This is a genomic window from Burkholderia sp. Tr-862, assembly GCF_011753085.1.
Classification (GTDB): Bacteria; Pseudomonadota; Gammaproteobacteria; order Burkholderiales; family Burkholderiaceae; genus Burkholderia; species Burkholderia ambifaria.
The window spans coordinates 55,908-113,578 of record NZ_VWWG01000006.1; the positions used below are offsets into that span (position 1 = coordinate 55,908).

General features: G+C 66.6%; 50 protein-coding genes (2 of these 50 cut by a window edge). 13 read left to right on the forward strand and 37 right to left on the reverse strand.

Going from position 1 to position 57,671, the window contains the following annotated elements:
* The 5 genes in view from F3J14_RS03610 to F3J14_RS03630 are tightly spaced (at most 53 nt apart) and all read right to left on the reverse strand, a layout consistent with a single transcriptional unit that may run on beyond the window.
* A protein-coding gene (locus F3J14_RS03610; protein WP_166721810.1) for a sugar ABC transporter ATP-binding protein crosses the window boundary here: on the reverse strand, positions 1–710 show its 5' end (the start). The gene continues 832 nt to the left of window position 1, outside the view; 710 of the gene's 1,542 nt are visible here — the first part of the coding sequence; the start codon lies at positions 708–710; its stop codon lies off the left edge, out of view.
* 12 nt (positions 711–722) lie between these two features.
* On the reverse strand, positions 723–1,499 hold the full coding sequence (locus tag F3J14_RS03615) for an SDR family oxidoreductase (RefSeq protein WP_166721811.1): 777 nt from the start codon (positions 1,497–1,499) through the stop codon (positions 723–725).
* A 53-nt stretch (positions 1,500–1,552) separates the two neighbouring features.
* The gene (locus F3J14_RS03620) at positions 1,553–2,830 is read right to left on the reverse strand and encodes an L-fuconate dehydratase (RefSeq protein WP_166721812.1); all 1,278 of its coding nucleotides are present in this window, start codon (positions 2,828–2,830) and stop codon (positions 1,553–1,555) included.
* A gap of 23 nt (positions 2,831–2,853) precedes the next feature.
* The gene (locus F3J14_RS03625; protein WP_166721813.1) at positions 2,854–3,696 is read right to left on the reverse strand and encodes an ureidoglycolate lyase; all 843 of its coding nucleotides are present in this window, start codon (positions 3,694–3,696) and stop codon (positions 2,854–2,856) included.
* A gap of 53 nt (positions 3,697–3,749) precedes the next feature.
* Positions 3,750–4,514, reverse strand: coding sequence for an SDR family oxidoreductase (locus tag F3J14_RS03630; protein WP_166721814.1), 765 nt, complete (start codon positions 4,512–4,514; stop codon positions 3,750–3,752).
* Positions 4,515–5,188: 674 nt separating this feature from the next.
* Between F3J14_RS03630 and F3J14_RS03635 the strand changes: the two genes are divergently transcribed.
* From F3J14_RS03635 to F3J14_RS03645, 3 genes are all read left to right on the forward strand, one after another.
* On the forward strand, positions 5,189–5,479 hold the full coding sequence (locus tag F3J14_RS03635) for a DUF3331 domain-containing protein (protein WP_006749506.1): 291 nt from the start codon (positions 5,189–5,191) through the stop codon (positions 5,477–5,479).
* Positions 5,480–5,645: 166 nt separating this feature from the next.
* Entirely contained in the window at positions 5,646–6,632 is a 987-nt protein-coding gene (locus tag F3J14_RS03640; protein ID WP_166721815.1) for an oxidoreductase, read from the forward strand.
* 212 nt (positions 6,633–6,844) lie between these two features.
* Complete coding sequence (locus F3J14_RS03645; protein WP_166721816.1) at positions 6,845–7,147, forward strand: DUF4148 domain-containing protein; 303 nt, start codon at positions 6,845–6,847, stop codon at positions 7,145–7,147.
* A 193-nt stretch (positions 7,148–7,340) separates the two neighbouring features.
* Here F3J14_RS03645 and F3J14_RS03650 read toward each other — a convergent pair whose 3' ends face one another.
* The 7 genes from F3J14_RS03650 to F3J14_RS03680 all read right to left on the reverse strand — a co-directional run bounded on the left by F3J14_RS03650 (position 7,341) and on the right by F3J14_RS03680 (position 14,369).
* A complete protein-coding gene (locus F3J14_RS03650; protein WP_166721817.1) occupies positions 7,341–8,537 on the reverse strand; it encodes a TauD/TfdA family dioxygenase in 1,197 nt (398 codons plus the stop codon).
* A 22-nt stretch (positions 8,538–8,559) separates the two neighbouring features.
* Positions 8,560–9,516 carry an alpha/beta hydrolase gene (locus F3J14_RS03655; RefSeq protein WP_166721818.1) on the reverse strand — a complete coding sequence of 319 codons (957 nt, stop codon included), beginning with the start codon at positions 9,514–9,516 and terminating at the stop codon, positions 8,560–8,562.
* A 25-nt stretch (positions 9,517–9,541) separates the two neighbouring features.
* Positions 9,542–10,030, reverse strand: coding sequence for a thioesterase family protein (locus F3J14_RS03660; RefSeq protein ID WP_126225925.1), 489 nt, complete (start codon positions 10,028–10,030; stop codon positions 9,542–9,544).
* Positions 10,031–10,036: 6 nt separating this feature from the next.
* On the reverse strand, positions 10,037–11,002 hold the full coding sequence (locus F3J14_RS03665) for an L-carnitine dehydrogenase (protein ID WP_006749512.1): 966 nt from the start codon (positions 11,000–11,002) through the stop codon (positions 10,037–10,039).
* 89 nt (positions 11,003–11,091) lie between these two features.
* Positions 11,092–12,021 carry a 3-keto-5-aminohexanoate cleavage protein gene (locus tag F3J14_RS03670; protein ID WP_166721819.1) on the reverse strand — a complete coding sequence of 310 codons (930 nt, stop codon included), beginning with the start codon at positions 12,019–12,021 and terminating at the stop codon, positions 11,092–11,094.
* Between the two features lie 98 nt (positions 12,022–12,119).
* Positions 12,120–13,073, reverse strand: coding sequence for a choline ABC transporter substrate-binding protein (locus tag F3J14_RS03675; RefSeq protein WP_166721820.1), 954 nt, complete (start codon positions 13,071–13,073; stop codon positions 12,120–12,122).
* Positions 13,074–13,397: 324 nt separating this feature from the next.
* Positions 13,398–14,369, reverse strand: coding sequence for a LysR substrate-binding domain-containing protein (locus tag F3J14_RS03680; RefSeq protein WP_166721821.1), 972 nt, complete (start codon positions 14,367–14,369; stop codon positions 13,398–13,400).
* A 135-nt stretch (positions 14,370–14,504) separates the two neighbouring features.
* Between F3J14_RS03680 and F3J14_RS03685 the strand changes: the two genes are divergently transcribed.
* Entirely contained in the window at positions 14,505–16,805 is a 2,301-nt protein-coding gene (locus tag F3J14_RS03685; protein WP_166721822.1) for an NADP-dependent malic enzyme, read from the forward strand.
* 113 nt (positions 16,806–16,918) lie between these two features.
* On the opposite strand, the gene F3J14_RS03690 is transcribed toward F3J14_RS03685, so the two are convergent.
* Positions 16,919–18,046 (reverse strand): aminotransferase class V-fold PLP-dependent enzyme, encoded by a 1,128-nt coding sequence (locus F3J14_RS03690; protein WP_166721823.1) that lies wholly within the window; start codon positions 18,044–18,046, stop codon positions 16,919–16,921.
* Between the two features lie 335 nt (positions 18,047–18,381).
* Here F3J14_RS03690 and F3J14_RS03695 point away from each other — a divergent pair, with 335 nt between their 5' ends.
* Together F3J14_RS03695 and F3J14_RS03700 are read left to right on the forward strand one after the other, a co-directional pair.
* A complete protein-coding gene (locus F3J14_RS03695) occupies positions 18,382–20,160 on the forward strand; it encodes a SulP family inorganic anion transporter (RefSeq protein ID WP_166721824.1) in 1,779 nt (592 codons plus the stop codon).
* 214 nt (positions 20,161–20,374) lie between these two features.
* Positions 20,375–21,901, forward strand: a complete 1,527-nt coding sequence (locus F3J14_RS03700) for a CYTH and CHAD domain-containing protein (RefSeq protein ID WP_166721825.1) — start codon at positions 20,375–20,377, stop codon at positions 21,899–21,901.
* Positions 21,902–21,928: 27 nt separating this feature from the next.
* On the opposite strand, the gene F3J14_RS03705 is transcribed toward F3J14_RS03700, so the two are convergent.
* From F3J14_RS03705 to F3J14_RS03730, 6 genes are read right to left on the reverse strand one after another with little or no spacing between them, the layout of a single operon-like run.
* Positions 21,929–22,462 carry a cytochrome c gene (locus F3J14_RS03705; protein WP_166721826.1) on the reverse strand — a complete coding sequence of 178 codons (534 nt, stop codon included), beginning with the start codon at positions 22,460–22,462 and terminating at the stop codon, positions 21,929–21,931.
* Positions 22,459–22,959, reverse strand: a complete 501-nt coding sequence (locus F3J14_RS03710) for a cytochrome c (protein ID WP_166721827.1) — start codon at positions 22,957–22,959, stop codon at positions 22,459–22,461. Before F3J14_RS03710 ends, F3J14_RS03705 begins: the two co-directional genes overlap by 4 nt.
* Positions 22,956–23,501: a methylamine dehydrogenase light chain gene (locus tag F3J14_RS03715; protein WP_006749522.1), complete on the reverse strand. Its 546-nt coding sequence runs from the start codon at positions 23,499–23,501 to the stop codon at positions 22,956–22,958. The genes F3J14_RS03710 and F3J14_RS03715 overlap by 4 nt, the downstream gene beginning before the upstream one ends.
* A 39-nt stretch (positions 23,502–23,540) precedes the next feature.
* Positions 23,541–24,176 (reverse strand): methylamine dehydrogenase accessory protein MauD, encoded by a 636-nt coding sequence (mauD, locus tag F3J14_RS03720; protein WP_166721828.1) that lies wholly within the window; start codon positions 24,174–24,176, stop codon positions 23,541–23,543.
* Positions 24,173–24,727, reverse strand: a complete 555-nt coding sequence (locus F3J14_RS03725; protein ID WP_166721829.1) for a MauE/DoxX family redox-associated membrane protein — start codon at positions 24,725–24,727, stop codon at positions 24,173–24,175. Before F3J14_RS03725 ends, mauD begins: the two co-directional genes overlap by 4 nt.
* A 7-nt stretch (positions 24,728–24,734) precedes the next feature.
* A complete protein-coding gene (locus F3J14_RS03730) occupies positions 24,735–25,892 on the reverse strand; it encodes an amine dehydrogenase large subunit (RefSeq protein ID WP_166721830.1) in 1,158 nt (385 codons plus the stop codon).
* A gap of 241 nt (positions 25,893–26,133) precedes the next feature.
* Here F3J14_RS03730 and F3J14_RS03735 point away from each other — a divergent pair, with 241 nt between their 5' ends.
* From F3J14_RS03735 to F3J14_RS03755, 5 genes are all read left to right on the forward strand, one after another.
* Positions 26,134–27,096: a helix-turn-helix domain-containing protein gene (locus F3J14_RS03735; protein ID WP_166721831.1), complete on the forward strand. Its 963-nt coding sequence runs from the start codon at positions 26,134–26,136 to the stop codon at positions 27,094–27,096.
* 136 nt (positions 27,097–27,232) lie between these two features.
* Positions 27,233–28,177: a GlxA family transcriptional regulator gene (locus F3J14_RS03740; protein ID WP_166721832.1), complete on the forward strand. Its 945-nt coding sequence runs from the start codon at positions 27,233–27,235 to the stop codon at positions 28,175–28,177.
* 478 nt (positions 28,178–28,655) lie between these two features.
* Positions 28,656–30,374: a M36 family metallopeptidase gene (locus F3J14_RS03745; RefSeq protein WP_166721833.1), complete on the forward strand. Its 1,719-nt coding sequence runs from the start codon at positions 28,656–28,658 to the stop codon at positions 30,372–30,374.
* A gap of 77 nt (positions 30,375–30,451) precedes the next feature.
* Positions 30,452–31,705, forward strand: a complete 1,254-nt coding sequence (locus tag F3J14_RS03750) for a M20/M25/M40 family metallo-hydrolase (protein WP_166721834.1) — start codon at positions 30,452–30,454, stop codon at positions 31,703–31,705.
* Between the two features lie 118 nt (positions 31,706–31,823).
* Positions 31,824–32,192 carry a YbjQ family protein gene (locus F3J14_RS03755; RefSeq protein ID WP_166721835.1) on the forward strand — a complete coding sequence of 123 codons (369 nt, stop codon included), beginning with the start codon at positions 31,824–31,826 and terminating at the stop codon, positions 32,190–32,192.
* A gap of 44 nt (positions 32,193–32,236) precedes the next feature.
* On the opposite strand, the gene F3J14_RS03760 is transcribed toward F3J14_RS03755, so the two are convergent.
* The 7 genes from F3J14_RS03760 to betC all read right to left on the reverse strand — a co-directional run bounded on the left by F3J14_RS03760 (position 32,237) and on the right by betC (position 41,821).
* Positions 32,237–32,956, reverse strand: a complete 720-nt coding sequence (locus F3J14_RS03760; protein WP_166721836.1) for a PepSY-associated TM helix domain-containing protein — start codon at positions 32,954–32,956, stop codon at positions 32,237–32,239.
* Entirely contained in the window at positions 32,953–33,636 is a 684-nt protein-coding gene (locus tag F3J14_RS03765) for a Fe2+-dependent dioxygenase (protein WP_166721837.1), read from the reverse strand. Before F3J14_RS03765 ends, F3J14_RS03760 begins: the two co-directional genes overlap by 4 nt.
* Before the next feature lie 44 nt (positions 33,637–33,680).
* Positions 33,681–35,885 (reverse strand): TonB-dependent siderophore receptor, encoded by a 2,205-nt coding sequence (locus F3J14_RS03770; RefSeq protein ID WP_166721838.1) that lies wholly within the window; start codon positions 35,883–35,885, stop codon positions 33,681–33,683.
* Between the two features lie 517 nt (positions 35,886–36,402).
* Positions 36,403–37,653 carry an MFS transporter gene (locus F3J14_RS03775; RefSeq protein WP_166721839.1) on the reverse strand — a complete coding sequence of 417 codons (1,251 nt, stop codon included), beginning with the start codon at positions 37,651–37,653 and terminating at the stop codon, positions 36,403–36,405.
* A 223-nt stretch (positions 37,654–37,876) separates the two neighbouring features.
* Positions 37,877–39,016, reverse strand: a complete 1,140-nt coding sequence (locus tag F3J14_RS03780) for a porin (protein WP_166721840.1) — start codon at positions 39,014–39,016, stop codon at positions 37,877–37,879.
* A 256-nt stretch (positions 39,017–39,272) separates the two neighbouring features.
* Positions 39,273–40,241 (reverse strand): choline ABC transporter substrate-binding protein, encoded by a 969-nt coding sequence (choX, locus tag F3J14_RS03785; RefSeq protein WP_011659458.1) that lies wholly within the window; start codon positions 40,239–40,241, stop codon positions 39,273–39,275.
* Between the two features lie 44 nt (positions 40,242–40,285).
* The gene (betC, locus tag F3J14_RS03790) at positions 40,286–41,821 is read right to left on the reverse strand and encodes a choline-sulfatase (RefSeq protein ID WP_166721841.1); all 1,536 of its coding nucleotides are present in this window, start codon (positions 41,819–41,821) and stop codon (positions 40,286–40,288) included.
* A 201-nt stretch (positions 41,822–42,022) separates the two neighbouring features.
* Between betC and F3J14_RS03795 the strand changes: the two genes are divergently transcribed.
* On the forward strand, positions 42,023–42,949 hold the full coding sequence (locus F3J14_RS03795; protein WP_166721842.1) for a LysR family transcriptional regulator: 927 nt from the start codon (positions 42,023–42,025) through the stop codon (positions 42,947–42,949).
* A gap of 225 nt (positions 42,950–43,174) precedes the next feature.
* Positions 43,175–44,059: a formyltetrahydrofolate deformylase gene (gene purU, locus F3J14_RS03800; RefSeq protein WP_012366727.1), complete on the forward strand. Its 885-nt coding sequence runs from the start codon at positions 43,175–43,177 to the stop codon at positions 44,057–44,059.
* A 161-nt stretch (positions 44,060–44,220) separates the two neighbouring features.
* Here purU and F3J14_RS03805 read toward each other — a convergent pair whose 3' ends face one another.
* From F3J14_RS03805 to F3J14_RS03855, 11 genes are all read right to left on the reverse strand, one after another.
* Positions 44,221–45,876, reverse strand: coding sequence for an APC family permease (locus F3J14_RS03805; protein ID WP_166721843.1), 1,656 nt, complete (start codon positions 45,874–45,876; stop codon positions 44,221–44,223).
* Positions 45,877–46,054: 178 nt separating this feature from the next.
* Entirely contained in the window at positions 46,055–46,918 is an 864-nt protein-coding gene (locus F3J14_RS03810) for a glycine betaine ABC transporter substrate-binding protein (RefSeq protein WP_166721844.1), read from the reverse strand.
* 133 nt (positions 46,919–47,051) lie between these two features.
* Complete coding sequence (locus F3J14_RS03815) at positions 47,052–48,200, reverse strand: hybrid-cluster NAD(P)-dependent oxidoreductase (protein ID WP_166721845.1); 1,149 nt, start codon at positions 48,198–48,200, stop codon at positions 47,052–47,054.
* A 112-nt stretch (positions 48,201–48,312) separates the two neighbouring features.
* Positions 48,313–49,554 carry an aromatic ring-hydroxylating dioxygenase subunit alpha gene (locus F3J14_RS03820; RefSeq protein ID WP_166721846.1) on the reverse strand — a complete coding sequence of 414 codons (1,242 nt, stop codon included), beginning with the start codon at positions 49,552–49,554 and terminating at the stop codon, positions 48,313–48,315.
* Between the two features lie 53 nt (positions 49,555–49,607).
* Positions 49,608–50,393, reverse strand: a complete 786-nt coding sequence (locus tag F3J14_RS03825) for an electron transfer flavoprotein subunit beta/FixA family protein (RefSeq protein WP_166721847.1) — start codon at positions 50,391–50,393, stop codon at positions 49,608–49,610.
* Complete coding sequence (locus tag F3J14_RS03830; RefSeq protein ID WP_166721848.1) at positions 50,390–51,559, reverse strand: electron transfer flavoprotein subunit alpha/FixB family protein; 1,170 nt, start codon at positions 51,557–51,559, stop codon at positions 50,390–50,392. The genes F3J14_RS03825 and F3J14_RS03830 overlap by 4 nt, the downstream gene beginning before the upstream one ends.
* Before the next feature lie 4 nt (positions 51,560–51,563).
* Complete coding sequence (locus F3J14_RS03835) at positions 51,564–53,489, reverse strand: (Fe-S)-binding protein (RefSeq protein WP_006749546.1); 1,926 nt, start codon at positions 53,487–53,489, stop codon at positions 51,564–51,566.
* A 2-nt stretch (positions 53,490–53,491) separates the two neighbouring features.
* Positions 53,492–55,555: an NADH:flavin oxidoreductase gene (locus F3J14_RS03840; RefSeq protein WP_166721849.1), complete on the reverse strand. Its 2,064-nt coding sequence runs from the start codon at positions 55,553–55,555 to the stop codon at positions 53,492–53,494.
* Positions 55,556–55,629: 74 nt separating this feature from the next.
* On the reverse strand, positions 55,630–56,163 hold the full coding sequence (locus F3J14_RS03845; RefSeq protein WP_011659468.1) for a DUF5943 domain-containing protein: 534 nt from the start codon (positions 56,161–56,163) through the stop codon (positions 55,630–55,632).
* A 129-nt stretch (positions 56,164–56,292) separates the two neighbouring features.
* Positions 56,293–57,264: a dipeptidase gene (locus F3J14_RS03850; RefSeq protein ID WP_006756079.1), complete on the reverse strand. Its 972-nt coding sequence runs from the start codon at positions 57,262–57,264 to the stop codon at positions 56,293–56,295.
* 42 nt (positions 57,265–57,306) lie between these two features.
* Positions 57,307–57,671, reverse strand: partial view of a serine hydroxymethyltransferase gene (locus F3J14_RS03855; RefSeq protein ID WP_166721850.1) — the final stretch only. The gene runs 910 nt beyond the window's last position; 365 of the gene's 1,275 nt are visible here — the last part of the coding sequence; its start codon lies beyond the right edge, outside the window — the gene reads right to left on this strand; it ends in the stop codon at positions 57,307–57,309.

The following is a 57,671-nucleotide window of genomic DNA, read 5'->3' on the forward strand; positions in this document are numbered from 1 at the left end:
GCCATCGGCACGGTCGCGACATACTTGCCGTCGCGCATCACCGTCACGCGGTCGGCGATCTGGCGCAGTTCGTCCATCTTGTGCGAGATATAGACGATGCCGACACCGTGTGCGCGCAGCTCGCCGATGATGCGGAACAGCTCGGCGATCTCCGCGTTGTTCAGCGCGGCGGTCGGCTCGTCCATGATGAGCACGCGCGAGTCGAACGACAGCGCCTTCGCGATCTCGACCATCTGCTGCTTCGCGACCGTCAGCCGGCCGACCGGCGTGCGCGGGTCGAGATCGAGCCGCATCCGCGCGAAGATCGCGGCCGCGTCGCGGTTCAGTTTGTCTTCGTCGACGAACACGCCGAAGCGGCCGCGCGGCTCGCGGCCGATGAAGATATTCTGCGCGACGCTCAGGTGGTTCATCAGGTTCAGTTCCTGATGGATGATGCCGATCCCCAGCGCCTGCGCGGCGCGCGGATCGTCGATCTCCACCGCGCGGCCGTCCATCCGGATTTCCCCGCCGTCCTTCTGATACACGCCGGCGAGGATTTTCATCAGCGTCGATTTGCCGGCGCCGTTCTCGCCCATCAGGGCATGCACTTCGCCGGCGCGCAGGTCGAACCGGCAATCGTCGAGCGCCTGCACGCCCGGAAAGCGCTTGCTGACGCCGGTCAGCTCGATCAGCGCGGCGGGTGCGGCGGCCGGGTTCGGATCAGGTTGCATGGCTCGCCGTCCTCAGCCGATCGCGCGATCGAGATGGGTATAGCCGCCGTCGACGAACAGCCACTGCCCCGTCGTGTGCGATGCGCGTTCCGACAGCAGGAACACGGCCGTGTCGGCAATCTCGTCGGCGGTCGTGAAGCGCTTGCCGAGCGGCACCTTGCCGGCGATCTCCGCCAGCTTCGCATCCGGGTCGTCGAAGCCGGCGATCCAGTTCTGGTAGAGCGGCGTCATCACCTCCGCCGGGATCACCGCGTTCACCCGCACGCCGTCGTTGCGCAATGCGACCGCCCATTCGCGCGTCAGCGCGAGCTGCGCGCCCTTCGATGCGCAATAGCCGCTCGTGTTGCCCTGCCCGGTGACGGCCGTCTTCGACGAAATGTTGACGATCGCGCCGCGCGTGGCCTTCAGGTGCGGCACGCAGTGATGCGCCATCACGTAGTAGTGGATCAGGTTGCGTTCGAGCGATGCGACGAACGCGTCGCGCCCGGCATCGAGGCCGATGCTGTCGTTGATGCCCGCGTTGTTGACGAGGCCGTCGATGCGGCCGAAACGCGCGACGGTCTGCGCGACGCCGTCGCGGCACTGCGCGTCGTCCTGCAGTTCGACGGACACACGCGCTGCGCGCGGCTGCGTCTGCGCGAGTTCACGCCAGAAGCCGTCGTCCGGCGCATGGCGTGCGAACACGACCGGAATCGCGCCTTCGCCGGCGAGCCGCATCGAGATCGCGGCGCCGATGCCCGACGCGCCGCCGGTCACGATCACGACCTTGTCTTGCAGATTCAAATCCACTTCGCGTCTCCGTCGTTCATGTTGTGGCCGCGTGCGACGCGCGGCGCCGTGCTTCAGCCGCGGAACCGATACTGCTCCAACGATGCCGGTTTCATCTCGATCGAGAAGCCGGGCGCCGTCGGCGGCATGTACGCCGCGCCGCGCACGACGCATGGCTCGACGAAATGCTCGTGCAGGTGATCGACGTATTCGGTCACGCGCCCTTCCTTCGTGCCGGAAATGCACACGTAGTCGATCATCGACAAATGCTGCACGTATTCGCACAGCCCGACGCCGCCCGCATGCGGACACACCGGCAGCCCGTACTTCGTGGCCAGCAGCATCACCGCGAGAATCTCGTTTACACCGCCGAGCCGGCATGCGTCGATCTGCACGACGTCGATCGCGCCGCGCTCGATGAACTGCTTGAACAGCACGCGGTTCTGGCACATCTCGCCGGTCGCGACCTGCACGGGCGCGATCGCCTCGCGGATCTTGCGATGCCCTTCGACGTCGTCGGGGCTCGTCGGCTCCTCGATGAACCACGGTTTCGCGAACGCCAGCGCGCGCACCCAGTCGATCGCCTCGTCGACTTCCCACACCTGGTTCGCGTCGATCATCAGCTTGCGCTCGGGGCCGATCACCTCGCGCGCGATCGTCACGCGGCGGATGTCGTCCTCCAGGTTCGCGCCGACCTTCAGCTTCACATAGTCGAAACCGGCGTCCACCGCCTCGCGGCACAGCCGGCGCAGCTTGTCGTCGCTGTAGCCGAGCCAGCCCGCCGACGTCGTGTAGCACGGGTAGCCGTCGCGCTCGAGCGCCGCGATCCGTGCGGCCTTGCCCGGCGCCTGGCGACGCAACAGCGCGAGCGCCTCGTCCTGCGTCAGGCAGTCGGTCAGGTAGCGGAAGTCGATCGCGCGCACGATTTCCTCGGGGCTCATGTCGGCGACGAGCCGCCACAGCGGCTTGCCCGCGGCCTTCGCCCACAGATCCCACACCGCATTGACGACGGCGCCCGTCGCCAGGTGGATCGCGCCCTTGTCGGGGCCGATCCAGCGCAACTGGCTGTCCGACGTCACGTGCCGCCAGAAGCGGCCCATGTCCTCGCGGATCCAGTCGAGGTCGAGGCCGACGACCAGGTGACGCATTGCGTCGATCGCCGCGCAGCAGATTTCGTTGCCGCGCCCGATGGTGAACGTGAGCCCGTGGCCTTCGAGCCCGTCTTGGTCGGTTTCGAGCACGACGTACGCAGCCGAATAATCGGGGTCCGGATTCATCGCATCGGAGCCGTCGAGCTGGCGCGAGGTCGGGAAGCGCACGTCGAGGACGCGCATCGATCGAATGATAGGCATGGCGAACGGTCCGTTAAAGGAAATCAGGCCTGCACGGTGCGCTGGCGCTGCTCGCCGAGCCCGTCGATGCCGAGCGTGATCACCTGCCCGGCGCGCAGATAGACGGGCGGCTTCTGGCCGAGCCCGACGCCCGGCGGCGTGCCGGTCGAGATCACGTCGCCCGGCTGCAGGCTCATGAAGCGGCTCAGATAGCTGATCAGGTGCGGCACGCGGAACACCATCGTCGCGGTCGTGCCGTTCTGGTAGCGGTGGCCGTCCACCTCCAGCCACAGCCGCAGCGCGTGCGGATCGGGCACCTCGTCGGCCGTCACGAGCCACGGGCCGAGCGGGCCGAACGTGTCGTTGCCCTTGCCCTTGTCCCACGTGCCGCCGCGCTCGAGCTGGTATTCGCGCTCCGACACGTCGTTCACCACGCAGTAGCCGGCGACGTGCGACAGCGCGTCGGCTTCGTCGATATAGCGGCCGCCCTGGCCGATCACGACGCCGAGCTCGACTTCCCAGTCGGTCTTCTCCGAGCCGCGCGGAATCTCGACGTCGTCGTTCGGCCCCGAAATCGCGCTCGTCCATTTGCCGAACACGACCGGCTCCTTCGGGACGTCCATGCCCGATTCGGCCGCGTGGTCGGAATAATTGAGCCCGATGCAGATGAACTTGCCGACGCGGCCGACGCATGCGCCGAGCCGCGGCGTGCCTTCGATGCGCGGCAACGACGACGGGTCGATGTCGCGCAGCCGTGCGAGCGACGCGGGCGTCAGCGCGTCGCCGGCGATATCGTCGATCACGCCCGACAGGTCGCGGATCATTCCCTGCGCGTCGAGCAGGCCCGGTTTCTCATGGTGTTTGTCGCCAAATCTCAACAGTTTCATGTCGTCTGAATGGAATCGGAAAGTGAGTGGGGAGCGCGGTTAGTTCGACACGGTCAGTTTGACCAGCCGCCGTCGATCAGGTGAATCGCGCCGGTGGTGAACGACGCTTCGTCGGACGCCAGATACAGCGCGAGCGCGGCGACTTCATCCGCGGTGCCGATACGGCCCATCGGCTGCCGCGCGACGAACGCCTGGCGCACCGTGTCGGTCGACACCTGGCGCGTGCGCGCCTGTTCGGCGATCCGCTGTTCCAGCGACGGCGACTCGATCGTGCCCGGGCAGATCGCGTTGCAGCGGATGCCCCGCTCGACGAAATCGGCGGCAACCGCCTTGGTCAGGCCGATCACGGCCGCCTTGGTCGTGCCGTAGACGAAGCGGTTCGGGACGCCCTTCACGCTCGACGCGGCCGACGCCATGTTGATGATCGACGCGCCGCCCGCTTCCAGCATCGCCGGCAACAGCGCGCGGATCAGCCGGTACATCGACGTGACGTTCAGGTTCAGCGAGAACGCCCATGCGGCGTCGTCGCAGTCGAGGATCGAGCCGTGGTGCACGTAGCCGGCGCAGTTGAACAGCACGTCGAACGCACGCTCCTGCGCGGCGAGTGCCGCGACGTCGCCCGCGTCGGTCACATCGAGCCGCCGCGTCGCCAGCCGGCCGCCCGCGCGTTCGGCGTCGGCCGCGAGCTGCACGAGCGCGGCTTCGTTGATGTCGGTCGCCAGCACGTCGGCGCCCTCGCTTGCGAACCGCAGCGCGGTCGCGCGGCCGATACCCTGCCCGGCCGCCGTCACCAGCGCGCGCTTGCCCTGCAATCTCATGAGCACTTCTCCTGTGGAAGTCGGCCGAGCCGATCGATTGGCACAAAGGACTAAAGGTCCAGCCAATCATAGGAACAGATTCGGGATTTGTCACGAGCGCGCGATTCAGTATTTTCCCGAGCGGGAGAATCGGGCCGAAGGGCGTGAAGCCGGCGGTGCGGCGGCTCTTTTGCGGATGCCGGCGATCAGCCGCTCGTCGCGCGAAGCCAATACCGGCGGGGGTTTGCGGCGATTGCCGACGCCCGCACCGCGCGACGGCCGGGCGAAACTGACAAAAAAGTCATGTTCACGTCAGGGTCCTAACCGGGTGCGCGCGCGATCATGGTGTTGCCGGACCGCGCTTCCCGGTACACCGCCTCCGCCCGTCGCCGATCCCTGACGGGCACCTCCGTCCTCCGCGGTGTCCACGTGACTGAGCGAGCAGCCACGGAGGCGCGGCCCGATTTTTCGCCCCGGACGTTCGCGTCCGGGGCGTTTTTGTCGCTGCTTTTTCAAGAAAATGCGCGTCGATTGTTTCTGATTCGGCAAAAGGTAATTTGAGCCAGACAGGATGTTTTTTCCGGTCACAGACGCTTACATTTACCGCACCACTCATGGAAACCGCTACGGATGCGCCCGCGGGTAGTGACATCCACTGCCACAGCCGCACCGCACGAGTTTTAGGAAACGGCAAAATGAAGGCCTCGAAATCCCTGCCTGCGCTCGATCCCGCCGACGTCCACGTCGAAATTCTCGAACGTTCCGATACGCTGCTCGTCGTCCGCTGGGTCGAACCCGGCCGCTGTCATTACGGCGAACAGCGCTGGCGGCGCCGCTTCGCGCAGCGCACCGGCACCTGCGCACTGTCGCGCCAGGTCATCCAGCGCGGCGACGAAGTATTCCGCCCGGCCGAGCGCCCGGCCCCCGCGAACGCGGCCGCGATGATCTCCGCCGCGGAAGTACTGGCTCTGGCGGGCAGCCGCTAAGGTCCGCCCGCCGCGTGCCAGGGCTGGCTGCGTGAGACGCAGGCCCGCCCTAGAAGCGCCGGTCTAATTCCCCCGCTTGTCTGCCCCGCCTGCGCGGACTATCGTTACACCACTCAATGTAACGATTACGCGTCGTGGCGCACCGGCCACGCCGATGGAGGCAGACATGCATGCATGGAGCGCGCGCCACGTCCCGGCGCAAGGCGGCAAGGTCGCGGTCGTGACCGGCGCCAACAGCGGCCTCGGCTGGCAGATCGCGGAAACGCTGGCCGCCAAGGGCGCGACCGTCGTGATGGGCTGCCGCGATGCCGCGCGCGCCGCACAAGCCGCGGACGCGATCCGCCGGCTCCATCCTGCTGCACAGGTCGAAGTCGATCCGCTCGACCTTGCCGATCTCGCGTCGATCCGGCGCTTCGCCGCCGACATTTCCGCGCGCCACGGCCGCGTCGACATCCTCTGCAACAACGCCGGCGTGATGTTCCTGCCGCTGCGGCACACGCACGACGGCTTCGAGATGCAGTTCGGCACCAACCACCTCGGCCATTTCGCGCTGACCGGCCATCTGCTGCCGGCGCTGTCCGCCGCGCGGCGGGCGCGCGTCGTGACGATGTCGAGCGGCTTCAACCGCGGCGGCCGGATCCGCGTCGACGACCTGCGGGCCGAGCATCGCTACAACCGTTATCTCGCCTACTGCGACAGCAAGCTCGCAAACCTCGTGTTCGCAATCGAGCTGCAGCGCCGCTTCCAGCGCGCGGCATTCGCGGGAATCAGCGTCGCCGCGCATCCCGGCTACGCGGCGACCAACCTGCAGTTCGCGGGCCCCGCGATGGACAGTTCTCCCACCCGCGCCGCGCTGATGCGCGCGGCAAACCGTTATCTCGCGCAACCGGCCGATCAGGGCGCGTTACCCGCGATCCACGCGGCGACGTCACCCGAGCTCACCGGCGGCGCGTACATCGGACCGTCCGGCTGGTTCGAGTCGCGCGGCCTGCCGGCGCCCGCGAGCGTGCCGCGCGCGGCGCGCGACGTGGCCGTGGCGGCACTGCTGTGGGAAGCGTCGGAGGCCGCGACGGGCGTGTGTTTCCTGAGCTCGGGCGCACCCGCCGGCCGGCCGCCGGGCACGCCGTTCGACACGACGGCCGACGTGCGCTGAATCGCCCATTTCCTGTCGCCATTCTTCATACTTATTACACTTACGGAAATGAAAGGCCGATGAAAGCATGATTCGACGCGCCACTGTTACCAGCCAGGAAACAATTTATCGTCAAAATCAGCGTTTACCCTGAACCACCCGGTGACTAAGATTTAGTCAATCGCTGAAGACATGGTGTCGACAGCGAAGCCAATAAAACACCGGAGGTCATCATGAAATCGCTCGTTTCCGCAGTTGTTGCCGCTGTCGCCCTGTCCGCTTCGTTCAGCGCTTTCGCACAAAGCACCGTGACCCGCGCACAAGTGCGCAACGAACTCGTCCAGCTCGAACAAGCCGGCTACAAGCCGGGCGTGTCGAGCCCGTACTACCCGAACGACATCCAGTCGGCGGAAGCGCGTGTTCATGGTGCCGATGCCAGCGGCTACGGCGCACAACCGGCTCCGGCCGTCCATTCGGGCGCCCCGGTTGCCGCAGCGTCGTCGAACGCTCGCGACTCGGTTTTCTTCGGCCAGTAAGCCGACGCGCCCCCGGCGGGCGCACCGCGCATCGCGCGATGAAGCTGGATCCGGACGAGCCCGTCATGCGGGCTCGTCTTTTTTTGTGAAATGCATACCTCCGCCGCCCGGCAACGGGTGGCTTCGCCCGGGCGCGTTGCGTCCGGGCGCTTTTTCCCCGGCGAGGGATGCGTAACGAAGCGGTATGCGCCGATCAGCGCGCCGCGGTTGCCGCAGGCACCGTACGCGACAGCACCCGCCACCGCGACAGCAGTTCGTCGCGATCGACGTAACATCCCTGCAGATGGCGGCGGCCCGTCGACGGATCGAACTCGGTACGTGCGTGCAGCACGCGCCGATTGTCGAACGCCCACATGTCGCCGGCCCGCAGCCGGCGCTGCACGCGAAAGCGCGGCTCGCGCGCGAGCGCGAGAAAACGCCGGTATGCGCGATAGACAGCCACCACCGCATCGGCAGGCGCATCGAGCGGCCCGCGCAGGAAATTCGCGACGCGCACCTCGGTCACGTTGCCGCGCGCATCGAGCCCGATCACCGGCGCCGAACAGCGGTAGTCACTGTCCGCACTCTTGTTCCAGAACTCGAACGGTGTCGAGGCAAGGTGCCCGAAATCGGTCGGATATTCGCGCCGCAGCGCATCCGCGAGCGCGAAGCCGTCGAGGAAGATGCTGTCTCCGCCCGTTGCGTCGTTCGCGAGGCAATGCAGGAACTGCACGCCCGGCTGCAATTCACGCGTCGGCAGGTCGGTGTGCGGCGGCAGGTTGAGCGACGTATAGGCGTTGCTGTCCGGTCGCGGCTTCGATTCGACGTCGAACAGCACGCCGAAATTGCTTTCGCGAATCAGGCCGATACGACGCGCGATCTGGTCGACCCGGCCGCGTTCGGCCGGCACACCCTCGACGAGCGTCAGCCCCGTGCGCTGCAACGCGGCGAGCCACGCGAGCAACGCGCCGTCGTCCTCCATCACGTCACGCCATGCGAACACGCCGATCGCCGTCGAGTCGTCGCCGGTCCACACGTGCCGCCCGTGCGCGGCCTGACGCTCCGCGCGCGACGCATCGTCGTAGGCATGCGCGCGCAACCATCCCGGCGACCAGGTACTGCGATGCCCGTCGTTCCACTCGACGTGCAGCGCGCCGTCGGTTTCGACATGCACGACGAGCGCCGACAGATCCTCGCGCGCGTCGGCGATCTCGAACACCTGTTCGCGCGTGACCGCATGCACGCACGCGGAACACGCGCAGTTGTCGCGCAACCAGTCGAAGTGAAACGGCGATCGTCGCGTGTCGCTCCACTCGACGTCCACCGCGCCATCGCCGATCGTCGCCGCCGCAATGGCTGCGTCGACGGAAAAAGTCCGCCAGTCCTCGATACGGTGTTGCGCTGCCTGCATCGTTGCCTCCCGGAAACGCCCGCTACGCGTGTGGTGCGAGCAGAAACTCGCCGACCATCCGGTGCATCCGCGCCGCCTGCGGGCTCGTTCCGAGCGCGCGCCAGCAGCCGTGCACCAGCCCCTTCCCCATCCAGTAACACGCGGCGCCCCCGGCCGCGTGAATCCGTTCGACATAGACGCGCGCATCGTCGCGCAGCGGATCGTGTTCCGCGCCGATCGCGAGCACGGGCGGCAGCCCGTCGAAACGCGATGCCGCGAGCGGCACCGAGGCACGCAGCAGCGGATCGCCATCGCCCGGCGCACTGTGCGCTTCATCGCCCCAGTACATCGCGCGATAGCGATGGACGTCGTCGAGCGTCAGCATCGGTGCGTGCGCTTGCGTTTCGCGCGCCGGCGATTGCGGTTCGATGCCGAGCATCGGATACACGAGTGCGATCCCGTCGATGCCGCCTTCGCCTGCATCGCGCAGCGCGGTTGCGACGGCGGCCGCAAGATTGCCGCCCGCACTGTCGCCCGCGAGCGTCAGCGGTCGCGCGCACGAGCCGAACGACCAGCATGCGTCGCGCGCGGCTCGCGTGACGGCCACGCAATCCTCGAGCGCGGCCGGCGCGCGATGCTCGGGCGCGAGCCGGTAATCGATCGCGATCACGGCCAGCCCCGTGTCGGCCGCCAGTTGCGCGGTGATCAGCGCGTGACTGTCGAGCGAGCCGACGACGAACCCGCCGCCATGAAAGAACAGCACGGTGCCGCGCGCATCACCGTGAGCCGGCGCGTAGCGCCGCAGCGCAATCGCGTGTCCATCCGGTGCGTGCCACACCGCATCGTGCTGCACGACGCCGACCGGAAGTTCGGCGGGTGTCCATGCGGCCGCGAAACGATCGTAGAGGCGGCGTTGCTCGTCGGGCGAGCGCGCCGCCACGCCGGCCGGATACGCCGCGTCGACAGCCGACACGAACGCCGCGATTTCCGGTTCGAGCATCGTGCGCGCCCCGTCGTCGCCGGCGCTAGCGGCGCGGCGGCAGGCCGATCACGCGGCCCGCATACGCGGGCGCCGCGCAATCGCGCTGCAACGCATGCAGTTCGGCCACGCGCGCGGCGACGTCGTCGTCGAACGGCGCCGATTTCGCGCCGCCGCGCGTGTCGACGTGCAGCAGCATCTGCTCGCTCGCCGACACCGCACCGTCGTGCCCGTCCGCGAACAGCTCGAGATACAGGTGCAGCCGCTTCGCGTCGTGCGCGAACACCCGCGCATCGACGCGCACGCGCGTGCCTTCCTTGATCTCCTGCAGATAGTTCACGTGCGCTTCGAGCGTATAGACCGAGCGGCCCCGCTCGCGACGCGCGGCGTCGTCGAGGCCGATGCGCTCCAGCAGCGCATCGGTCGCGAAACTGAAGATCAGCAGATAGAACGCGTCGCGCAGATGGCCGTTGTAGTCGACCCACTCGGGCCGCACGACGTCGCGGTATATCGTCAGCGGGGTATCGCCGGTCATGTTCAATCAGTCCTCGAATCGCATTCCGTGCCGCGCCTTCACTGCGGCGATCGCCTTCAGCACCTCGGTAATGCACTCGTCGCGATAGCGTTCGAGCTCCTTGATGCTGCGCGTGCCCTGCTGCTCGCTCGTGCCTGCGACGACGCTGTCGATCAGTTCGTCGGTCAGCGTCGGCGCGACCAGCTTCGTCCACGGCAGTTCGAGCGCGGGGCCGAACTGCTGCATGAAGTGTCGCATGCCCGCGTCGCCGCCGGCCAGCGTATAGGTCAGGAACGTGCCCATGAACGACCAGCGGATGCCCGCGCCGAAGCGGATCGCATCGTCGATTTCGCCGGTCGTCGCGACGCCTTCGTTGACGAGATGCAGCGCCTCGCGCCACAACGCCTCCAGCAGCCGATCCGCGATGAAGCCCGGCACTTCCTTGCGCACGTGCAGCGGCCGCATGCCGAGCTTGCGATAGATCTCCATCGCCGCCTCGACCGCTTCCGGCGACGTGCGCGCGCCGCCGAGCACCTCGACGAGCGGCAGCAGGTAGACCGGATTGAACGGGTGGCCGACCACGCAGCGCTCCGGATGCGTCGCACGTGCGTAGAAGTCGGTCGGCAGCAGCCCCGATGTCGACGACGCGATGATCGCGTCGGGCTTCGCCGCGCGGCTGATCTGTTCGTGCAGTTCGAGTTTCAGCGCCTCGCGCTCGGGCGCACTTTCCTGGATGAAGTCCGCGTCGGCGACGCAGGCCTCGATCGTCGCCGCAAAGCGCAGCCGCGCGGGATCGGCGCCCGGCGCGAGGCCGACGCGTTCGAGCGCGGGCCACGCATTCGCGACGGTTGCGCGCAGCCGCTCTTGCGCGCCCGGCGCGGGGTCCCACACGACCACGTCGAGACCGTGCGCGAGCGCACGGCAAATCCATCCGCCGCCGATCACGCCGGTGCCGATCGCGGCGAACGTCTTGATGTCGGTCTTCACAGCCATGTCCACGCATCCTTCAAATCGAGGGGAATCGGACGGCGGCCGCCCTCGTGCGTGCCGCCGCAATGCATCACTGAATCAGCCGGCGAGGCTCACGCGAATTCGGTCGCCGCGCGGCGTTCGAGCAGGCGCTCGCCGCGCGCCGGCAGGCCGAGCTTGCGACGCCCTTCGGCCGGCGTCAGCACGCGGGCGCCGAGCCGCTCGATGATTTCCCGCGCGCGCTCGACGAGCGAGCCGTTGGTCGCATGCACGCCGCGATCGAGCCAGATGTTGTCTTCGAGGCCGACGCGCACGTGACCGCCGAGCAGCATCGCCTGCGCGACCATCGGCATCTGCATGCGGCCGATCCCGAAGCCGGCCCAGTGCGCGCCCGGCGGCAGGTTGTCGACCATCGCCTTCATCGTGCCGGTGTCGGCCGGGGCGCCCCACGGAATGCCGAGGCACAGCTGGAACAGCGGCGGATCGTCGAGCAGCCCTTCCTTCAGCAATTGCTTCGCGAACCACAGATGGCCCGTATCGAAGATTTCCAGCTCCGGCTTCACGCCGAGTTCCTGGATGCGCTTCGCGCCGGCGCGCAGTTGCGCGGGCGTCGACACGTAGATGTAGTCGCCGTCGCCGAAATTCAGCGTGCCGCAATCCAGCGTGCAGATCTCCGGCAGCAGTTCCTCGACGTGCGCGAGGCGCGTGAGGCCGCCGACGAGGTCGGTGCCCTTGCCGAAGCGCATCGGGTCCTCGCCCGGGCCGATTTCCAGATCGCCGCCCATGCCGGCCGTCAGGTTGATGATCACGTCGACGTCGGCCGAGCGGATCCGGTCGACCACTTCGCGGTACAGGTTCGGATCGCGGCTGCCGCGGCCCGTCTGCGGATCGCGGACATGGCAGTGCGCCACCGTCGCGCCAGCCTTCGCGGCTTCGATCGCGGCGGACGCGATTTCCTTCGGCGTGACCGGAATCGCCGGATGCTTGCCGACCGTATCGCCTGCGCCGGTGACCGCGCAGGTGATGATGACTTCATGGTTCATGCTGACTACCCTCGCTTGATTCGGATTGTGCCGCTCGATTTGTGTCGTACTGCAAATGATTCGTCTCCGCGCGCCGCATGCGTCCGGCGCGCGGGTCGTTACAGGCCGAGATAGGCCTTCACGGCAGGCAGGCCGTCCTTGCCGTCGAACGTCTTGACGCCGGCGAGCCACGCATCGAGCACCTGCGGATTCTTCTTGAGATACGCCTTCGCGGCCTCGGCCGGCTTCGTCTTGTTCATCACCGACTGCATCAGCTGGTTCTCGAGCTGCGTCGAGAAGCGCAGGTTCTCGACGAGCTTGCCCGCGTTCGGGCAGCGCGAGATGAAGTCGGGCGCCGTCAGCGTGTACACGCGCGCTTCGCCATAGTTCGGGCCGAAGGACGCATCGCCGCCGGACAGGTAGTTCATGCTGATCTGGATGTTCATCGGATGCGGTTCCCATCCAAGAAACACGACCCACTTCTTCTCGCGGATCGCGCGCTCGACCGTGACGAGCATCCCCGCCTCGCTCGATTCGACCAGCTTGAAGCCGCCGAGGCCGTACTGGTTCGTGTCGATCATCTTCTGGATCGTCGCGTTCGCGCTGCTGCCCGGCTCGATCCCGTAGATCTTGCCGTCGAGCTCGGCGCGGTGCTTCGCGATGTCGTCGAAGGTCTTCAGGCCGGCCTGGTATTCATAGCTCGGCACCGCGAGCGTCGCCTTCGCGCCCGACAGGTTCGGCGGCTCGACCACGTTGATCGACTTGCTGTCGAGGAACGGCTGGAGCTGCTTTTGCTGAACCGGCCACCAGTAGCCGAGCGACACGTCGAGCTGCTTGCTCTTCAGGCCGGCGAACGAGATCGGCACCGACGCAATCGTCGTCGTCGGCTTGTAGCCGAGCCCCTCGAACACCGTCGAGGCGAGCGCCGTCGTGGACGTGATGTCGGTCCAGCCGATATCCGCGAAGCGTACGTTGCGGCAGGTCGCGGCATCCGTTTCGGCCTGCGCCGCGGTCGCGAACGCGCCGGTCGCCAGCACGGCCGCGACGAACGCGGCGATCTTTGTCGACTTCATGGTTTCTCCCTCCCGATTGGACCGATGTCCGACGGGTTCGCGGTGTGCGTCCCGGCCTGCATCGTGGGAGTAAAAGTAACGAGCCATATTGGCCGCGGGAAGACCGGCGGCGACCTGTTCTTGACTGTTTGCGACTATGAGTGGAAACCACTATGCGCGTGCAGGGGCTTGTGCCGCGAGGGTTTCGGGCGAATCCCGGAGAAAAGGGGTTTGTCCGGATGCGGCGTGGAGGGGAAAGAAGACCGGACGTACGTTGCCGACGGCGCTCGCGCGGCGCGATGCGGTTTTCCGCCCCCTGCGGGCAGGAAATCGCCTCCCGAAGCGTTATCGCGGCACTTCGACGTAGGTTTCCCGGCAGATCTCACGCAATGCCTGAACCAGCAGGTCCCGCGTCGGCGCATGCGATTCGCCGGCGCGGGTGAACAGCGCGATGGGCGGCAGCGTCCAGACCAGCGAGTAAGGCACGATCGCGACGCCGGCGATGCGCACCATTTCTTCCGCGATATCGGCCGGCACGATCGACACCGCGTCGTCGCTCGACGCGATCATCTCGCCGATCAGCTTCGACGAGTAGCTTTCGACGATCGGCACGGGCGGCGCGATGCCCGCCGACAGGAACAGGTCGGTCACCTGCTCCCGCATCGGCGTATGCGGTGCGCCGAGGATCCAGTCCAGCGCGTGCAGCTTCTGCCAGTCGAGCTTCGTGCGGGCCAGTTTCGCGGCCAGGCGCCGGCTCGCGATCATCCGCGGCTGCTGCTGGTACAGCACTTCAAAGGACACCTGCCCCAGATCGATCGCCGACGACGCCCGTCCGATCACGAGGTCGACGCTGTGGTCCTTGAGCTGCAGCAGCAGCTGGTCGCTGGTGCCTTCGTGGATCGTCACGGTCAGGCGCCGTTCCATCCGGGATTGCAGACGCTTGAGCGCGGCCGACAGCATCTGTCCCGAAATAAACGGAATCACGCCGATATGCAGGTGCGCCGCATGGCCGGCCGCGACCGCCTCCATCTCGCGGGCGAGATGGTCGAGGTCCTTCAGCATCGCCGTGGCCCGCTCGAGCACGACCGAACCGAGCGCGGTCGGGCGCATCCCGCGTGACGTGCGCTCGAACAGCGGCGTGCCGAACATGCTTTCCAGCTCGGACAGCGCGTTGGTCACGGCGGGCTGGCTGCTGGCCATGTGCTCGGCGACGCGCGTCAGCGACCCGTGCTGCTGGATCTGCAGCAACAGCATCAGGTGCCGCATCTTCAGGCGCGCACCGAGCCGCCTGACCACGTCGTTCGCATCGAATGTCATCGCCAGGCCACGTACCCATCATGAAAAAGTGATGGACCAATATTAAAACAGAATCATCTCCTTATGGCTGATCCCTAGAATCCACCATGGATCGCGTCGGGACTGGCTTGGCGCGCACGCCCGGACCCAAAAAACATGAAACAGACAGAGACCCCGCAGCAGGCCGCGTACGACTATCACGAGTTTCCGACCCCGGGGAAGATCTCGGTCGTCGCCAGCAAGCCGCTCGTGACGCAGCGCGATCTCGCGCTGGCCTACACGCCCGGCGTCGCCAGCGTGTGCGAGGCGATCGCCGCCGATCCGCTGCAGGCCCGCCGCTTCACGAGCCGCGGGAATCTGGTGGGCGTGATCACCAACGGCACCGCCGTGCTGGGTCTGGGCAACATCGGCGCGCTCGCGTCGAAGCCGGTCATGGAAGGCAAGGCCGTGCTGTTCAAGAAGTTCGCGGGCATCGACGTGTTCGACATCGAGATCAACGAGACCGACCCGGACAAGCTCGTCGACATCATCGCGGGCCTGGAGCCCACGTTCGGCGGGATCAACCTCGAGGACATCAAGGCGCCGGAATGCTTCACGGTCGAGCGCAAGCTGCGCGAGCGCATGAAGATTCCCGTCTTCCACGACGACCAGCATGGCACCGCCATCACCGTCGCCGCCGCGTTCATCAACGGGCTGAAGGTGGTCGGGAAGTCGATTTCGGAGGTGAAGGTCGTGACGTCGGGCGCCGGCGCCGCGGCGCTGGCCTGTCTGGACCTGCTGGTCGACCTCGGGCTGCCGGTCGCGAACATCTGGGCGACGGATATCGAAGGCGTCGTCTATCGCGGCCGCACCACGCTGATGGATCCGGCCAAGGAACGCTTCGCGCAGGCAACCGACGCGCGCACGCTGGCAGAAGTGATCGGCGGCGCCGACGTGTTCCTCGGGCTGTCGGTCGGCGGCATCCTGAGCGCGGACATGCTGAAGGCGATGGCCGCGCGTCCGCTGATTCTCGCGCTGGCCAATCCGACGCCGGAAATCTTCCCGGAACTGGCGCACGCCACGCGCGACGATGTCGTGATCGCGACGGGCCGCTCGGATTTCCCGAACCAGGTCAACAACGTCCTGTGCTTCCCGTACATTTTCCGCGGCGCACTGGATGTGGGCGCAACGACGATCACCCGCGAAATGGAAATTGCCGCGGTTCACGCGATTGCCGGCCTCGCGGAAGAAGAGCAGAACGATGTCGTCGCGGCGGCCTATGGTGGCGACGAAGTGTCGTTTGGTCCGCAATACCTGATTCCGAAGCCGTTCGATCCGCGCCTGATCGTTCGTATCGCACCGGCCGTGGCCAAGGCGGCGATCGAAGGCGGCGTGGCGACGCGCCCGCTCGAGGATCTCGACGCGTATGTCGAGCAGCTGCAGCAGTTCGTCTATCACTCGGGCGCATTCATGAAGCCGCTGTTCGCGGCCGCGCGCCAGCTCGTGCGTGACGGCGGCAAAGCGCGCATCGTGTTCACCGAAGGCGAGGACGAGCGCGTGCTGCGCGCGGTGCAGGTCATCGTCGACGAGAAGCTCGCGCGTCCGATCCTGGTCGGCCGTCCGGAGGTGCTGCTGGCGCGTATCGAGCGGTTCGGCCTGCGCCTGCGACTCGGTCAGGATGTCGAGGTGACCAATCCGGAATATGACGAGCGCTTCCCGCAATACTGGACGACGTACTGGGAACTGCGCTGCCGCGACGGGATTTCGAAGGAAATGGCGCGCGTCGAAATGCGGCGTCGCCTGACGCTGATCGGCGCGATGATGGTGCGGCTCGGCGATGCGGACGGGATGATCTGCGGGACGGTCGGTGAATATCACAATCACCTGCGGTTCGTGGACGAAGTGATCGGCAGGAAGCCCGATGCATCGACCTACGCGGCGATGAATATCCTGCTGCTCAATCAGCGGACGGTCGCGCTGGTGGATACGCACGTCAACGACAATCCCGATGCGGAGCAGATCGCGGAATTCACGATCGCCGCGGCGCGGCAGATGGAGTGGCTGAATCTGACGCCGAAGGCTGCGCTGCTGTCGCGATCGAACTTCGGCTCGGGGAGCGCGGCTTCGGGCGTGAAGATGCGGCAAGCGCTGGAGATCATTCGCGCGCAGGCGCCGGATATCGAGGCCGATGGCGAGATGCATGGCGACTGCGCGCTCGATGAAGGGCTGCGGGCGCGGCTGCTGCCGATGTCGCCGCTCAAGGGCGCGGCGAACCTGCTCGTGTGTCCGAACGTCGATGCGGGGAATATTGCCTATAACCTGCTCAAGACCGAAGCCGGCAGCAACGTTGCCGTGGGACCGTTCCTGCTCGGGGTCAATGCACCGGTGAACATTCTCACGTCGAGTGCGACGGTGCGGCGGATCGTCAACATGACGGCGTTGACGGTGATCGAGGCGAATCGGAACGCGGCTGCTTGATTGCTGTTGATGCAATCGCTTGACGGGGGTCGGCTGCGGCCGGCCCCGTCGGGGCAGTGGGCGGGAATCGTCACCGGATACGATCGGCAAGCCAACGCGATTGAACCAACGCCCTACAGAACCCGCTCCAGCGCACTGGCAAACCTCGCAACCGCGGCATCGACATCATGCAGCTTGTCGAGACCGAACAAGCCGATACGGAAGGTCTTGAAATCCGCCGGCTCGTCGCATTGAAGCGGCACGCCGGCCGCGATCTGCATGCCGACATCGGCGAATTTCTTGCCGGAGCGGATGTCGTCATCGTCCGTGTAACTGACCACGACGCCCGGCGCCTCGAAGCCCTCGGCGGCAACGCTCCTGAACCCCTTCTCGGCCAGCAACGCACGAATCCGCGTGCCGAGTTCCAGCTGCTCCGCCCTCACCTTGTCGAAGCCGTATGCTTCGGTTTCCTTGATGACGTCGCGCAGCGTCGCGAGGCTGTCCGTGGGCATCGTCGCGTGATACGCGAAGCCGCCGTTCTCGTAGGCTTCCATGATCTGCAGCCACTTGCGCAGATCGCACGCAAAACTGGTGCTGGTCGTCGCGTCGATGCGCTCGCGGGCGAGCGGGCCGAGCATGACCAGCGCGCAACCCGGCGACGCGCTCCAGCCCTTTTGCGGCGCGCTGATCAGCACATCGACGCCGCTCTTCTCCATGTCGACCCAGATCGTTCCGGACGCGATGCAATCCAGTACGAACATGCCGCCGACCGCGTGCACGGCGTCGGCCACCGCGCGCAGATAGGCGTCGGGCAACATCATCCCGGATGCGGTTTCGACGTGCGCAGCGAAGACCAGATCCGGCTTGTGCTCGCGAATCGTGGCGACGACTTCGTCGATCGGAGCCGGTGCAAAGGCGGCTTGCCTTCCCGCTTCGACCGGGCGCGCTTTCAACACGATCGATTCGGACGGAATGCTGCCCATGTCGAAAATCTGCGACCAGCGGTAACTGAACCAGCCGTTGCGGATGACCACGCACTTCTTGTTCGTCGCGAACTGCCGTGCCACGGCTTCCATGCCGAACGTCCCGCTGCCGGGGACGATGACGGCCGCCTTCGCGTTGTAGACTTTCTTCAGCGCGGCGGAAATATCGCGCATGACGCCCTGGAAGCGCTGCGACATGTGATTGATCGACCGGTCGGTGTACACCACCGAATATTCGAGGAGCCCGTCGCGGTCGACATCGGGAAGTAATCCTGGCACGTTCGCCTCCGGTAAAGGATGAGCCATGGGGTGAGAGCGAGCGGTATTGGTGACGCGATGCCTCCACGCCTGTGCAAATCCGCGTTTTTGATTCGACGACGACCGATTCTAACGAAAGCCGTCTGATGCTTGGGATTTTGGTGTGTTGTGGTGCGTCATGAGAACGGCACGAGATTGACGCCGGCTCGTCCGGCGATTGGCGCCCACGTAAAACCCGCGCATCGAAACGCAACATCGTGAAACCGCGCTTGCTCTCCGATGACACGGGAACGTAATCTTCAATGGCAGAGGCGGAGGTGGCGAACGATTCCGCCCGGGTTCCCTGACACGCCGCGATGAACATGAAAAGCCGTGCCCGCCCACCTACGGTCCAATCGACTCGCAAGCCCGCTGCCGGCCCGCTGCGGTGGATCACCGGCCTCGCCGCGGTGCGTGGCTATCAATTGCCGTGGCTGCCGCACGATCTGCTTGCCGGCGTCACGCTCAGCGCCGTTCTCGTGCCTGCCGGCATGGCGTATGCGAACGCAGCGGGCCTGCCCGCCGTCAGCGGCCTCTATGCATCGTTTGCCGCGATGCTGGCGTATGCCCTCTTCGGCCCGAGCCGCATCCTCGTTCTCGGCCCCGACTCCGCGCTGGTCGCATTGATCGCCGCAAGCATCGTGCCGCTTGCTCACGGCGATTCCACGCGCGGGCTGGCCCTTGCCGGGGCGCTTGCGATACTCGCGGGCGCGATCTGCATCGCGGTCGGGGCGCTCAGGCTCGGATTCGTCACCGAGCTGCTGTCACTGCCCATCCGGCACGGTTTCCTGAACGGCATCATGCTGACGATCAGCATCGGACAGCTACCCAAGCTGCTGGGATACCAAGGCCATGGCGAATCGTTCGTCGAGAAAGTGCGCGACGTGATCGAAGGCATCGCGGCATCGAGGGTGAACGCGACATCGTTGGCGCTCGGCGTCGCCGCGCTCGTGCTGATACTCGTCTTCAAACGGCTCTGGCCGAAAGTGCCGGGCGTGCTGCTCGCCGTGGCGGGCGCGACGGTGGTAGTGATGTGGTTCGATCTGTCCCGGCGCGCGGGCGTCGCGACCGTCGGCGCGGTCCCGCAAGGCCTGCCCGTGCCGCGCATCCCGCACGTGACGCTCGACGACTGGCTGCATCTCGCGGGTAGCGCAGCGGCGATCGCGCTCGTTTCGTTCACGGATATCAGCGTGTTGTCACGTACCTACGAATTGCGCAACAACACCAGCGTGGACCGGAATCACGAATGCGTCGCGCTCGGGCTGTCGAACATCGCCGCCGGCTTGGTGCAAGGATTCGCGGTGAGCGCGAGCGGCTCGCGCACCCCGGTCGCGGAGGCGGCGGGCGCAAAGACGCAGGCGACGGGTGTGGTGGCCGCCGCCGTCGTCGCCGCGCTGCTCCTGTTCGCGCCACGCGCGCTGTCGCACACGCCGCAATCCGCGCTGGCTGCCGTCGTGATTGCCGCATGCCTGAACATGATCGAGGTGCGGGGCGTCATGCGGCTTTATCGTCTGCGCAAGAGCGAGTTCGTGCTGGCGGTGGTGTGCTTCGTCGGCGTTACGGTCCTTGGTGTCGTGAACGGCATTGCACTGGCGCTGCTGCTCACCGTGCTGTCGTTTCTATGGCGTGCGTGGCGACCTTACGATGCCGTGCTCGGGCGGGTCGACGGCATGAAGGGCTATCACGACGTGTCACGCCATCCGGAAGCGCGGCGCGTGCCCGGGCTCGTGCTGCTGCGCTGGGATGCGCCGCTCTTTTTCGCCAACGGAGAGATCTTTCGTGAGCGCGTGCTGCGCGCTGTCGACGAATCGCCCCAGCCGGCGCGCTGGATCGTCATCGCGGCGGAGCCCGTGACCGATATCGACCTGACCGCCGCCGATGTACTCGAACGGCTGCATGGCGAGCTGGCGGCGCAGCAGGTGAAGCTGGTCTTCGCGGAGCTGAAAGGCCCCGTGAAAGACAGCCTCAAGCATTACGGCTTGTTTGGCATGTTCGGCGAAAGCCACTTCTTTCCGACGATTGGTGAGGCGGTAAGCGGCTATCTGAAAACGCATCAGGTCGTGTGGCACGACTGGGAAGACGAAGCACCGGGTTGAAAACGGATCGCTCAGATCAATGCGTGACGGCCGGACAGCCGTACCTGGGCCACGCCAGTGAGAGCAAGCGCTTAAAACGGAAAAGGGACGATTCAGCGTGTGAAGTCGCGTCCGCTGCGCGCGATCATCTCGACGCGAATGCGCACGACGGGAAGCGTCGGCAGTCCCGCCGCTGCGGTGTAGTCTGATAGTCAGGTGCCACATCGGAGGCGATATGGAACGGGAGTTGAAGCTACGGGTTTCCGTCAAGGATCTCGACAAGCTGCGCCGCGCGCCATTGCTCGCGCGGTCCAACGGCGCCCAGGCGCCTCAGCTGCTGAAGAGCACGTACTTCGATACATCCGCACTTGCATTTCACGGGTGCGGGGCTTCTCTGCGGGTACGCGCGATCGGCAACAAGCGAATCCAGACGTTGAAGCTGGAAGGATCAGTGCAGGCCGGCTTGTTCGAACGGGATGAGTTCGAGACGCCCGTCGACGGCGACCTCCCCGATCTGGCGCGGCTGCGCGACCAAATGCCCGCTGACAGCGACTGCGGCACGCTGGTTCGCGACGAGGCTACGGCGGCCCAGCTCCAGCCCGTATTCGTCACGCGGATCAAGCGTTCGGTTATACCGCTGCGCTTGCCGTCCGGCGATGAAGTCGAGGTTGCGCTCGACAAAGGGACCGTGGAGGCGGAGTCGAATTCGGTCCCAATCGCCGCTGTCGAACTGGAGCTGAAACGGGGCCGGCCTGAAAGCCTGTACGGCGTCGCGCTGGAATTGCTGGAAATCGTGCCGTTGCGCATCGATCGCGAGAGCAAGGCCGATCTCGGCTACGGACTGCTGGTTGCCGAGCACCGCCCTGCCGTCAAGGCCCAACCGGTACAACTGAAGAAACGCGATTCGATCGAAGACGCATTTTGCCGAATCGCGCGCAACTGTCTGGACCAGGTCCACGCCAACGAGCGTGGCGTCGAGTCCGGCCACGATCCGTCGAGCGTCCATCAGATGCGAGTGGGGCTTCGTCGTTTGCGCTCGGCGCTCGACCTGTTTGCGAAAGTGATTCCCGCGTATCCCGGCCTCGACGACGAGCTGCGCTGGATCGCCGCCGAGCTCGGCGCTGCGCGTGACTGGGAGGTCCTTGCGGGAACGACGCTCGACCAGGCCGGTACGAACGGCATTCCGGATGAGATCCATCCGGTGCGCGAAGCGTGCGAGCACATTGCCGTCGAGAACCGGCAGCGCGCGGCCGCGGCAGTCGGATCGGTTCGCTACACGCGGCTCGCGTTGCAGCTCGCGTCATGGTTGAGCCAAAAAGGCTGGCGACAGGGGATGTCCGACGAACAGCGCGATACGATCATGCAGCCGGCGAGGCCGTTCGCCGGTGACGTGCTGCGTCGTCGGCACAGGAAACTGATCAAGCGCGGCAAGCGGCTGGCCGATCTGGACGATCATCGTCGCCACCGCGCCCGCATCGCGGCGAAGAAGGTTCGATACGCGACTGAATTCTTCGCGTCGCTGTGCCGCAAGCGGGCCGTCCGATCGTATGTCGACGCGCTGACCGCGCTTCAGGACGATCTGGGCTGGCGTAACGATGCCGTTGTCGCGGACAAGCTTCTGAAGGCGCTGCCCGATACGTCGCCTGACGCCGCGCCGGGCGCGGGCTTCGCGCGAGGCTTTCTGGCCGCGCGCGCCGCGGCCGATCATCAGACATTGAAGAAGCTGTGGAGCCGCTTCAAACGTCTGCCACCACCGCACTGAATCGGCACAACGCTATCGCGCGCACAATCAGTACCGGTCGGACACACCGTCGATCCCGCGCTCCCGCAGCGCGCGAACCAACCCGGCACGCACCGTCGCGACGTCGGAAAACGCCGGCCGTCGATGCGCGGCGACTTCGGCTGCCGTATAAGGCTTGAAATCGCGCGGCAGCGCCTCGCGGTTCATCGTCGTGAGCACCCAGTTGAGCACGTCGGCGAGATCCTGGTCCGACAGCGCCGAATTCGATGCACCCGGCACGCGCATCACGTACTCGCGCCCCGCCGGCAGATGCGTGAAATAACCGAGCGAGTTCGCAAGCGGCGGCACCTTGCCCGGAATGCCGCCGCCCGTCGCCGTGTGGCAGCCCATGCAGTTGAGCACCCAGTGCTGTCGCGCGAGCGTCGCGTCGGCCGCGCCGTCGGCATGTGCAGGTACCGCAATCGCACACGCGGTGGCCGCGACCACCGTCGGCAACGAAAGCAGACGGCGTGCGATGAACGTCCCGATCGGCCACGCCGCCGCACGCCGGCCGCCACGCCGCCGAATGCACACGGCATTCACAGCCCGAGCCCCTTCGTCACGACGGCACGTTGCGCGTGAACGGCCGTGCCGTCCATCTCCTTCGCACGCGCCGCGCGAATGTCGGCCGCCGTGAACGGCTTCGCGTCGCCGTGCTTGTCGTTGAGATCGAACACGACGTAGTTGAGCACGTTCGCGATGTCGTCATCGCTTGCGCTCGCGAACGACGGCATCTTGAAGTTGTAACGCTTGTCGTGCACGTTGATCTCGCCGAACATCCCGTGCAACAGCGTCGCGACGAGTTGCGCGCGGCCCGCGTCGGCCGTCGCGTACTTGCCCGGGTACTCGGTCAGCGGCGGCGCGAGGCCGTCCTGCCCCTTGCCGCCGGCCTGGTGGCACACCGCGCACTGCGCGTCGAACAGGCTCTTGCCCGCCGGGTAATGGACGGCCTGCTGCGCACCGGCAAAACCGGGCAACGCAAACCCCGCAACAGCCGCCACGCATGCGACAACGATCTTTCCAGCTTGCATTACTTTCATTGCTTTGCCGCCCCCAGCAGGACCGAAACCGAACAGTGGTAATTCGAATTGCCGTTCGCCATGCACCAGTTGATGTCGTTGTTCAGCGACAGCTTGTACAGCGGCTTCTCGCGCTCGTTGCGGTTGCAGAAGCACTTGCCGCACGACGTCTTGCCGCAGCAGTCGTTGTACGACACGATGTAGTCCGAACCGTCGTGCGGATTGCGGCACGTGCCGATCCACGTGATCGGCGACGGCGTCGTGCCCGGCGGGCAGCTGCTCGACGTGCCGCCGCAGCAGCTGCACAGCCAGCCGTCGATCGCGCAGTACTTCCAGTAATCGCAGCTCATCGGATCGTCGCTCGCGCCCGACGCAGCGGCGCCGGAAGCCGCCGACGCGCCCGACGCCGCGTCGGCCGCATACGCAGTGCGATCGACGGGCAGCAGCGGCAGCATCGCCGAGCCCACCAGCACCTTGCCGAGCCTCGCCATCGCGCTGCGCCGCGAACTATGCTGCGCGACGCCGCGCGCCGATCGTTCGAACCATGAATCAAACAGGCCCATGGGGTTGTTCTCCGTTGACGTTGAAAGAGGGTCGGCCGATCACGCGTGCTGCGCGTGCTCTTCGTGACCGCCGTGGCCGTGATCGCCATGGACGAACTGCTGCAGCGATGCAACGCCCCGCTCCTTCGCTTCGAACAGGCTCTCGAGATGCTCGCGCGTGTTGACGAGCCCCTTTGCACGCACGGTGCCGGTGTCGTCGAGCAGCACCGCGTACGGCAGCTTGCCGATCTGATACGCGAGGCCCAGCTCCTGCGACAGCACGTACGGGAAGCGCGCGAGGTCGTGCTTCTGCGCGAAGCGCGTGTGTTCGTCGAGCTCGCCGTCGCTCGCGAGCACGATGTTCACCGGCGTCGATTCGCTCGCCAGCAGCGACGGCAACAGCGGCAGCAGCTTCTTGCAGACCGGGCACGTCGGCGACAGGAAGAACAGCAGCGTCGCCTTGCCCGCCGCATCGATGCCGCCGACCTTGATCCGCGAACCGCGAATGTCGGTCAGCTCGAACGTCGGCGCGATCGCGCCGACTGCCGGGCCCTTGTCGATCATCAATGCGCCGGCCGGCATGATGCGTTCGTACAGGATGCCGATCTGGCGCACGAGCGCGAGGCAGATCGCGCCGAGCGCGAGGACGGCGATCCACAGCAACGCGGTGGAAACGGTGAGAGCGGTTTGCATCATGAATTCCTCAGGTGGGAAAGGCGAGGTACGTTGGCGAGCAGCACGTCGACGGTGAGCAGCGCGCAGACGATCAGCAGCACGGAAGAGAACAGCGTCAGGTAGTCGAACCATACGATCGCGCGGCCGCCCGGCTCGACGAGCGCGGTCGCGGCCAGCGCGACGAGCAGCAGCACGCGCGCGACATGCAGCCAGCCGATGCCGCGCGGCGCATCCGCGCGCGCGGCGGCAAAGCCGGAACACCCGCAGTCGATGTCGGTGTGGCCGCGCAGGATGTTGATCGTCATGCCGGCCGCGAAGACGAGCAGCAACGCGATCAGGCCGAGCGCGCCGGTCATGCGCGTATCGGGAAACAGCAGCGCCGCGGCGCAGGCCGCTTCCGCGAGCGGAATCGCGAACGCGGCGGGCGCGGTGAGCGCATCGGGCAGCAGGCGATAGCCGGCGAGCGCTTGCCGGAACGCCGTCGGCCGGCGCACCTTCGCGAAGGCGCCGAGCAGCACGACGACGGCCGCGCCGGCTTGCGCGCTGGTGGCGAGTACGGGATCGAGCGTCATCGCGGCCTCACGGGTTCACGAGCAGCGTCGACGTACTGCCGATCTGCTTCTCGACGTGCTGCCGCTTGCCGGTGCGCGCGTCCATCACGACGAGGTCGGACGTGCCCGTCAGCCCGTAGAACAGCGGCTTGTCGTCCTCGCTGATCTGGATCGACACGAGCGGATCGACCTTCTGCTGCGCGAGATCCCAGCGCGCGACGCGCTGTTTCGTCTTCAGGTCGTAGACCCACACCTGCGTGCCGGGATCCTTGTGCGTGCCGTCGCCGCCCTTGTGCATCAGCACGTAGTAGCGATGCTGCTTCACCTGCACGGCCGTCTGCTGCATGCCGCCCGGGCGCCAGCCTTCGGCGCGCTCGGCGTCGGTCAGCAACGACCACGGCTTGCCGAATGCCGGCTTGTCGCCGCTGAAATCGGCACTGCGCACGTGGCCGTGATACGTCGTGAACAGATAGCCGCCGTTGTAGCGCGACGCGTTGATGAAGGCCGGATCGTTGTCGACATCGATGAACGCATCGGACATCGTGCGCTTCATCTCCTTGCCGTTCGCGTCGAGCGTGACGGTCAGCGCCTTGCCGCTTTCGCACAGCGCGGTGAAGCGGTCGTTCCCCGACGGATACGCGAGCACGCATGCCGCGGTGTCGATCTCCGACAGCACCTTCTTCGACACGGCGTCGATCACCGTCACCGACGCGGCCGGCGTGATGTTCGCGACGTACAGCCGCTTGCCGTCCGCGCTGAACGCGGTGTTGTACGGCGACGGCACGTGCTGCCCGTGCTTCGCCGGAATCACGATCTCGCCGCTGTGATCGAGCGTCGTGTTGTCGGTCATCTCGACGACGTCGGTGCGCGTGCCGTGCGAGCCGCGCGAGAAATAGGTCGTCGCGATGAAGCTCGTCTTGTGGTCGGGCGAGATCGCGAGGCCGGGCGCGAAGCCGCCGTCGATCTGCCCGAGCAGCTTCTTCGCGTCGGCGTCGTACACGTAGATGCGCCCGTCGGTCATCGTCGGCATCGCGATGTCGACGACGTACACCTCGTGCGGATGCCACGGCGGCATCTTTTGCACGACGAGTTCCTCGGGCTTTTCCGTTGCGTCTGCGCGCCCGGCCCACGCCGCCGCGAACGCCAGCGTCGCCGCGAAAAACGCGGTGCGTCGCCTTGCTCTCATGTCGCCTCCAGTTGGGATTCACGTTATGTGGGGCGACTGTAGTTCGACAATAAATCGGTTCAGCACCCGGACCGGCAACGCGTGCGTGCCGATTCGGGACATTGGAAAACCGCCTGAAAGGCACCGCGGGTCGACACCTTCCGACCCCTCAAAAACCCGCGCTGGAATAGCGCTCGTCCGTATTGCGCCGACCGTGCGGTCGGTTTAATCTTGCGCGGTCCGAACGACCACCGGAGGCGCCGTGCTCGTGTTTCACCAGATGTTCGACGACGCAGACCGGCATGCCGAGGCGCTGCGCGGCTGGGATCAGCGTTACGACCAGATCGGCTCCGGCTCGTATCGCAGTGCGGTCAAGCACGCGGTGCTCGACGGCGTACAGCTGTTCCAGGAAACGGCGAACGTGCGCATCATCCAGCGCGGGCGCCTGCCGCCCGGACACACGGTGTTCGGGATGCCGCTCACCGGCTCGGGCACCTTCGCATTCGGCGATGCGCGCATGGAGCGCGGCACGATCGTGATGGCGCGCGGCGGCGCGCCTTTCGAACTCCATTCACCGGACGACATGTCGCTGATCGGCGTGGTCGTCGATTCCACGCTGATGCAGCAGATCGAGGATGCCGCCGATGTCCGGCTCGACGAGCGCGCGCTGCGGCGCGGCGTCGTCGATGTGCCGGTCACCGCGCGCGAACGCGCGAGCGTCCAGCTCGCGACGCTGCTCGAGCGCGTGCTGTCGGCACCCGATACGTTCGACGCGGCGCGCGCGCAGTCCGAATTGCGCGGCGAAGTCGGCAACGTGCTCGTCGATCTCCTCACGTACCGGATGCCGGAGCCGCCGAACCGTCTCACCCATGCGTGCCACGCCGACATCGTGCGCCGCGTGCACGACTACGTGATCGAGCACCCGGAGGCGCCCGTCGACATCCTGAGCCTGTGCACGCAACTGCGCGTGAGCCGGCGCACGATGCAGAACAGCTTCCAGTCGGTCGCGCAAACTGGCCCGCTGAACTACACGCGCTCGCTGCGCCTCGCGCAGGTGCGGCGCCTGCTGCTCGACACGCGGCAGTCCGACCTGCCGATCAGCGAAGCGGCCGCGCGCTGGGGGTTCATCCACCTCGGGCATTTTGCGAACGCCTACAAGGCCCAGTTCGGCGAACTGCCTTCGACGACGGCGCGCCGGACGGTGCGCGGCGCAAAAACGCGCTGACCGCCCGCAAAACCCGCGATAATCCCATGTTGAACGTTCGGCTCCCGCGAGCCGGGCGCGGTGTGCACCTGCCCGGCCGCTCGCGGCACCGTGCCGCGCGGTGCGCGACGCCCACCCGATTCCACCCCACGCCCCGATGCCAGAGGATTTCCATTTCCTGTTGCTGCCCGGCTTCTCCGCGCTCGGCTTCATGTCCGCGGTCGAACCGTTGCGCGTCGCGAACCGGTTTCGCACCGAGCTGTACCGCTGGCACGTAATCAGCGCGGACGGCGCGCCCGTCGCCGCGAGCAACGGCATCCCGGTCGCGGCCGAAGCCGCGTGCGCGGACGTCGCGCAGGTCGAGACGGTGTTCGTGGTCGCGGGCTTCGATCCGCTCGTGTGCTACGACCGCGCGCTCGCCGACTGGCTGCGCCGCCAGAATCGCCATGGCGCGACGCTCGGCGGCATCGATACCGGCAGCTTCGTGCTCGCGGAAGCCGGGCTGTTCGACGCATCGCAAACGCTCACGCTGCACTGGGAAGCGCTTGCCGCGTTCCGCGAACGCTACCCGGGCCTGAACGTGACGCAGGAGCTGTTCGAAATCGGCGAGCGGCGCATCACCTGCGCGGGCGGCACCGCGTCGATCGACATGATGCTCGACCTGATCGGCCGACGGCATGGCGCCGAGCTCGCGGCGGCGATCTCCGAGCAGTTCGTCGTCAGCCGCATCCGGCAGCGTTCGGACAGCCAGCGGCTCGAGATCGCCGCGCGCTACGGCGTGCACAACCGCAAGCTGATCCAGGTGATCGGCACGATGCAGCGGCACATGGAGAGCCCGCTCGGCTCCGACGCCCTCGCGCAGGAGGTATCGGTCACGCGGCGCCAGCTCGAACGGCTGTTCAGCGCGACGCTGAACGACACGCCGACGCACTTCTACCTGAACCTGCGCCTCGACCGTGCGCGCGAGCTGCTGCAGCAGACCGACATGAGCATCACGTCGGTGTGCGTCGCGTGCGGCTTCGAATCGCCGTCGCATTTCTCGCGCACGTACCGCTCGCGATTCGGCGTGAGCCCGCGCAGCGACCGCCGCGCGACGCGCTGAACGGCGCTGCTTTTGCGTACAATCCGGCGCGCTATTGCGCGCGCCGGCTGCGTTTGCCGCCATTCGCTGAACAATGCCGACGAATGATCGACGGACCGAAGCAGCCTTCGAAAATAATTTGCAATATCGCTGAAAATGTTCTGTAACATACCTCGCAATTAGATAGGCAGCCCTAAGGAGATGAGAGCCCGGGGCCGCGCACGTCGCGCCACGCAGGCTGCCAAACCGATATCAATGCCGATCCGAGGGGTATGACATGACGATGCTCGCTTCGCCGTCGCCGCACCTGCCTTCCGTTCGCTTCCCCGCCGCCACTCCTTCCCGATTCGTTTCGACCTGACGCTTAGTCGTCCTTAGTCAGTCGATGCTCCCAGCACCGCTTCGCCGCACCGGTTCCATCGAGCCGGCGCGCGGGCCGTGTCGTGCCTGCTCGCCACAAGCGCGCGGGCGTGTCCAACCGTTGAGATGAGGATCACGTATGCAGACATCACGCAAAGCATTGCCGCTCGCCCTGGGTCTCGCGCTCGGTTTCGGCATCGTCGGCGGCAGCGCGGCCGATTCCAAGGTCGCGAACCCGCAGGCGTCGAGCCTGCGCGAAAGCCTGACACGCGGCGTCGCATCGGCGCCGGCCGCCGCCAAGACCGATACGGCCGCCGGGCAGTTCCGCGCCGACGGCGTCGCCGTCACGCTGTACAACCCCGCGTATCACGCGAAGAAGGCGGCCGCCACGCCCGCCGCCACCGCACGCGACTTCGTCGCGTCGCAGGCGACGCAGCTCGGGCTCGACGCGGCCGCGCTGGCGAGCCTCGTGGTGACGTCGGAGCGCAACGACGCCGACTTCACCGTCGTGCGCTTCCAGCAGCAGGCGGCCGGGCTGCCCGTGTACGGCAGCGAGATCGCGGTGACCGTCGCGAAGGACGGCCGCATCCTGTACGTCGCGAGCAACACGATCAGCGGCGTGATCGCCACCGCGCGCAAGGCGCAGGCGGTCGACCAGCAGCAGGCGCTCGACCGTGCCCGCTCGTATCTCGGCGTAAGCGGCTTCACGCACCTCGATGCGCAACTCGTCGCGTTCGTCGACAAGGCCGGCACGCATACCGCGTGGAAGGTACGCGGCCGCCCGCAGGACGGCCCGAAGGGCGACTGGGAACTGCTGATCGACGCGGGCAGCGGCGAAGTGCTGCGCGCCGAGGACAAGGCGTTCTATGCGACCGACGGCACCGGTTTCGTGTTCCGGCCGGATCCGCTGTCTTCGACGAAAAGCAGCTACGGCAGCACGGGCTACAAGGACAACAACGACGTCGATTCCACGCAGCTCACGGCCGCGCGCGTGCGCGTGACGCTGAAGGATCTCGCGCAGTCGGGCTCGCGCTACACGCTGTCGGGCCCGTATGCGTCGTGCGTCGATTTCGATGCGCCACGCGACAACGCGTGCCCGGCGCAGGCGACGCCGGCGTTCGAATTCACGCGCGGCAACCTGTATTTCGAAGCGGTGAACGTGTACTACCACATCGACACGTTCCTGCGCTACGTGAACCAGACGCTCGGCATCAAGGCGCTGCCGTACCAGTACACGGGCGGCGTGCAGTACGACCCGCACGGCGAATCGGGCGACGACAACTCGTCGTACTCGTCGAGCAGCGGCCGGCTGACCTTCGGTCAGGGCGGCGTCGACGACGCGGAAGATGCGGACGTCGTGATCCACGAACTCGGCCACGGCATCCACGACTGGGTGACCAACGGCGGCCTGTCGCAACAGGAAGGCCTGTCGGAAGGCACGGGCGATTATCTCGCCGCCGCGTACAGCCGCGACTTCAATCAGTGGAGCCCGTCGGACGCGCAGTATCACTGGGTCTACAACTGGGACGGCCACAACGAATACTGGGGCGGCCGCGTGACGAACTGGAACGTCGGGCGCACCTACGCGCAGGCACGTGGCGCGGAGATCCATACCGCCGGCCAGTACTGGGCTTCGTGCAACCTCGTCGCGCGCGACGCGATCGGCGCGCAGGCGATGGACAAGGCGTTCCTGAAGGGGCTGTCGATGACCAACAGCTCGACGAACCAGAAGGCGGCCGCGCAGGCCGTGCTGACGGCCGCGGCCGCGCTCGGCTACAGCAGCGCGCAGCTCACGGCGATCGGCAATGCGTACAACAAGAGCTGCACGTACGGCGTGACCGTACCGCAGAAGTCGTAATTCCGCAGCAGGCGGGGGCGCCGCACGACCTGCGGCGCGCCCTTTTTCTCGACATCGCTACCCTCACGAGATCGAACATGCCTACTCTGACATTGACCCGCCTGAGCGCCGCGCTGGGCGGCATGCTGCTGAGCGCCGCCGCACAGGCCGCGCCCGTGTGGATCACGCTCGGCGACACCGCGTTCCGACAGCTTCAACGCATCGATGCAAGCGCAACCGCGCAATACAGCACGGCGCTCGACGCCGGCCGGGCGGCCGACGGCGCCGTGCGCCGCGAAACCGTGCATATCGTCGAGATCGACGATTCCCGGCTCGGCGAGCTGGCCCACGCGGTACACCGTGCGCGCGGCCACGGGCCCGGCTACATCGTGCACGACTCGTTCGACGACGCGCGCCAGGCCTTGCGGCCGGTATCGGCGGCGGTCGCGAAGCAGGCCGCCCTGCCCGCCTACACGGTGTCGAACGCGCCGCGGATCGGGACCTGGATCCAGCAACTGCAGGCCAGCAACATCGTCGGCACGATCACGTCGCTGTCCGGCTTCACGAACCGCTATTACACGACGTCGCATGGCGTTGCCGCGTCCGACTGGCTCGCGCTGCAGTGGAAGCAACTGGCGGGCTCGCGCGCCGACATCACCGTCGAACAGTTCGCGCATACGGGCTTCCCGCAAAAATCGGTGATCCTGACGATTCGCGGTAGCGATCCGGCCGCGGGCACGGTCGTGCTGGGCGGCCACCTCGATTCGACGGTCGGCCGCACGACGGAAAACACGCGCTCGCCCGGCGCGGACGACGATGCTTCCGGCATCGCCAGCCTGACCGAAGCGCTGCGAGTACTGCTCGCGAACGACTATCGGCCGAAGCGGACGATCAAGTTCGTCGGATACGCGGCCGAGGAGGCCGGCCTGCTCGGCTCGAAGGCGATCGCGAAGCAGTTCCGCGCGCAGAATGCGAACGTGATCGGCGTGCTGCAACTCGACATGACGAACTACAAGGGCGATCCGAAAGACATCTACCTGATCACCGACTACACGAACGCCGCGCAGAACACCTACCTGACGAACCTGGCGAAGACCTACCTGCCGGAACTCGCGATCGGCACGTCGCAGTGCGGGTATGCGTGCTCGGATCACGCGTCGTGGAATGCGCAGGGCTATCCGGCGTCGTTCCCGTTCGAGGCTGACCAGAACGACAGTCCCTACATCCACACCGTGAACGACACGCTGGAGAATTCGGATCGGCAGGCGAACCACGCGCTGAAGTTCGGCAAGCTGGCGCTCGCATATGCGGTCGATCTCGGCGGCGACGGCAGCGCGGCTGTCAAACCCTGACCGCGCCTCGGCCGGCTCGGGCCGCACCGGGCGCGCGTGGCATGCGCGCCCGTTCGAACGCGTTTCCGGTTCCGGATAGAATCGTCGTTCGATCACTTCCGCACCACCGTGCCCCGCCATGACCGATTTCTCCCGCTCACTCGGCGATCTCACGCCCGAGCGCGTCACGACCGCGTTCGACCTGGCCGGCCATACGACGGCGCGCTCGCTCGGCGTCGCACAGGGCATCGTCGTGCGTTCGCGCTCGATCGTCGGCTCGTTCGGCGCGGCGCTGCAGACCATCTTCGGCGGCAACATCACGCTCTATACGTCGCTGTGCGAGAAGGCGCGCCAGCAGGCGTTCGACAAGATGCTCGCGGATGCGCGCAAGCTCGGCGCGAATGCGATCGTCGCGATGCGCTACGATTCGACCGAGATCGGATCGGGCATCACGGAAGTCATCTGCTACGGCACGGCCGTGCAGGTCACGCGCGACGCCGGCGCCTGAGCGTCAACCCGGGCGTCACCCGCGCGTCACCCGCGCGTTACCCGTTAGGCGCCGGCCGCACACACGATCGCGACGATCGACCCGATCACGAGCACCGCGCCGATCGTCTTGCGCTTGTTCAGTTCGGTCCACAACAGCACGCCCGTCAGCGACAGCAGGATCAACGCGCCCGCGAGCGTGTCGACGAGCAGCACCCAGCCGATGCTCATCCCGACGCCCTTGTGCAGGTTCGTCAGCCACGCGAGCGTGGTGTTGTCGGTGCGCTTGAGCGTCATCGTGTCGCTGCCGACCCAGTAGTCGACGGCGACGCTTTCACGCGGCGACGCGAACACGAGCTGCCAGTGCTCGGGCTGCACGGTCTCGCGGTCGCCCCATGCGACCGGATGCTCGGGTTCCTTCTGCACGCGCCCCATCCGTTCCGGCAAATGCAGATCCGGTTGCCCGCGCAACCATTGCGCGAGCGCGAGCGGCGAAGCGGGTTCCGGGTCGGGCACGTCGAGCCGCAACGTCTCCACATGCGGCGCACCGGTCTGGATCCGCAGCGGCGGCGCGCGGTGATTCAGCAGGAACCCCGTCGCACCGAACAGCAGGCCGAGCGCAGCGCCCCACAGGCCGATCCAGCCGTGCACCTTGCGCAGCCACTTGATGAACGTACCGCGGCTCGATCGCGTGCCGCCGGCGCCGGCCGGACGCGCGCCCGACGCAATGCGTGACGCGGGCGACACGGGCGCCGTATCGATTTCAATGGGATCGGCAACGCTCACGTTTCGCTCCAGATTCTCAAAAGATTGTGATAACAGCCGACCAGGCTGCGGCACGCCTGCGCATCGGCGCCGCTCGCGTTGAGCCGCTGGATCGCGGTGTCCATGTCGAACAGCAGCGCGCGCTGCGCATCGCTGCGCACGAGGCTCTGCACCCAGAAGAAGCTCGCGACGCGCACGCCGCGCGTGACCGGCGTGACCTGGTGCAGGCTCGTCGCCGGATAGACGATCATGTCGCCCGCCGGCAGCTTGACCTGCTGCACGCCGTACGCGTCCTCGATCACGAGTTCGCCGCCGTCGTATTCGTCGGGCGCCGACAGGAACAGCGTGACGGACACATCGGTGCGCAGCTTCACGCCGTTCGGCAGCACGCGCACCGCGCCGTCGACGTGACTGCCGAACGTCATCCCGCCTTCGTAGCGGTTGAACAGCGGCGGATAGACCTGGTTCGGCAGCGCCGCGCTGATGAACAGCGGATTGCGCTCGAGCGCGGCGAGGATCACGTCGCCCAGCTCGCGTGCGACCGGCGAATGCTCGGCGATCTGCTGGTTGCGCTTGACCGGCGCGCCCGTATAGCCGGCCGTCGCACGGCCGTCGACCCACGCGTCGCCCGCGCGGTCGAGCCGGTCGCGCACCATGCTCACTTGCTCGGGCGTCAGCACGTTCGGGATGTGTACAAGCATCGTTTCCCCTCTTTCATCGAATGGCGCGGCGGCGTGCGTGTCGCTCAGAACCGGTAGTCGAACGTCGCGAGGAACGTGCGCCCGACGCCCGGCACCGCACGGCCGCCGTCCGACTGGATCAGCGCATCGTAATAGAACTTGTTGGTCAGGTTCAGCAGGTTCAGGCGCAGGTCCCACTGCTTCGCGTGATACGCGGCCGTCGCATCCCAGCGCGTGTAGCCGCCCACCTGCACGTAGTCCGTGTTCGCCGCGTAGCGTCCCGACATGTACGTCGGGCCGCCGCCGATCTCCCAGTGCGGCGTGAACGCATACGTGGTCCACAGCGTGAACGTGTTGCGCGGCGTATTCGCGAGCGTCTTGCCCTGCGTGCCGTCGCGCGCGCTCAGGATCACGCCGTTCATGTACGTGTAGCTGCCGAACACCTGCCACTTCGGCGTGATGTGACCCGTCACGCTCGCCTGGAAGCCGCGCACGCGAATGTCGCCTTCGAGCAGGTATTCACCCGTCGACGTCTGCGTGCGCGCGTTGCTCTTCTCCTGCTGGAACAGCGCCGACGTGACCGACAGGTTGTCGTTCAGCAGATCCCACTTGCCGCCGACCTCGTACGACTTCGTGTGTTCGGGCGACAGGTTCTGCGTGTTGTTCGTGACGGTCAGCGTCTCGAGCGACGGGTTGAACGACGTGCCGTACGAGAAGTAGTAGGACTGCGATTCGGTCGGCTGGTAGATCACGCCGGCCCGCACGCTCGTGAAATAGTTCGTCTGCGACGTATAGCCGGGCGCGCTCACCGTGTTCGCGAGATGCGCCTGGAAGCGATCCCAGCGCAGCCCGCCGACGAATTTCCAGTCACGGCCGATCGACACCGTGTCGTTCATGTACGCCGCGAGCGTGGTCGCGCCCGATTCGGCGTGGTTGGCCGGCGTCTGCGTCGCGTTGGTCGGCGTCGACGCCAGGTAGGCCGGGTTGATCAGCGACAGGATCGGCAGACCGCTGCGCGTGTACGCCTGGTTCGTGTAGCTGTCGTGGCCGACCTCCACACCGGCGATCAGGTCGTGCTTCACGAAGCCCGTGTCGAACTTGAAATGCGCCATCGTGTCGTTGTCGACCGAATGGTTTTCGATCACGCGGTCGTGGCTCGCGAGCTTCACGTACAGCGCCGACATCGGCAACGACGTGTAGTTGCCGTTCGTCAGCGCGGTGCTCGACGACAGCGGCCCGCTCAGCACCGCGTTCGCGGCCGTCTCGCGCGCATCGGTCATCGAGTGCGAGAACGACGTGCGGTTGCTGATCGTCAGCGCATCGTTGACGCGATGATCGATGCGTGCGGACACGGTCTGCACGTCCTGGATCGTGCGGTCGTCGGTGAGGCCGTAGAAGGTGTTCTTCGGCACCGGCGCCGGATGGCCGTTGACCGCGAGCACGCCGTAGTCCGGCATGTCGTAGTTGTGCTGGATCAGCGCGGACAGCGTCACCTCGGTCGGCGTGCCGATACCGAAGCGCAGCTCCGGTGCGATCCCGTAGTCCTTGTTCTTCATCACGTCGCGCGTCGAGCCAAGCGACTGGCCGAACGCGTTGATGCGGAACGCCGACGTCGCGCCCAGCGGCCGGTTCAGGTCGACGCTCGTGCGGTAGCGGTCGTCGGTGCCGATCGTCGTCGACACCTCGGCCGACGGCTTCAGGTTCGCCTTCTTCGACACCTGGTTGATCACGCCGCCCGTCGAACCGCGCCCGAACAGCATCGACGACGGGCCATACAGCACCTCGACCGAATCGAGGTCGAACGTGTCGCGGTAGTACTGGTTGCGGTCACGAAAGCCGTCGAGATAGATGTCGTTCTGCGCGGTGAAGCCGCGCAGGTTGATGTTGTTGCCGATCTGCCCGCCTTCCGCGCCGCCGATCGTGATGCCCGGCGCATTGCGCAGCGCGTCCTGGAACGACGTGAGTCCTTGCGACTCCATCAGCGCCTTGTTGATCACCGTGACCGACTGCGGAATGTCGCGCAACGCGGTCGGGGTTTTCGCGCCGACGGTCGAGCGCTCGGCCTGGAAGTCCTGTTGCACGGCCTGCCCCGACACGCTGATCGTCGGCAGCGTCTCGCGCGCGGCGGCGGCAGCCGGCGGCGCATCGCCCGGTTTCGCGGCGACGGCCGGCGACGATTCGGCGCTCGTGCTCTGAGCGAGTGCGGGCGAAGCGATAGGCAAAGCAAAGGCCAGCGCGAGCGCGCTCGCGAACGGGGTCCTGTTCAGCATGGAAATCCAGTCGGAATGAAACCGCCCCGCGTGGACACGCGCCGATGCGCGCGCACGAGGCACGGATGCGATGGCTTGCGGGCCACCGGCGATCAGGCCGACGGCACTAGCTGGCTAGGGTTGACGAGTCACCGGCGGCAGTCGCCGCACCGGTCACGGAAATGAGAATCGGTATCATTCCATGTATTTCTTTTGGTTTCAATTGATAACCGCTTCGTCATACGAAAGCACTATGTTTCAGAAAATTACGGAAAGTTATATGTAATTGTCAGCAGGGTTTTCGTAATTAAAATCCGCTGTTTCATTGGCCGAATACCGCCCGAGGCCTTGTGCGGCAAGGCATTGACGGAATGGCCCCTTTTCGTTTTCGGGCCTCGTCGAACTGGCTGACGCTTCGGTCCAACCGAAAACGACAGTGGGCCAATTGATTAATCAGACGATTATCCGAGCCGAATTCCGTTCGGTATTTGATTGAAACAAGAAAGCATTTTGAAATGATTGCAGTAAGCGCGGCTGCTCAATGATCGCGTTCCAGCGACGTCATGTTTCGCAAGGTCGGAAACAGGCGCATCCACGTGAGCGCCACGGCGATCGTCGCCGCGCCGCCGACCACGATCGCCGCCGGCGCGCCCCACCATGCAGCCGTCACGCCCGATTCGAATTCGCCGAGCTGGTTCGACGTGCCGATGAACAACGAGTTGACCGCGCTCACGCGCCCGAGCATGTCGTCGGGCGTCCGCAATTGGACGAGCGACAGGCGCACGACGACGCTCACCACGTCCGACGCGCCCAACGCCGCCAGCGCGATGAGCGACACCGCGAAATGCCTCGACAGCCCGAACACGATCGTCGCGATGCCGAATGCGATCACGCCGCCGAACATCGCGCGGCCCGGCCGCCCCTTCAGCGGAAAACGCGTGAGCCACAGCGTACCCGCAAGCGCGCCGACCGCCGGCGCCGCGCGCAACGCGCCGAGCCCCCACGGTCCGACCTGCAGGATGTCGCGTGCGTAGATCGGCAGCAGCGCGGTCGCGCCGCCGAACAGCACCGCGAACAGGTCGAGCGACAGCGCGCCGAGGATCGCCGGTTCGCGCCGGATGAACGCGATGCCCGAGAACACCGAACGCAGCGTGACCGGCTCGCGTGCCGGCGGCGCGCTGCGCAGCGGAATCGTGCCGCTCAGCACCGCGGCGATCGCGAACGCGACCACGCTCGTGCCGAACGCGGCGGGCGCACCGATGCCATACAGCAGCCCGCCGAACGCGGGCCCGAGAATCTGCGCTGCCTGGTTCGCGGACGTCGACAGCGCGGTCGCGCGCGGCAGGTCGCTGCGCGGCACGACGGCCGGCAGCAACGACGACACCGACGGCGATTCGAACGCGCGCGCGGTGCCGACGATCGCCGCGAGCGCATACACGGCCGGTTCGGTGAGCCCGCCTTTCGCCGCGCCGAACAGGAACACGCCGGCGGCCAGCGCTTCGACGCTCTGGCAGATCGTCGCGATGCGCCGGCGGTCGTAGCGGTCGGCCACCTGCCCGACGACGAGCGTCAGCGCGAACATCGGCACGAACTGCGCGAGGCCGACGAGACCGAGCGCGAACGCGCTGTGCGTGAGCGAATAGACATACCAGCCGATCGCGACCGACAGGATCTGGAACGCCAGCGACGACATCACGCGCGTGCCCCAGAAGCGCTGGAACGGTGCGTGGCGGAACAGGTTGGCGGGTAACGCGGATGCGGTGCTGGATTCGGGTAACGGGGTGGTCATCGAGAAGGCGTCATCGGAGGGGAGCGGGCGATCGGCGATGCGCGATGCGGCCAAACCGCGATGATATCGCCAACCGCTCCGCCCCGCCCCAGCCGCACGCCCGCCCCGCCCCGCGCCGGCGACACCGGCGCACGCTGCACGCCGCCGCCCCACAAAAAAAAGCGCGAACCGCGGTTCGCGCCAAAGAGAGACCTCGCTGAAGACGTCGAAAGATCTACCCCACTCAGAAAGAATGCCGCATCCCGATCCGCACGTCGGCCTGCGTCTGCGTGGTCGACGGCGTGAAGCTGTAGCCGACCACCGCATCGACACCGTGCGACGCGCGCAGGTAATCGCCGGAGATGTACACGTCGGTGCGCTTCGACAGCAGGTAGTGCAGGCCGGCCGTGCCCTGGTTCCAGTGGTGGCCTTCGAAGCGCGTGTGCTGGTAGCCCGCGATGAAGCTCAGCGCCGGCGTGAACTGATACAGGCCGCCACCTTCGTACACCTGCATGTGCGACGACTGGCCGAAGCCCTTGATCGTCGTGTACGAGTAGTTCGCGTCGAGCGTCAGCTTGCCGATCGTGTAGCTCGTGCCGACGCCGAACGTGCCCTGGCTGTCGACATCCATCGCGGTGTTCGCGAACAGGTCGGTGCGCGCGCCGGTCGCCGGATCGACGGTGACGGTCTGCTGGCCGAGGAACGTATGCGTGCCGATCATCGCGTACGGGTCGAACGCGTAGATGCCGTTCGGGTTGTTCAGGCGCGTGTACGCGGCGCCGATCGAGAAGTCGCCCTTCGTGTAGCTCGCGCCCGCGCTCCATGCGCTATTGCGGTGGAAGTTGCCGGCGACGTTGCCGAACGAGTACATCGCGCCGAACTTGAAGCCGCTCAGGTCGTTCGACAGGAATTTGACCGAGTTCGGCAGGCGGTCGCCGTTGAAGCGGTCGAAGTCGCCCTGGTGGATCGCGTAGCCGCTGCCCCAGGCGGAGATGTTGTAGATCGACACGAGCTCGTTGGTGATGTCGAGCTGGTTGCCGAACGACAGTGTGCCCCAGTCGTTCTGCAGACCGACATAAGCCTGCCGACCGAACTCCGCCCCGCCGAAGCCGAGCTGCCCGTTGCCGAGGTGGAAACCGCTCTCGATCGTGAACACGGCCTTCAGGCCGCCGCCGAGATCTTCCGTGCCTTTCAGGCCGAAACGGTTCCCGTATGCGACGCCGTCGTCGAACTTGACCACATGCGACCCGCCCGTGTTGTTCACGTAGGTGATGCCCGCGTCGAGAATCCCGTACAGCGTCACGCTGCTCTGCGCGTGGCCGATGGCGGGAATACAGGCCGCGCATGCAAGCGCAGCGGCTACGGCAACTTTCTTTTGCTTCATTGTCGACCACCCTCCCTGAACCGTTCGATGGAAAGAACCGTGGCCTGGCGCGCGCCGCAATACGCCGGCTGATTCGAATTCGGTACGTCTGCTAGCTTCGGTATTTCGTTTTCCGCAATAACGTAGCCATTGGCGAAAAATACAAACCCATATTTCGGGCCACCCGTCTGAAGGCGACACCAAATGGTCTCGATGCGACTGGTCGGGAAAACACGGAGACGGGCGGCGCGGCAAAAACCGGCCGCCCGGAGGCAGATCAGCGGGCGTCGAGCGCCGCGCGCACGGCCGGCAGCGCCGGTGTGCCGGACGCGGTCGTCACGCCGTCCAGCCAACCCTCGACGAGTGCCGGGTCGGCCTTCAGCACGTGCTGCGCCGCGAGCGCGGGCGAGGTCTTGTGGTCGAGCATGTCGGCGATGATCCGGTTCTCGACGTCGACGGAGAACGTCATCTGCCGGAACAGGCGCGCGAGGTTCGCGCACTGGCCGGCAAAGCCCGGACGCGTCACCGTGTTGACCGTCGCGCCGCCGTAGTTCGGGCCGAAATACGCGTCGCCGCCCGACAGGTAGGTCAGGTGGAACTTGGTGTTCATCAGGTGCGGCTCCCACGCGAGAAAGACGATCCAGCGCTTGTCTCGCACCGCCCGTTCGACCTGCGTGAGCATGCCCGTCTCGCTCGATTCGACGAGCGACCAGTTCGCCGGGCCGAGCGCATGGTCGGACAGCATCCGCTTGATGTTCTGGTTCGCGGGCGCGCCGGGCTCGATCCCGTAGATCTTGTCGCCGAAGCGGTCGGCATAGCGCGCGAGATCGGCGAACGTGTGCACGCCCGCGGCCGCGACGTAGTCGGGCACGGCCAGCGTGAACTTCGCGCCGCTCAGGTTCGCGTGCAGCACGTCGATCGACTTCTCATCGACGAACGGCTTCACGAGCGGTGCCTGCGCGGGCATCCAGTTGCCGAGGAACACGTCGACCTGCCCTTTCTTCAAGCCCTGGTACGTGATCGGCACCGACAGGTTCGCGACGTCCTGCCGGTAGCCGAGCGCCTTCAGCACGACGCCGGCCATCGCGTTGGTCGCGTCGATGTCCGTCCAGCCGGGCGCCGCCATCTTCACGTCGCGACACGTCTGCGGATCGGCGGCGTGCGCGGGCTGCGTCGCCAGCACGCATGCGGCCGCGGCGAGTGCCGTGCCGAGCCTGCGGATTGCTGCATGGGATTGCCGTTTCATGGTGCGTCTCCTTCGTCGTTCGTCAATGATCGTGTGCGGATCGTTCAGCGCCCGACGCGCGGAAAGCGCGCCATCGCTTCGAGCGTATCGAGTTCGATGTGATTGCGCATGTAGCGCTGGCTCGCATCGGTGAACGGCTGCCAGTCCCACGCCTGGATGCGGCCCTGCGTCGTCGCCGCGTAATGGAAGCGGCGCCGCCGCTGGCTCGCGCGCACCTGCGCGTCGAGTTCCCGCAGGTTCCAGCGCTGCGCGGCCTCCGCGCGGAACGCGGCGAGCACGTCGGCGGCTTCGGGCAGGCCGGCCAGGTTCGTGCGCTCGCGCGGATCGTCGGCGAGGTGGTAGAGCTGGTCGGGGTCGGCCGGGCAATGCACGTACTTCCAGTCGCCGCGGCGGATCATCACGACCGGCGCGACCGCCCCTTCCGCGAGGTATTCGCCCAGCGCGACGTCGTGCGCGGGTGCGCCTTGCAGATGCGGCACGAGGCTCGCGCCGTCGACCGGGTCGGGCCAGCCTCCGGCGGGCGCCGCACCGGTCAGGTCGACGAGCGTCGGCAGCAGGTCGAGGTGCGACACGGGACCGCGCACGCGCGCGGCGTCGAAGCGGCCCGGCGCGTGGACGATCAGCGGTACGCGGCAGCCGCCTTCGAAGAACGTCATCTTGTACCAGAGCCCGCGCTCGCCGAGCATGTCGCCGTGGTCGGACGTGACGATCACGATCGTGTCGTCGGCGAACCCGCATTGCTCGAGCGCGGCCAGCACGCTGCCGAACTGCGCGTCGACGTACGACGTCGCGCCGTAGTACGCGCGGCGCGCGGCGCGGATCTGCGCGTCGGTCGGCGGCGTGCGATCGTTTTCGCAGACGAAGCGCAGCCGCTGCGAATGCGGATCGCTCTGCTCGGCATCGAGCCGCACGGCCGGCATGTCGATCTCGTCGTCGCTGTACAGATCCCAGTATTCGCGCGTGATTGCATACGGATCGTGCGGATGGGTCAGCGACACGACCATGCAGAACGGCCGCGCGTCGTGCCCGGCCGCACGCTCGCGCGCGACGTCGTACAGCTTCTGCTTGGCCGCGAACGTGACCTCGTCGTCGAAGTCGAGCTGGTTCGTGCGCACGCACGGGCCGGCCTCCAGCACCGAGCTCATGTTGTGATACCAGCTCGGCCGCTCGGTCGGGTGGTCCCAGTCGGGCACCCAGCCGAAGTCGGCCGGATAGATGTCGGTCGTGAGCCGCTCCTCGAAACCGTGCAGCTGGTCGGGTCCGCAGAAATGCATCTTGCCGGACAGCATCGTGCGGTAGCCGCCCGCGCGCAGGTAGTGCGCGAACGTCAGCGTTTGCGCCGGCAATTCGGCAGCGTTATCGTAGGCGCCGATACCCGACGGCAGCTTGCCGGTCAGCAGCGAGAAGCGCGACGGCGCGCACAGCGGGCTCGCGCAATACGCGGCGTCGAACACCACGCCTTGCGCGGCGAGACGGTCGAGCGTCGGCGTGCGCGCGACGCGGTTGCCGTAGGCCGGCAGCGCGAACGGCGTCAGCTGGTCGGCCATCAGGATCAGGATGTTGGGAGTCGGGTTCGTCATCGCGGTCGTGGGGAAATCGGTGTTCGAACGGAACGGCGCGACGCTCGTGCGGCGACGCAGCCGGCATGACGGACGCGGCCTGCAGAAAGTCCCGCGCGCACCGGCCGCGACTGGCTAGAATCGCGGAAGGACCGGCGCGGCGCCGTGCCGTCCAAAGCACTATCCCCCGCCCGAATTCGGACGGGAAGGTGTCCGGCCCTTATGGGGCCATTAGAGAGACTTATGTCGAAATCCGAAGCGTTACCGTCGATGCAGGCGCTGCGCGCGTTCGAATCGGCCGCCCGTCTCCAGAGCTTCACGGCCGCCGCGCGCGAGCTCGGCTCGACGCAGCCGGCCGTGAGCCAGCAGGTGTTCCAGCTCGAGGCGGAGCTCGGCGTGCCGCTGTTCGAGCGCAGCCCGCGCGGCGTCACGCTGACGAGCGACGGCCAGTGCCTGTACGAAGCCGTGCGGGTGAGCCTCGACACGCTGCGCGGCGCCACCGCGACGCTGCGCGCGCGCCGCGAGCACGGCGCGCTCACGATCGTCACGGATTTCGGCTTCGCGACCTACTGGCTGATGCCGCGCCTCGCGGGGCTCAAGCGCGTGATGCCGGACGTCGACGTGCGGGTCGTCACGTCACAGGATTACGACGCGCAGCGCGACCACGCCGACATCGCGATCCTGTTCGGCGACGGCCACTGGCCGTCGTGCACGGCCGCCCGGCTCTTTCCCGAATCCGTCACGCCCGTCTGCTCGCCCGCATTCCGCGCCGCGCACCCGGACGTCGCGCGGCCCGACCACCTGCATGCGCTGCCGCTGCTGCACGTGCAGCCGACGCGCCCCGAGCGCTGGCTGTCGTGGGCCGGCTGGTTCGACGCGCACGGCCTCGACGCGCCGGCCGCCGCGCGCGGCGTGACCTTCAACAGCTATGCGCTGGTGATCCATGCGGCACTCCTCGGCGAAGGCGTCGCGCTCGGCTGGTCGCCGCTCGTCGACGAGCTCGTCGCGTCCGGGCAGCTCGTGAAGCTCGTCGACGCCCCCGTCGTGACGTCGCGCGGCTATTTCCTCGTGCGGCCGCCGCAGCGGCCCGAGCCGGACGCGACCCACGTGTTCCGGCGCTGGCTGCTCGACGCGTGCGCGTGCGCGTGACGGGCTGCCTGACGCCCGTCCACCACCCGCAACCACCCGACAACCGCGCCGCCTGACCGACCGCCCCACCCGGCCGCGCTGGCGTGCCGATACCAGCCACACGGCGGGTTGGTTCTATCCGCGCCCAAATCGTCCTGATTTACTTGAGCCTCCCGCTACCCGCGTAGCCTTGGCGCCCGGTGCGCCGCCGCGCGGGTTCGCGCCCCCTGACATCCGAGGAACCTCATGACCGCCGACTCACGCCCCGATCAATTCGTCCTGACGCTGTCGTGCCCGAGCGCGGCCGGCCAGGTCGCCGCCGTCGTCGGCTTTCTCGAGCGCCATCGCTGCTATGTCGATGCGTTGAACGTGTTCGACGACGATCTCAGCAACCACTTCTTCGTGCGCTGCGTGTTTCATCCGACGGATGAGACGCTGCAGATCGACGCGCTGCGCCAGGAGTTCGGGCCGATCGCGGCCGAGCTCGGCGGCCGCGACGGCGACACGCAGTGGGCGATCCACGACGTGAACGCGCGCCCGAAGGTGCTGATCATGGTGTCGAAGCTCGAGCACTGCCTCGCGGACCTGCTGTTCCGCTGGCGGATGGGCGAGCTGAAGATGGACATCGTCGGCATCGTGTCGAACCATCCCGACTTCGAGCCGCTCGCCGCGCAGCACGGCCTGCCGTTCCGCCATTTTCCGATCACGCCCGACACCAAGGCGCAGCAGGAAGCGCAGTGGCTCGACTTCCTCGAGTCGAGCGGCGCCGAGCTCGTGATCCTCGCGCGCTACATGCAGGTGCTGTCGCAGGAAACGAGCGCGAAGCTCGCGAACCGCGCGATCAACATCCACCATTCGTTCCTGCCCGGCTTCAAGGGCGCGAAGCCGTATCACCAGGCGCATGCGCGCGGCGTGAAGCTGATCGGCGCAACCGCGCACTTCGTGACCGACGATCTCGACGAAGGCCCGATCATCGAGCAGGTGGTCGAACGTGTCGATCACGCGCTGCGCCCCGAGCAGTTGCTGGCGGTCGGTCGCGACGTCGAATGCATCACGCTCGCGCGCGCGGTGAAGGCGTTCATCGAGCGCCGCGTGTTCCTGAACGGCGATCGCACGGTGGTGTTTCCGTAAGCGCGTCGCGCGCCTGGCGCCGCGCTCGTCGGGCGGCGAGCAAACAAAAAAAACCGACCGGCGCCTGCCGGTCGGTTTTTTATCGTCTGGCGTTCGACGCTTCGCGCGACGGCCCGGTACGGTAGCCGGATTCGTCGCGCGGGCGCGTGCCCGTCAGGCGCTTACTTCACCCACGCGAAGTAGTACGACAGCCAGATCGTGAGGCCCGCGCCGAGCAACGCCGCATACGGCATCAGGTTCAGCCACATCGCGCGCTTCGGCACTTCGAGTTCCATGTCGCGCTGCATCTGCGCGGGGAAGCGGCCGCGATCCTGCCAGTAGTGGCGGAACAGGAACACCGGCACGATCAGCAGCATCGCGATCAGCCCGTTGCGCAGCGTGCCGTCGCCCTGCAGGTTCGCGCCCGCGCCGACATAGACGAGGTTCGCGTAGCCGCAAATCGAACCAGCGACGAGCAGCCAGGTCGGGCAGCGGAACGGCCGATCCCAGTTGCCGCGATCCATCCGGTGGATCCAGCCCGACTGAAGATTCAGGAATACGAACAGCATGTAGCAGACGTTCGAGATCGACAGCACCGTCATGTAGTCCGACATCATCAGCAACACGAGGTTGAAGCCGAGATCGGTCCACATCGCGCGCGTGGGCGAGCCGTGCTCGTTCACGTGCGACAGGTACTTCGGCAGCCAGCCGTCGACCGATGCCTGGTACAGCGTGCGCGACGAACCCATCATCGACGTCATCACGATCAGCAGGATCGACAGCATCAGCATCACGACGACCGCATTCGCGACCCACGCGCCGCCGCCGACGATCCTCGCCATCGCGGCCGCGACACCGGTGCCGTCGCCGATCGCCGGATCGAGCATCGCCTGCGTGCCGAGCGCGCCCTGGAACGCCATCGGCACGAGCGTCATCACGACGAGACACAGCGCGCCCGACCAGAAGATCGCCTTCGCGGTGTCGCGACGCGGATCGCGGAATTCGCGCGTGTAGCAGACGGCTGTCTCGAAGCCGTACGACGCCCAGCCGGCCATGAACATCGCGCCGAGCGCCATCGTGACGCCCTGCCCGTTCCACGAGCCGAACGTCGCGGTCGTGAGGTTGCCATGCGCGTCGTGACCGAGCGGCAGCAGCGGGAGCAGGTTCGACATCGGCACGTCGCCGGTGACGAACGGCACGATGCCGACGATCAGCAGCGGCGTGAGCGATGCGATGCCGAGAATGCGCTGCGTGCGCGCAGCCTTCGACGCGCCGCTGTGCTGAAGCTTGAACGTGATGAGAAGCAGAATCGTCGCGATGATGAACGTCGCGTTGATTCGCAGGGAAAGACCCGGCTTGATGAAACCGAGATCCGCGATCTTGAGCTGCCAGTGCAGCACCGCCGCATCGGCGGGAAAGAGACTCGTGAGCGCATAGCTCGCCGCGAGGCCGCAGCCGAGCGCGAGCATCGGCGACCACGCGAGCCAGTTGCACCACACGGACACCGGGGCGATCAGCTTGCTGTAACGGACCCAGCCGATCGCGCCATACACGGACGCGCCGCCCGATTTATGGGGAAATAGCCCGGATATTTCCGCATAAGTCGCGCTTTGAATCAGCCCCATCGTGATCGCGGCGATCCAGATCGCCCACGCGGGCTGGCCGATCGTCGCGCATACGCCGCCGATCGTGAACAGCACGCCTGCCGGCACGCCGCTCGTTACCCAGAATGCGTCTTTCCAAGTCAGGCCACGATGCAGCGTGTGGCCCGTCGAATCATGTGAGATGGTTGCCTCAACGTCACTGGTGCGATTAGCACGCAGTCCTGCCTGACTCATCCATTGCCTCCTGAGATGACTCCGCACAAGGGCCGTAGTGTAACAACTTACGCCGTTTCTTGCAGAATCAGTAAAAGAAAACCGGGATATGGCCGCATGAATTCACGATTGTTTCGGATTCCTGCATGCCATTCCCGGCGTATTGTTGTGATGTTTGTCGCGACGAATCGCCGCGGTGTTACTGGGTGCCTTCAGTCCACGAATTCACGCGGTCCGCATGGGCGGCAATCCACGCATCCGCGGCCGCTTCCGGCTTCGAGCCGTTCTGGATCGCCAGCATCACGCTGTCGATTTCACCCGGCTTCCACTGGAATTTCTTCAGGAACGCGACGACCGGCTTGGCCTTCGTTTCGAGCTGCGGATTCACGACGCTGTCGACGTGCTCGGCGCCGCCGAACACCTTCTTCGGATCCTCGAGGAAGCGCAGCTTCCACTTCGCGAACATCCAGTGCGGCGCCCAGCCGGTCACGATCACCGGCTTGTTCGCGCCGACCGAACGCGACAACTCGGCCGTCATCGCGCTGCCCGAGCTCGGCATCAGCGTGTAGCTCAGCCCGTAGTTCTTGATCGCTTCGTCGGTCTTGCGCATCACGCCCGCACCGGCATCGATGCCGACGATGCGGCCGCCGAAGCTGCTCTTCTCGGCGTTCAGATCCTCGATGCTCTTCGCCTTCACGAAATCCGGGACAATCAGGCCGATCTTCGCGTCGGGAAAGTTCGCGCCGACGTCGACGACCTTGCTCTTGTATTCGCTCCAGTACGAGCCGTGCGTGACCGGCAGCCACGCGGACAGCGTCGCATCGAGATCGCCGCGCGCGACGCCCTGCCACATGATCCCGGCAGCGACCGGCACGAGCTTCACCTCGTAGCCGAGCTTCTTCTCGATCACGCGTGCCGCGACGTTCGACGTCGCCACACTGTCGTCCCAGCCTTCGACGTAGCCGATCTTCAGCGTCGGCTTCGTATCCGCAAGTGCTGACGCGCTCAGCGCCACCATGGCCGACACCGCGCCCGTCCACAACAGTTTTCCGAACAGCTTCATGGTCGATCTCCTTGATATGCGCTCACCGCGCGTTGCCTCTCTAGGTTCTTCAACCACAAATCCACGGTATCGTTCTTTTCCGACAGATGCTTGTCCGAACGCGACGCGTCCGGACAGCCGGTGGCGTAGTGGACTACTTGTCGATCACGAGATCCGACAGCGGCTTGCTGCAGCACAGCAGCACCATCCCCTGGTCGATCTCGCGCTGGCGGATACCGCCGTTGTGCTTCATCTCGACCTGCCCCGACACGAGCTTCACCTTGCAGGTGCCGCACATGCCCTGCGTGCACGACGCCGGAAGCCGCACGCCCGACTGGCGTGCCGCGTCGAGCACGTGCTGCTCGGAGCCGCACGAGATTTCGCGGTTGCTCTTCGCGAAGCTGACCGTGTACTGCTTCGTCGCGACGTCGGCGCCGTCGGCCAACGGCACGAGTTCGGCAAGCACCTCGTCGCTCGCGGTCTGCGCAAGCGTTTCGAACGAGAAGCTTTCCTCGTGATACTGCTTGCGGTCGAAGCCGGCTTCGTCGAGCAGGTCGCGCACGGCCTTCATGTACGGCGCGGGGCCGCACGTGAAGATCTCGCGCTCCATGAAGTCCGGTGCGATCAGCTTCAGCAGCGGCAACGTCAGGAAGCCCGTGACGCCCGGCCAGTTGGTGCGTGCCCCGACGCGCTCGACGACGAACGATGTGCGGAAGTTCGTATGGTTCGACGCGATCAGGTCGAGTTCGCGCGCGAAGATGATGTCGTCCGGCGTGCGTGCGCTGTGCACGAACAGGATGTCGCGATCCTCGGCGAGATCATGGTGCGCGCGGCTCATCGACATCAGCGGCGTGACGCCCGAGCCGGCCGACAGGAACAGATACTTGCGCGCCGGATGCCGTGCGCACGTGAATTCGCCGGCCGGGCCGAGCACGCGAACCGACGCGCCTGGGCGCAGGTTGTCGTGCAGCCAGTTCGACACCTTGCCGCCCGGCACACGCTTGACCGTGATCGAGATCGTGTGCGGACGCGCCGGCGACGACGAGATCGTGTAGCACCGGTTGATCGTCTCGCCTTCGATGTCGAGTTCGAGCGTGATGAACTGCCCCGGCTCGAACGAAAACGCCCGGCCTTGCGGCGAACGGAAGAAGAAGCTCTTCACGTCATGGGTTTCCTGCCGAACCTGGCAGCACACCAGCGTTTCCTCGACGTCGCTCGTCCAGCGCTCCGGAAGCGCGGTCCAGAACGCCGGGTGCGTCACCCGGCTTTCCGCCGGCTCGAAATTGGCCGCATCTCGCATCATGCCAACCTCCGCCGGGCCGCCCCAAGGAGGTTGACCGCCCCCTCGGGGGGCAGCGAGCAAAGTGAGCGTTGGGGTTGTTTCATCATTGACTCCGCTTGCTGTCCGCTGACTACTACGCGCCGGTTTTTTCGGCGAGCCGGCCGATGTACCAGGCCGAGAATTTTTCGACGAGACCTTCCGTGAACGGCGAATACGGGCCCGGCTCGTACGCGCTGCTGGTCGCGCCACGCTGCGAGAATTCGACGAGCGCGCGATCCTGGTCGTTGGTCGCGTTCCACACCGCCGTCAGGTTCTTCACGTCGTAGTCGATGCCTTCCTTCGCATCCTTGTGCACGAGCCACTTGGTGCGCACGAGCGTCTTGCCGGCCGACAGCGGAATCACCGAGAACGTCACGATGTGATCGCTCATGAAGTGGTGCCACGAGTTCGGCTGCGTCCAGAACGACAGGCCGCCGAGGTCGGCCTGGTCGAACTTGCCGAGCAGCTTCTTCGATGCGACCTTCGCGTCGAGCGTCTGCGATTCGCCGTGGCGGTCGAGCGGCAGGCGCTGCGTGCGGAAGCCCGTCACGTCGAGCAGCTTTTCGATTTCGGCGGACGGCAGGCCCATCTCGGCCCACTCCTGGCCGCGGCGCACGCAGGTTTCCGCGAACGCGTCCATGCCTTCGGCGTTCGCGTCGGAGCGCTGGTAGCCGAAGCCGTATTCGTACAGCGAGATCGTCAGCTCCGGATGGTTCGCGACGCAGTGATAGCACTCGCGGTTGTTCTCCATCGTGAGCTTCCAGTTGCCTTCCTCGATGATGTCGACCTGAGCGGCGATCTTCGTGTTCGGCAGATCGTGCGGCAGCAGGTACGGCTCCATCTCGGCGCGCAGCTGCGCGAAATCGACCGGCGGCTCCTCGGCGAGGCAGACGAAGATCAGCCCCGCGAGGTTCTGCACGTGCACCGACTTCAGGCTGTGCTTGCAGCGGTCGAACTTCTCGCCCATGTGCTCGGCGAACATCAGCTGGCCGGTCAGGTTGTAGGTCCAGCTGTGGTACGGGCACACGATGTTGCCGACCGAGCCCTTGTCTTCGTTGCACAGACGCGCGCCGCGGTGACGGCACACGTTGTGGAACGCGCGAATTTCCATGTCGTCGTCGCGCACGATCAGGATCGAGTCGCTGCCCAGTTCCACGGTCACGTAGTCGCCCGGCTCGGGAATGTCCGGTTCGACCGCTACCTGGATCCAGTGCTGGCGGAAAATCGCCTCCATGTCGAGGGCGAAGATTTCCTCGCTCGTATAGAACGGCGCCTCGAGGCTGTGGCCTTCCTTGCGTCGCTCGATCAGTGCACGAATGTCTGCCGATACTTTCATCGTTTGCTCCGGATTCCTTGCATCCCTGGGGTTCTTGCCGACAGGCATCAAAATCAGTAGTCGATGAGCTGATGCTCGCGCAAATACGCGAGTATCACTTGTGCTTTTTCGACTGAACTCCCTTCATTTACGACGTTGCCGCCGCGGCTTTCGGTCGTCGTCGCGGACAGCATCCGCGCATGCCCGGAGCGCTTCTCGGCGGCGACCAGTTTTACGGGTTTACGCTCGATCGCGCCGACCTTCCACGCGGCCGCTTCGGCGTCCGCGCCGGTCGCCGTGAGTGCCGGGCGGATCGCGCCGGCCCGCAGCCGCGCATACGCGTAGCGCGGCTCCGCGTTGGCGAGCGGATGCACCGCGACGACGGCCGGCAGCGCCGCGTCGACGCGCCGCCGCAGCCCTTTCGGCAAGAATTGCCGGACCGCCGCGCGGCCGCCGTCGACCGTCACGTCGACGGCCGAGCCGACGAGCGGATAGCCGAGCGTCGCGGCAACGCGATACGGCAGCATGCCGGTGTCGTACGCGCCCTCGGCACGGGTGCCGGTCAGCACGAGGTCGTAACCGTCGACGCGGGCGGCCAGCGCCTGCGCGGCATCGTCGCCGTCACGGCAGGCCAGCACCTCGACCTGCCGCGCGCCGAGCGCAAGGTATTCAGCAAGTGCTTCATTGGCGGGATCGCCCGCATGGATCACGTCGAGCTGTGCCCGATGTTTCTCCGCGAGCTGGCGGCCGACCTCGAGCGCGGCCGCATCGTTGCGGCTGTAGCGCGCGGTGCCGCTGACCGGGTGCCGGCCCACGGACACGAGCACCGCGATGCGTTGCAACTGGCGAGGGGCGTTCATGCTGCGACTCCTTCGGATTCACGGGCGCCGACCGCGGTCGGCGATTGTCCGCGCGACGCACGCGCGGCCTGCACCTCGTCGATCAGCGCGGCGATCGTCGCCTGCGCGTCGCCCACCACCGTCAGGTTCGCGCGCTTGGCGATCGGCGCACTGCCGTCGAGGTTGACCGCGATCACGTGACGGCAGTCCTTGATCCCCTGCAGATGCTGCACCGCGCCCGAGATGCCGAACGCGATGTACACGCTGGCCTCGACCGTCTTTCCGGTCGCGCCCACCTGCTTGTCGCGCGTGAAGTGGCCGTTGTCGACCGCGACGCGGCTCGCGCCGATCGCAGCGCCAAATGCGCCGGCGAGCCGCTCGAACGCGCCGATGTCGGACACGCCGTTACCGGCCGACACGATGAAGTCGGCTTCCTCCAGCGCGACCTGCGCCGCGTCGATTTCCTCGAGACCGAGATCGCGGTACGGCTGCGCCGTGTCGCCGGCCGGGCGGATGAAGTCGGCGGCCAGGCGATCGCCCGCGCCGACGAACGGTAGCTTCGCGTCGACCGCGTTCTGCGCGAGCAGGATCACGTCGGGCAAGCCGCGCGTCGCGAACGCACGGCCGGCCTGCGCATATGCGCCGACATGCTTCGCGTCGATCTCGACCACGTGGGTCGCGACGCTCGCGCCGGCGGCCGCCGCGTAACGCCGGCCGAGATCGCCGTCGCCGGTCGCGTTGTCGGGCACGAACACGTGCTTCGGCGCGAGCGCCGCAGCACAGGCCTGCAACGCTTGCAATTCGCTTTCGGGCGCGAATGCGCGGCGGTCGAAGTCGGCCAGCTCGATCAGCTTGTCGACACCGAGTTCCGCGGCGTCATCCTTCAGTTCACCGAACGCCAGCAGCGCGACTTCCGTCTGGGCGTCGGCCAGCACCGCGGCGGCGGCGATCGCCTGGCGCGAATGGTCGTCGAGCGCGCCGCGCTCGGTGTGCGCCACCACCAGCATCACGTGCTTCGGGTCCTGCACCGCGCGGCGCGGCTTCGCGGCCGCAGCGCCATGACCGTGAGCGGACCACTGCGCGTCGCTCGCATCGGCGCTGCCTTCCTGGCCGAGCGTGATGCGCTTCAGGCCCGCCGCCGTGATGATGAACGGCCGGCGCGGATCGATTCGTTTGATCGTGTTCATCGATTCACTCCAGCGAGGCGGCAACGAGTTCGGCCACGTCGAGCACGTCGGGGCGCGGGCCCACGACGCCTTCGAGCATCGCCGTGCAGTTCGGGCACCCGACCGCGACCACGTCCGCGCCGATGGCGCGCGCGTCGGCGATGCGGATGTCGGGAATACGCTGCTTGCCGGGGATGTCGGTCAGCGGCGCACCGCCGCCACCGCCGCAGCAGCGGCCACGCATGCCGTTGCGCTCCATCTCGACGACCTGGATGCCGATCGTCTTCAGCAGCTTGCGCGGCGATTCCGTCTCGCCGTTGTAGCGGCCGAGGTAGCACGGGTCGTGATACGTGGTGCGTTTCTCGCGCAGTGCCTCGACGGCCTTCGGCGCGATCTTGCCGCTCTCGGCCAGCTCCGCGAGGTAGGTCGTGTGATGCTTGACCGTCACGCGCAACCCGAGTGCGCGGTATTCGTTGCGCAGGCTGTGCATCACGTGCGGGTCGGCCGTCACGATCTGCTTGTACGACAGCGTGCCGAGCGTGCCGATCAGGCGCTTCGCCATCCGCTGGAACGTCGCTTCGTCGCCGAGGCGCCGTGCGACGTCGCCGGTATCGGTCTCGGTCCCGCCGAGCACCGCGTAGTCGACGCCTGCCTTGTTCAGCACCTTGACGAACGCGCGCAGCGTGCGCTGGTAACGCATGTCGAACGCGCCTTCACCCGCGACGAACAGCACGTCGACCGGCTTGCCCGGTTGCGCGACGGGTGCGCTCAGGTCGACCGACCAGTCGTAGCGCGCGGCTGCGTCGTAACCGCCCATCGTGCCGGTCTCGCGCAGGTTCGCGAGCACTTCCTGGCCCTTGCCCGGCACCGTGCCGTGCACCAGCGTGCGGTTGCGGCGCATGTCGACGATCGCGTCGACGTGCTCGATCAGCATCGGGCATTCCTGCACGCATGCGCGGCAGGTCGTGCACGACCACAGCGTTTGTTCCTCGATCAGGCCGGACACGATCGGGCCGTTCGGCTCGCCGCGATGCTGGCCGACCGCGAGGCCCGGCGTCGGGCTGCCCGCATAGGCCGCATCGGTGCCGCCCGCCATCCCGACGACGAGATCCTGGATCAGCTTCTTCGGGTTCAGCGGCTGGCCCGCGGCGAACGCGGGGCACGCGGCTTCGCACTTGCCGCACTGCACGCACGCGTCGAAGCTCAGCAGCTGGTTCCAGCGGAATTCGACCGGCTTCGCGACGCCGTATTCCTCGTGTTCGATGTCCGGCAGCTTCAGCGCGGTCGGCGGCGTTGCCGTGCCGTTGCCCGTGAACGAGTCGCGGGTAGCCGCGAAACGCTCCTGGCGCGGGTGGAACGCGAGGTGCAGCAGGCCGGCGATCGCATGCTTCATCGGGCCGCCCTTCGCGGCGCCGATGGTCATCGTGAATGCGCCGGCGCCGATCAACAGCGCGCAGAGCACCGCGAACGCCCCCGACATCGCGCCGGTCGGCACGACCATGAACAGCACGAGGCCGAGCGCGAACGAGCCGAGCAGCCAGGGCAGCGCGTTCCACGGGCCGCGCGACAGGCGGGCCGGCACGTTCCTGGCCGCGCGGCGGCGCCAGACGAACACCACGCCGACGAGCATCGCGAGGGCCGCGAGGAAGATCAGCTTGTCGAGCCACGGCGAGTAGATCGCGAGGCCGTAGTTGACGAACACCAGCGCGAGCGCACCGATCGCGCCGCCGGCGGTCGCGACGTGGGTCTTCGCGATGTACGGGTCGCGGGCGACCACATGGTGCAGGTCGACGAAGTAGCGCTTCGGGATCGCGAACAGGTTCGCGACGCCGAACGAGCCGGGCGCCGTGGCCCGGCCGAGACGCCAGTAGGACGAGCGCTTCGCGACCGCGAACGCGAGCCCCGCCACCGACAGCCACAACAGGGCGGTAATGAGGAAGGACGGATTCATTTTCAGAAATCCTTCACGAGACGCAGCGAGTCATAGATCGCGCCGTGGACGTTGTGCATCGAGATGCAGTCGCCGACACGGAACAGCAGGAAGCGGCCGTTGCCGAGCTCTTCCGACAGGCACGGCTGCGGCTCGGCCGCGAACAGCGTATGCGGATCGATCTGGCCGCGGTTCACCGACTCCGGCTTGAGCTTCCAGTACAGCTCGTCGTTCGGCGACGAACCGTTCTCGATCACCACCTGGTCGACCGCGCGCTCTTCCAGTTCTTCGGTGTACTCGTTGCGCAGCACGGCGATCGTCTTGCCGTCCTCCTCGTACACGCGATCGAGCATGGTGTTGGGCGTCGGGATCACGCCGAGCGCATACAGGCGGCGATAGAAGATCGGGAACGTCGTGCCGCCGCAATCGTCAGCCACTTTCACGTCGGGCGTGACGACCTCGACCTTCGAGCCGCGGCTCGCCATGAAGTCGGCGACGCCCGCACCCGCATGGGTGCTCACACCGTCGAACAGCAGCACGTTCTGCTTCGGCTCGACCTTGCCGGTCAGGATGTCCCACGAGCTGACGGCCAGGCCCTCGGCCACGCCCCAGCCCGGCACCTGCCACGTGAAGCTCGAACCGCCCGTTGCGAGCACGACGATGTCCGGCTTCTCGGCCATGATCATCTTCTCGTCGGCGGCGACGCCGAGGCGGCGATCGACGCCCAGGCGCTTGGTTTCCATGTCGAACCAGCGGATGATCCCCGACATCTGTTCGCGCTGCGGCGCCTTCGCGGCGATCATCACCTGGCCGCCCACTTCGGTGTTCTTCTCGAACAGCACCACGTCGTGGCCGCGCAGCTTCGCGACGCGTGCGGCCTCGAGCCCCGCGGGGCCCGCGCCGACCACCACCACCTTGCGCTTCGGGCCGCGCGACTTCTCGATGATGTGCGGCATCGTCGCTTCGCGCGACGTCGCGGCGTTCTGGATGCAGAGCACGTCGAGGCCGTTGTACTGGCGGTCGATGCAGTAGTTCGCGCCGACGCACTGCTTGATTTCGTCTTCGCGGCCATCGCGGATCTTGATCACCATGTGCGGATCCGCGATCTGCGCGCGCGTCATGCCGACCAGGTCGATCATCCCGTTCGCAAGCAAGCGTTCGGCCTGGCCCGCGTCGCGGATGCTCTGCGCGTGCATCACGGGGATCTTCACCACCGACTTGATGCCGGCGGCGAGGTGCACGAACGGCTCCGGCGGCAGCGCCATCGGCGGCATGCAGTTGGCGATCGTGTTGTGCGTATCGCCGCCCGAGCCGACCACGCTCAGGTAGTCGATCAGGCCCGTCTCCGACATCGCCTGCGCGATTTCCTTCAGCGCTTCGTGATCGAGGCCGTCCTCGTGGAATTCGTCGCCGCACATCCGCAGGCCGACGCAGAAGTCCTTGCCCACCGCCTCGCGCACGGCCGTCAGCACTTCGATGCCGAAGCGCAGGCGGTTCTCGAGGCTGCCGCCCCATTCATCGGTGCGGTGGTTCGAACGCTTGCTCCAGAACTGATCGATCAGGTGCTGGTGCGCGGCGGAGATTTCGATGCCGTCCATGCCGGCCGCCTTCACGCGCTTTGCCGCCGCCGCGAAGTCGCCGATGATGCGGCGGATTTCCTCGATCTCGATGATCTTCGCGTTGCCGCGGTGCACCGGCTCGCGCACGCCCGACGGCGACATCAGGTGCGGCCAGTGCTCGCCGTGGAACGACGAGCGGCGACCCATGTGCGTCGCCTGGATCATGATCTTCGCGCCATGCTTGTGCATGGTGTCGGCCAGGCGCGTGAGCGGGTCGATGATCTTGTCGTTCGACAGGTTCACCGACTTCCACCAGCCCTGCGGGCTGTCGATCGACACGGGGCTCGAGCCGCCGCAGATCGCGAGGCCGACGCCACCCTTCGCCTTCTCTTCGTAGTAGCGGATGTAGCGGTCGCCCGGCAGGCCGCCCGGCTCGGCATACACCTCCGCGTGGGCGGTGCTGACGATCCGGTTGCGCAGCGTCAACTGGTTCAGCTGCATGGGTTTGAACAGGTGGGGATAACGCATCGCAGGCGACCTCTGGCGTTCGAATGTCTCGTGTTGCGGGTGTTGTTGTGTTGCTGTGTCGGATCGTCAGCGCATCAGTGCGCGAGCGGCGACACTTCGAAGACGCAGTGGTCGTGATGCTCGGCCGCACACTGCACTTCCTTCGACTGCGCACGCGGCGCGCCCTTGCCTTCCGGCGTCGTGTCGTTGACCCAGTCCATCGCGCCGGCGAACCAGCCCGCGAACATGTAGCAGAGCTTGCCTTCCTTGCCCGGCTGCTGGAGCACGAACGACGAGTGGCGCAGTTCGATCTTCGCGCGCGCGCTGGCCGGATCGGCTTCGATGATCGAGAACAGGCCCCAACCGCGTTGCGACAGGCGCTTCAGATAGTGCTCGAACACGGCCATGCCGGTCAGCCCGTGCAGCTTCGCTTCCTTGTCGCACCAGTGGTAGGCGGACTTGTAGCCAGCCTTGTAGAGGATCTCGGCATACGCGTCGACGCCGAGCGCTTCCTCGACGGCGACGTGATTGTTCGTGAAGAAGTGGCGCGGCACGTACAGCATCGGCAGCGCGTCGGTGGTCCAGACGCCGGTATCGGGATCGACGTTGATCGGCAGTTGCGGTTGCATCGTGGTGACTCCGTGAGGAAAATTGGCCGCGCGGCTCGGGCGCGACATCGTCCGCGTGCCCGCGCGGCTTGCGCGGGCACGTCCCGATTTTTCTAGTGTTGAATCGCGGGTGGCGGTTCGGGCGGGCGCTTACGCGCCCCACACGTCCTTGAACACGCGTACCCAGTTCTCGCCCATGATCTTGCGGATGCGCGACTCCTTCCAGCCGTGGCGTTCCATCGCCGCGGTCAGGTTCGGGAATTCGCCGATCGTGCGGATGCCGTCCGGGTTGATCACCTTGCCGAAGTTCGTCAGCTGGCGATAGCGGCCCTTGTCATGCGTCAGCATGTCGAAGAATTCCTTCGCGAAATCCTGCGTGAAGTCCGTGCCGATGCCGACCGCGTCTTCGCCGATCAGGTTCACGACGTAGTCGATCGCCTCGATGTAGTCGTCGATGTTCGCTTCGATCCCGCGCTTCAGGAACGGCGCGAACATCGTCACGCCGACGAAGCCGCCGGCGTCGGCGATTTCCTTCAGCTGTGCGTCGCTCTTGTTGCGCGGATGTTCCTTCAGGCCCGACGGCAGGCAGTGCGAGTAGCACACCGGCTTCTTCGAGAATGCGATCGCTTCCGACGACGTGTTGCCGCCCACATGCGACAGGTCGACCATGATGCCGACGCGGTTCATCTCGGTGATCACTTCGCGGCCGAAGTCCGACAGGCCGCCGTCACGCTCGTAGCAGCCGGTGCCGACCAGGTTCTGCGTGTTGTAGCAAAGCTGCACGACGCGCACGCCCATGTCGGCGAACGCCTCGATGTAGCCGAGGTTGTCCTCGAACGCGTGCGCGTTCTGGAAGCCGAGAATGATCCCGGTCTTGCCTTCCTTCTTCGCGCGGAAGATGTCGTCCGTGGTGCGCACGAGCGTCAGCAGCTCGCCGTTCTCGCGGATCTTCTGCTTCATCACGCCGATGTTGTCGACGGTCTTGGTGAAGTTCTCCCACACCGATACCGTGCAGTTCGCGGCCGTGATGCCGCCACGGCGCATGTCTTCGAACACCGGCTTCTCGAACTTCGAGATGTTCAGTCCGTCGATGATGATGCTGTCCTGATGCAGCGTGCTCATATCTGCCTCTCGCTCCAGTCTTGCTTTTGTGGGGGTCGTCGATCAGTAAATCGGGAAGCGCTCGCAGAGCGCGAAAATCTCGCGGCGCACGCGCTGTTCGGTCGCGTGGTCGCCTTCCGGGTTCGCGCGCAGCGCGTCGAACACCTCGAGAATCAGGCGGCCGATCTCGCGGAACTCCGCGACGCCGAAGCCGCGCGTCGTGCCGGCCGGCGTGCCGAGGCGGATGCCCGACGTGACGGTCGGCTTCTCGGTGTCGAACGGAATGCCGTTCTTGTTGCAGGTGATGCCCGCACGCTCCAGCGCCTGCTCGACCGGCGCGCCCTTCAGGCCCTTCGGGCGCAGGTCGACCAGCAGCAGGTGGTTGTCGGTGCCGCCGGTGACGAGATCCACGCCGCCCGCCTTCAGCA

Coding starts and splice junctions, on each gene's coding strand:
- F3J14_RS03620 (WP_166721812.1), bottom strand. CDS start 2,830: ATGCCTATCATTCGATCGATGCGCGTCCTCGACGTGCGCTTCCCGACC.
- F3J14_RS03625 (WP_166721813.1), bottom strand. CDS start 3,696: ATGAAACTGTTGAGATTTGGCGACAAACACCATGAGAAACCGGGCCTG.
- F3J14_RS03630 (WP_166721814.1), bottom strand. CDS start 4,514: ATGAGATTGCAGGGCAAGCGCGCGCTGGTGACGGCGGCCGGGCAGGGT.
- F3J14_RS03635 (WP_006749506.1), top strand. CDS start 5,189: ATGAAGGCCTCGAAATCCCTGCCTGCGCTCGATCCCGCCGACGTCCAC.
- F3J14_RS03640 (WP_166721815.1), top strand. CDS start 5,646: ATGCATGCATGGAGCGCGCGCCACGTCCCGGCGCAAGGCGGCAAGGTC.
- F3J14_RS03645 (WP_166721816.1), top strand. CDS start 6,845: ATGAAATCGCTCGTTTCCGCAGTTGTTGCCGCTGTCGCCCTGTCCGCT.
- F3J14_RS03650 (WP_166721817.1), bottom strand. CDS start 8,537: ATGCAGGCAGCGCAACACCGTATCGAGGACTGGCGGACTTTTTCCGTC.
- F3J14_RS03655 (WP_166721818.1), bottom strand. CDS start 9,516: ATGCTCGAACCGGAAATCGCGGCGTTCGTGTCGGCTGTCGACGCGGCG.
- F3J14_RS03660 (WP_126225925.1), bottom strand. CDS start 10,030: ATGACCGGCGATACCCCGCTGACGATATACCGCGACGTCGTGCGGCCC.
- F3J14_RS03665 (WP_006749512.1), bottom strand. CDS start 11,002: ATGGCTGTGAAGACCGACATCAAGACGTTCGCCGCGATCGGCACCGGC.
- F3J14_RS03670 (WP_166721819.1), bottom strand. CDS start 12,021: ATGAACCATGAAGTCATCATCACCTGCGCGGTCACCGGCGCAGGCGAT.
- F3J14_RS03675 (WP_166721820.1), bottom strand. CDS start 13,073: ATGAAGTCGACAAAGATCGCCGCGTTCGTCGCGGCCGTGCTGGCGACC.
- F3J14_RS03680 (WP_166721821.1), bottom strand. CDS start 14,369: ATGACATTCGATGCGAACGACGTGGTCAGGCGGCTCGGTGCGCGCCTG.
- F3J14_RS03685 (WP_166721822.1), top strand. CDS start 14,505: ATGAAACAGACAGAGACCCCGCAGCAGGCCGCGTACGACTATCACGAG.
- F3J14_RS03695 (WP_166721824.1), top strand. CDS start 18,382: ATGAACATGAAAAGCCGTGCCCGCCCACCTACGGTCCAATCGACTCGC.
- F3J14_RS03700 (WP_166721825.1), top strand. CDS start 20,375: ATGGAACGGGAGTTGAAGCTACGGGTTTCCGTCAAGGATCTCGACAAG.
- F3J14_RS03710 (WP_166721827.1), bottom strand. CDS start 22,959: ATGAAAGTAATGCAAGCTGGAAAGATCGTTGTCGCATGCGTGGCGGCT.
- F3J14_RS03715 (WP_006749522.1), bottom strand. CDS start 23,501: ATGGGCCTGTTTGATTCATGGTTCGAACGATCGGCGCGCGGCGTCGCG.
- mauD (WP_166721828.1), bottom strand. CDS start 24,176: ATGATGCAAACCGCTCTCACCGTTTCCACCGCGTTGCTGTGGATCGCC.
- F3J14_RS03725 (WP_166721829.1), bottom strand. CDS start 24,727: ATGACGCTCGATCCCGTACTCGCCACCAGCGCGCAAGCCGGCGCGGCC.
- F3J14_RS03730 (WP_166721830.1), bottom strand. CDS start 25,892: ATGAGAGCAAGGCGACGCACCGCGTTTTTCGCGGCGACGCTGGCGTTC.
- F3J14_RS03740 (WP_166721832.1), top strand. CDS start 27,233: ATGCCAGAGGATTTCCATTTCCTGTTGCTGCCCGGCTTCTCCGCGCTC.
- F3J14_RS03745 (WP_166721833.1), top strand. CDS start 28,656: ATGCAGACATCACGCAAAGCATTGCCGCTCGCCCTGGGTCTCGCGCTC.
- F3J14_RS03750 (WP_166721834.1), top strand. CDS start 30,452: ATGCCTACTCTGACATTGACCCGCCTGAGCGCCGCGCTGGGCGGCATG.
- F3J14_RS03755 (WP_166721835.1), top strand. CDS start 31,824: ATGACCGATTTCTCCCGCTCACTCGGCGATCTCACGCCCGAGCGCGTC.
- F3J14_RS03765 (WP_166721837.1), bottom strand. CDS start 33,636: ATGCTTGTACACATCCCGAACGTGCTGACGCCCGAGCAAGTGAGCATG.
- F3J14_RS03770 (WP_166721838.1), bottom strand. CDS start 35,885: ATGCTGAACAGGACCCCGTTCGCGAGCGCGCTCGCGCTGGCCTTTGCT.
- F3J14_RS03775 (WP_166721839.1), bottom strand. CDS start 37,653: ATGACCACCCCGTTACCCGAATCCAGCACCGCATCCGCGTTACCCGCC.
- F3J14_RS03780 (WP_166721840.1), bottom strand. CDS start 39,016: ATGAAGCAAAAGAAAGTTGCCGTAGCCGCTGCGCTTGCATGCGCGGCC.
- choX (WP_011659458.1), bottom strand. CDS start 40,241: ATGAAACGGCAATCCCATGCAGCAATCCGCAGGCTCGGCACGGCACTC.
- betC (WP_166721841.1), bottom strand. CDS start 41,821: ATGACGAACCCGACTCCCAACATCCTGATCCTGATGGCCGACCAGCTG.
- F3J14_RS03795 (WP_166721842.1), top strand. CDS start 42,023: ATGGGGCCATTAGAGAGACTTATGTCGAAATCCGAAGCGTTACCGTCG.
- purU (WP_012366727.1), top strand. CDS start 43,175: ATGACCGCCGACTCACGCCCCGATCAATTCGTCCTGACGCTGTCGTGC.
- F3J14_RS03805 (WP_166721843.1), bottom strand. CDS start 45,876: ATGAGTCAGGCAGGACTGCGTGCTAATCGCACCAGTGACGTTGAGGCA.
- F3J14_RS03810 (WP_166721844.1), bottom strand. CDS start 46,918: ATGAAGCTGTTCGGAAAACTGTTGTGGACGGGCGCGGTGTCGGCCATG.
- F3J14_RS03815 (WP_166721845.1), bottom strand. CDS start 48,200: ATGATGCGAGATGCGGCCAATTTCGAGCCGGCGGAAAGCCGGGTGACG.
- F3J14_RS03820 (WP_166721846.1), bottom strand. CDS start 49,554: ATGAAAGTATCGGCAGACATTCGTGCACTGATCGAGCGACGCAAGGAA.
- F3J14_RS03825 (WP_166721847.1), bottom strand. CDS start 50,393: ATGAACGCCCCTCGCCAGTTGCAACGCATCGCGGTGCTCGTGTCCGTG.
- F3J14_RS03830 (WP_166721848.1), bottom strand. CDS start 51,559: ATGAACACGATCAAACGAATCGATCCGCGCCGGCCGTTCATCATCACG.
- F3J14_RS03835 (WP_006749546.1), bottom strand. CDS start 53,489: ATGAATCCGTCCTTCCTCATTACCGCCCTGTTGTGGCTGTCGGTGGCG.
- F3J14_RS03840 (WP_166721849.1), bottom strand. CDS start 55,555: ATGCGTTATCCCCACCTGTTCAAACCCATGCAGCTGAACCAGTTGACG.
- F3J14_RS03845 (WP_011659468.1), bottom strand. CDS start 56,163: ATGCAACCGCAACTGCCGATCAACGTCGATCCCGATACCGGCGTCTGG.
- F3J14_RS03850 (WP_006756079.1), bottom strand. CDS start 57,264: ATGAGCACGCTGCATCAGGACAGCATCATCATCGACGGACTGAACATC.